The sequence below is a fragment of the Metallibacterium sp. genome, assembly GCF_054637675.1.
In genome coordinates this window covers 1-42409 of the sequence record NZ_JBTSRB010000026.1, presented here as the reverse complement: position 1 = coordinate 42409, position 42409 = coordinate 1, and the positions used below count along the sequence as shown (strand labels likewise).

The 42409-nt window shown below is 67.9% G+C and carries 41 protein-coding genes, 2 tRNA genes, 2 pseudogenes and 1 riboswitch; of the genes and pseudogenes, 22 read left to right on the top strand and 23 right to left on the bottom strand.

Annotated elements, in window-relative coordinates; all coding sequences use genetic code 11:
- The first annotated feature begins 202 nt into the window (after window positions 1–202).
- Together ACYDAT_RS09445 and ACYDAT_RS09440 are read left to right on the top strand one after the other, a co-directional pair.
- A complete protein-coding gene (locus ACYDAT_RS09445) occupies window positions 203–961 on the top strand; it encodes a Crp/Fnr family transcriptional regulator (protein ID WP_461442067.1) in 759 nt (252 codons plus the stop codon).
- Between the two features lie 2 nt (window positions 962–963).
- Window positions 964–2217: a DUF4010 domain-containing protein gene (locus tag ACYDAT_RS09440; RefSeq protein WP_461442068.1), complete on the top strand. Its 1254-nt coding sequence runs from the start codon at window positions 964–966 to the stop codon at window positions 2215–2217.
- Window positions 2218–2367: 150 nt separating this feature from the next.
- Here ACYDAT_RS09440 and ACYDAT_RS09435 read toward each other — a convergent pair.
- Window positions 2368–2443, bottom strand: a tRNA-Phe gene (locus ACYDAT_RS09435).
- A 219-nt stretch (window positions 2444–2662) separates the two neighbouring features.
- Between ACYDAT_RS09435 and ACYDAT_RS09430 the strand changes: the two genes are divergently transcribed.
- Window positions 2663–3142: a DUF6491 family protein gene (locus tag ACYDAT_RS09430; protein ID WP_461449772.1), complete on the top strand. Its 480-nt coding sequence runs from the start codon at window positions 2663–2665 to the stop codon at window positions 3140–3142.
- On the opposite strand, the gene ACYDAT_RS09425 is transcribed toward ACYDAT_RS09430, so the two are convergent.
- The 4 genes and pseudogenes from ACYDAT_RS09425 to ftsY all read right to left on the bottom strand — a co-directional run.
- Window positions 3112–3396: an oxidative damage protection protein gene (locus ACYDAT_RS09425; RefSeq protein WP_461449770.1), complete on the bottom strand. Its 285-nt coding sequence runs from the start codon at window positions 3394–3396 to the stop codon at window positions 3112–3114. The genes ACYDAT_RS09430 and ACYDAT_RS09425 overlap by 31 nt on opposite strands.
- Window positions 3396–4439, bottom strand: coding sequence for an A/G-specific adenine glycosylase (gene mutY, locus ACYDAT_RS09420; protein ID WP_461442075.1), 1044 nt, complete (start codon window positions 4437–4439; stop codon window positions 3396–3398). The genes ACYDAT_RS09425 and mutY overlap by 1 nt, the downstream gene beginning before the upstream one ends.
- Window positions 4436–5488, bottom strand: a complete 1053-nt coding sequence (locus ACYDAT_RS09415) for an AsmA family protein (protein WP_461449768.1) — start codon at window positions 5486–5488, stop codon at window positions 4436–4438. Before ACYDAT_RS09415 ends, mutY begins: the two co-directional genes overlap by 4 nt.
- A gap of 9 nt (window positions 5489–5497) precedes the next feature.
- A pseudogene (gene ftsY / locus ACYDAT_RS09410) lies at window positions 5498–6436 on the bottom strand (signal recognition particle-docking protein FtsY); the annotation flags it as partial.
- A gap of 169 nt (window positions 6437–6605) precedes the next feature.
- Here ftsY and rsmD point away from each other — a divergent pair.
- The 7 genes from rsmD to ACYDAT_RS09375 all read left to right on the top strand — a co-directional run bounded on the left by rsmD (window position 6606) and on the right by ACYDAT_RS09375 (window position 11076).
- A complete protein-coding gene (rsmD, locus tag ACYDAT_RS09405) occupies window positions 6606–7196 on the top strand; it encodes a 16S rRNA (guanine(966)-N(2))-methyltransferase RsmD (RefSeq protein WP_461439733.1) in 591 nt (196 codons plus the stop codon).
- Between the two features lie 36 nt (window positions 7197–7232).
- A complete protein-coding gene (coaD, locus tag ACYDAT_RS09400) occupies window positions 7233–7763 on the top strand; it encodes a pantetheine-phosphate adenylyltransferase (RefSeq protein ID WP_461439732.1) in 531 nt (176 codons plus the stop codon).
- A gap of 27 nt (window positions 7764–7790) precedes the next feature.
- Entirely contained in the window at window positions 7791–8285 is a 495-nt protein-coding gene (locus ACYDAT_RS09395; RefSeq protein WP_461439731.1) for a hypothetical protein, read from the top strand.
- 39 nt (window positions 8286–8324) lie between these two features.
- Window positions 8325–8588 (top strand): YfhL family 4Fe-4S dicluster ferredoxin, encoded by a 264-nt coding sequence (locus tag ACYDAT_RS09390; RefSeq protein ID WP_297904375.1) that lies wholly within the window; start codon window positions 8325–8327, stop codon window positions 8586–8588.
- Entirely contained in the window at window positions 8585–9457 is an 873-nt protein-coding gene (locus ACYDAT_RS09385; protein ID WP_461449766.1) for an MBL fold metallo-hydrolase, read from the top strand. The genes ACYDAT_RS09390 and ACYDAT_RS09385 overlap by 4 nt, the downstream gene beginning before the upstream one ends.
- Window positions 9454–10542, top strand: coding sequence for a TMEM43 family protein (locus ACYDAT_RS09380; RefSeq protein WP_461449764.1), 1089 nt, complete (start codon window positions 9454–9456; stop codon window positions 10540–10542). Before ACYDAT_RS09385 ends, ACYDAT_RS09380 begins: the two co-directional genes overlap by 4 nt.
- 126 nt (window positions 10543–10668) lie before the next feature.
- Window positions 10669–11076, top strand: coding sequence for an MAPEG family protein (locus ACYDAT_RS09375; RefSeq protein WP_461439728.1), 408 nt, complete (start codon window positions 10669–10671; stop codon window positions 11074–11076).
- 13 nt (window positions 11077–11089) lie between these two features.
- Here the strand turns inward: ACYDAT_RS09375 and ACYDAT_RS09370 are convergent, their stop codons facing one another.
- From ACYDAT_RS09370 to ACYDAT_RS09360, 3 genes are read right to left on the bottom strand one after another with little or no spacing between them, the layout of a single operon-like run.
- A complete protein-coding gene (locus tag ACYDAT_RS09370) occupies window positions 11090–11647 on the bottom strand; it encodes an NUDIX hydrolase (protein ID WP_461449762.1) in 558 nt (185 codons plus the stop codon).
- Complete coding sequence (locus tag ACYDAT_RS09365; RefSeq protein WP_461449760.1) at window positions 11644–12561, bottom strand: 5'-3' exonuclease; 918 nt, start codon at window positions 12559–12561, stop codon at window positions 11644–11646. The genes ACYDAT_RS09370 and ACYDAT_RS09365 overlap by 4 nt, the downstream gene beginning before the upstream one ends.
- Window positions 12549–13142 carry a nitroreductase family protein gene (locus ACYDAT_RS09360; protein WP_461449758.1) on the bottom strand — a complete coding sequence of 198 codons (594 nt, stop codon included), beginning with the start codon at window positions 13140–13142 and terminating at the stop codon, window positions 12549–12551. Before ACYDAT_RS09360 ends, ACYDAT_RS09365 begins: the two co-directional genes overlap by 13 nt.
- A 109-nt stretch (window positions 13143–13251) precedes the next feature.
- Between ACYDAT_RS09360 and ACYDAT_RS09355 the strand changes: the two genes are divergently transcribed.
- On the top strand, window positions 13252–14355 hold the full coding sequence (locus tag ACYDAT_RS09355; protein WP_461439724.1) for an NAD(P) transhydrogenase subunit alpha: 1104 nt from the start codon (window positions 13252–13254) through the stop codon (window positions 14353–14355).
- A gap of 54 nt (window positions 14356–14409) precedes the next feature.
- On the opposite strand, the gene ACYDAT_RS09350 is transcribed toward ACYDAT_RS09355, so the two are convergent.
- From ACYDAT_RS09350 to ACYDAT_RS09340, 3 genes are read right to left on the bottom strand one after another with little or no spacing between them, the layout of a single operon-like run.
- A complete protein-coding gene (locus ACYDAT_RS09350; RefSeq protein ID WP_461442080.1) occupies window positions 14410–14919 on the bottom strand; it encodes a DUF3106 domain-containing protein in 510 nt (169 codons plus the stop codon).
- Window positions 14916–15317 carry a DUF3619 family protein gene (locus tag ACYDAT_RS09345; RefSeq protein ID WP_461449756.1) on the bottom strand — a complete coding sequence of 134 codons (402 nt, stop codon included), beginning with the start codon at window positions 15315–15317 and terminating at the stop codon, window positions 14916–14918. The genes ACYDAT_RS09350 and ACYDAT_RS09345 overlap by 4 nt, the downstream gene beginning before the upstream one ends.
- The gene (locus tag ACYDAT_RS09340; RefSeq protein ID WP_461439721.1) at window positions 15314–15901 is read right to left on the bottom strand and encodes an RNA polymerase sigma factor; all 588 of its coding nucleotides are present in this window, start codon (window positions 15899–15901) and stop codon (window positions 15314–15316) included. Before ACYDAT_RS09340 ends, ACYDAT_RS09345 begins: the two co-directional genes overlap by 4 nt.
- 138 nt (window positions 15902–16039) lie before the next feature.
- On the opposite strand from ACYDAT_RS09340, the gene ACYDAT_RS09335 reads away from it, so the two are divergent.
- Window positions 16040–16333 (top strand): NAD(P) transhydrogenase subunit alpha part 2, encoded by a 294-nt coding sequence (locus ACYDAT_RS09335; RefSeq protein ID WP_461439736.1) that lies wholly within the window; start codon window positions 16040–16042, stop codon window positions 16331–16333.
- A complete protein-coding gene (locus tag ACYDAT_RS09330) occupies window positions 16333–17802 on the top strand; it encodes an NAD(P)(+) transhydrogenase (Re/Si-specific) subunit beta (protein WP_461439720.1) in 1470 nt (489 codons plus the stop codon). The genes ACYDAT_RS09335 and ACYDAT_RS09330 overlap by 1 nt, the downstream gene beginning before the upstream one ends.
- Here the strand turns inward: ACYDAT_RS09330 and ACYDAT_RS09325 are convergent.
- Window positions 17783–18226, bottom strand: a complete 444-nt coding sequence (locus ACYDAT_RS09325) for a hypothetical protein (protein WP_461449754.1) — start codon at window positions 18224–18226, stop codon at window positions 17783–17785. The genes ACYDAT_RS09330 and ACYDAT_RS09325 overlap by 20 nt on opposite strands.
- Window positions 18227–18484: 258 nt before the next feature.
- A complete protein-coding gene (gene thiS, locus ACYDAT_RS09320) occupies window positions 18485–18685 on the bottom strand; it encodes a sulfur carrier protein ThiS (protein WP_297900813.1) in 201 nt (66 codons plus the stop codon).
- Between the two features lie 47 nt (window positions 18686–18732).
- On the opposite strand from thiS, the gene ACYDAT_RS09315 reads away from it, so the two are divergent.
- Window positions 18733–20271 (top strand): pilin, encoded by a 1539-nt coding sequence (locus ACYDAT_RS09315; protein ID WP_461449752.1) that lies wholly within the window; start codon window positions 18733–18735, stop codon window positions 20269–20271.
- Window positions 20272–20344: 73 nt separating this feature from the next.
- Here the strand turns inward: ACYDAT_RS09315 and ACYDAT_RS09310 are convergent, their stop codons facing one another.
- The gene (locus ACYDAT_RS09310; RefSeq protein ID WP_461449750.1) at window positions 20345–22636 is read right to left on the bottom strand and encodes a DUF6600 domain-containing protein; all 2292 of its coding nucleotides are present in this window, start codon (window positions 22634–22636) and stop codon (window positions 20345–20347) included.
- Window positions 22637–22862: 226 nt separating this feature from the next.
- Here ACYDAT_RS09310 and ACYDAT_RS09305 point away from each other — a divergent pair.
- The 5 genes from ACYDAT_RS09305 (at window position 22863) to ACYDAT_RS09285 (ending at window position 27308) form a co-directional block, all read left to right on the top strand.
- Window positions 22863–22936, top strand: a tRNA-Gly gene (locus tag ACYDAT_RS09305).
- A 56-nt stretch (window positions 22937–22992) separates the two neighbouring features.
- A complete protein-coding gene (gene rimK, locus ACYDAT_RS09300) occupies window positions 22993–23883 on the top strand; it encodes a 30S ribosomal protein S6--L-glutamate ligase (protein ID WP_461439307.1) in 891 nt (296 codons plus the stop codon).
- A 315-nt stretch (window positions 23884–24198) separates the two neighbouring features.
- Window positions 24199–24888, top strand: a complete 690-nt coding sequence (locus ACYDAT_RS09295) for a response regulator transcription factor (protein ID WP_461442086.1) — start codon at window positions 24199–24201, stop codon at window positions 24886–24888.
- Complete coding sequence (locus ACYDAT_RS09290) at window positions 24830–26191, top strand: sensor histidine kinase (protein WP_461449774.1); 1362 nt, start codon at window positions 24830–24832, stop codon at window positions 26189–26191. Before ACYDAT_RS09295 ends, ACYDAT_RS09290 begins: the two co-directional genes overlap by 59 nt.
- A 67-nt stretch (window positions 26192–26258) precedes the next feature.
- Entirely contained in the window at window positions 26259–27308 is a 1050-nt protein-coding gene (locus tag ACYDAT_RS09285) for an NAD(P)/FAD-dependent oxidoreductase (RefSeq protein ID WP_461439310.1), read from the top strand.
- Window positions 27309–27400: 92 nt separating this feature from the next.
- On the opposite strand, the gene ACYDAT_RS09280 is transcribed toward ACYDAT_RS09285, so the two are convergent.
- From ACYDAT_RS09280 to ahcY, 5 genes and pseudogenes are all read right to left on the bottom strand, one after another.
- Window positions 27401–28327, bottom strand: a complete 927-nt coding sequence (locus ACYDAT_RS09280) for a branched-chain amino acid transaminase (protein WP_461449748.1) — start codon at window positions 28325–28327, stop codon at window positions 27401–27403.
- Between the two features lie 287 nt (window positions 28328–28614).
- Entirely contained in the window at window positions 28615–29226 is a 612-nt protein-coding gene (locus ACYDAT_RS09275) for a hypothetical protein (protein WP_461449746.1), read from the bottom strand.
- A gap of 31 nt (window positions 29227–29257) precedes the next feature.
- Window positions 29258–30109: a methylenetetrahydrofolate reductase [NAD(P)H] gene (gene metF / locus ACYDAT_RS09270; RefSeq protein WP_461449744.1), complete on the bottom strand. Its 852-nt coding sequence runs from the start codon at window positions 30107–30109 to the stop codon at window positions 29258–29260.
- Window positions 30106–30428: pseudogene (locus tag ACYDAT_RS09265) on the bottom strand (four helix bundle protein). The gene metF and the pseudogene ACYDAT_RS09265 overlap by 4 nt, the downstream one beginning before the upstream one ends.
- Before the next feature lie 82 nt (window positions 30429–30510).
- Window positions 30511–31941 (bottom strand): adenosylhomocysteinase, encoded by a 1431-nt coding sequence (ahcY, locus tag ACYDAT_RS09260; protein WP_461439314.1) that lies wholly within the window; start codon window positions 31939–31941, stop codon window positions 30511–30513.
- Window positions 31942–31995: 54 nt separating this feature from the next.
- Window positions 31996–32098: riboswitch (S-adenosyl-L-homocysteine riboswitch) on the bottom strand.
- Window positions 32099–32203: 105 nt separating this feature from the next.
- Between ahcY and ppc the strand changes: the two genes are divergently transcribed.
- On the top strand, window positions 32204–34912 hold the full coding sequence (gene ppc, locus ACYDAT_RS09255) for a phosphoenolpyruvate carboxylase (protein WP_461441607.1): 2709 nt from the start codon (window positions 32204–32206) through the stop codon (window positions 34910–34912).
- Between the two features lie 89 nt (window positions 34913–35001).
- Here ppc and ACYDAT_RS09250 read toward each other — a convergent pair whose 3' ends face one another.
- The 4 genes from ACYDAT_RS09250 to pdhA form a co-directional block, all read right to left on the bottom strand.
- On the bottom strand, window positions 35002–35829 hold the full coding sequence (locus ACYDAT_RS09250; RefSeq protein ID WP_461449742.1) for an HNH endonuclease: 828 nt from the start codon (window positions 35827–35829) through the stop codon (window positions 35002–35004).
- Window positions 35830–35937: 108 nt separating this feature from the next.
- The gene (locus tag ACYDAT_RS09245) at window positions 35938–37389 is read right to left on the bottom strand and encodes a dihydrolipoamide acetyltransferase family protein (RefSeq protein ID WP_461441609.1); all 1452 of its coding nucleotides are present in this window, start codon (window positions 37387–37389) and stop codon (window positions 35938–35940) included.
- Window positions 37390–37547: 158 nt separating this feature from the next.
- Window positions 37548–38525: an alpha-ketoacid dehydrogenase subunit beta gene (locus ACYDAT_RS09240; protein ID WP_461439318.1), complete on the bottom strand. Its 978-nt coding sequence runs from the start codon at window positions 38523–38525 to the stop codon at window positions 37548–37550.
- A 14-nt stretch (window positions 38526–38539) separates the two neighbouring features.
- Window positions 38540–39622 (bottom strand): pyruvate dehydrogenase (acetyl-transferring) E1 component subunit alpha, encoded by a 1083-nt coding sequence (gene pdhA / locus ACYDAT_RS09235; RefSeq protein ID WP_461449740.1) that lies wholly within the window; start codon window positions 39620–39622, stop codon window positions 38540–38542.
- Window positions 39623–39817: 195 nt separating this feature from the next.
- Between pdhA and ACYDAT_RS09230 the strand changes: the two genes are divergently transcribed.
- Both ACYDAT_RS09230 and ACYDAT_RS09225 read left to right on the top strand, forming a co-directional pair.
- Complete coding sequence (locus ACYDAT_RS09230; protein ID WP_461441610.1) at window positions 39818–40672, top strand: tryptophan 2,3-dioxygenase; 855 nt, start codon at window positions 39818–39820, stop codon at window positions 40670–40672.
- 88 nt (window positions 40673–40760) lie between these two features.
- Window positions 40761–42251: a peptide MFS transporter gene (locus tag ACYDAT_RS09225; protein WP_461449738.1), complete on the top strand. Its 1491-nt coding sequence runs from the start codon at window positions 40761–40763 to the stop codon at window positions 42249–42251.
- Window positions 42252–42409: the final 158 nt, after the last annotated feature.

Below are 42409 nucleotides of genomic sequence, written 5' to 3'. Positions count from 1 at the left end.
GTGCAGTGGCAGGGCGCGCACCTGCGCATCACCGCGCGCGGACGCCTGCTCACGCGCCAGGTGGCGATGCTGTTCGATGCCTACCTCGACGCCGCGCGCAGCACGCGCTATTCACGCGCGATTTGACACAGCCCCGCGATTTGCGTGCCTGCGGGCGCTAGAATCGCGCACCTGAGTGCTGCAGCGATCGCGAAGGTGCGTCATGACCGCCAAGCCACAAATCTGCGTGCTGGACGTGCCGTGCAAGGCCAGTGTGACGTCGCGCGCCGAGGAAGTCTCCTGCGCGCGCTGCGCGCTGGTGCATGCCTGCGGCATGTCCGGCAACGGCAGCATGGCCTTTGCCGATGTGCACATGCTGGTCGAGGATATCGGGCCGTTTCGCAGCAACGATCACGTGTTCAAATCCGGCGAGTCGTTTCGCAACTTGTTCGCGGTGAAGTCCGGCATGATCAAGACCGTGCAGATCGACGCCGAGGGCCGTGCCCAGGTGCTGGGCTTTTATCTGCCCGGCGAAGTGGTGGGGCTGGAGGCGGTCGACCCCGGCGTGTATCCCTGCGATGGCGTGGCGCTGGAAAGCACGCGCTTGTGCAAGCTGCCTTTCGATGCCGTCAGCCACGTGGCGCAGCGCGAGCCCGAGGTGCAGCATCACCTGTTCCGCATGTTCAGCCGCGCCATCGCGCAGCATGAGGGACGCAGTTGGGATCTGGGCGCCGATCAACGCGTGGCGGCATTCTTGCTCGATCTGTCAGCGCGCTATGCGCTGCGCGGCCTGTCGCCGGAGCGTTTTCATCTGGCCATGCCGCGCAGCGACATCGCCAACTTTCTGCACCTCGCCGCGGAAACCGTCAGTCGCGTGCTGGCGCGCTTCCGCGAGCAGGGCATGGTCGACATCATCGGCCGCGAAGTGCACTTGCAGCAGCCTGCCGCGCTGCGCGCGCTGCTCAAGGACGACGACGCCTGAGCATGGCGCCGTCCGCCGAACTGGTGGGCTGGGCCGCGGCGATCGGTGCGGGGTTGCTGATCGGCATCGAGCGCGAACGCCGCAAGGGCAGCGGCGCGCAGCGTGCCCCCGCGGGCTTGCGCAGTTTCCTGATCGCGGCGCTGCTCGGCGCGCTGGCAATGCGCTTCAGCGCCGCGCTGCTGCCGGTGGCGGTGCTCTCCGTAGGCGCGCTGGTCACGGCGGCTTATGTGCGCTCGCGCAGCCGCGATCCCGGCCTCACCACCGAACTCGCGCTGCTGCTGACCGTGTTGCTGGGTGCGCTGGCGCTGCACGAGCCGGCGCTGGCCGCGGCCCTGGCGGTGCTGGTGACGGCGGCACTGGCGGCACGCGAAAGCCTGCATCGGTTGGTGCGCGAGCGGCTCACCACGGTCGAATTGCAGCACGGCGTGCTGCTGCTGGCCGCGGTGCTGATCGTGCTGCCGCTGCTGCCGGCGCAGCCGATTGCGTGGCTGGCCGGGCTCAACCTGCGCCGGCTGTGGCTGCTGGCGGTGCTGGTCATGGCGATCCAGACGCTGGGGCATTTCGGCCAGCGTCTGCTGGGACCGGGGCGTGGCTTGCTGCTGGCCGGGCTGTTGGGTGGGTTTGTCTCCAGCACCGCGACGATCGCGGCGATGGGGCAGCGTGCGCGCGCCGATGCGCGCAGCGCAGCGTTCGCGCTGGGCGCGGCGCTGTGGTCGAACGTGGCCACCATCGTGCAATTGGCGCTGCTGGTTGCGGTGCTGTCGCCGAGCCTGCTGCGCGTGCTGGCCCTGCCGCTGCTGGCCAGCGGGCTGGCGGCGCTGGCGGCGGGCGCGTGGTCGGCTTGGCGCATGCGCGGTGCGGCGCAGCACATGGCCGATGGCATGCTCGTGGCGCGTCCGTTCGATCCGCGCAGCGCACTATTGTTCGCGGCGGTGATGAGTCTGGCGCTGCTGCTGGCTGAGGGTTTGCGGTACTGGTTGGGCATCACTGGCGTGCTGCTGGCCGCGGGCTTGTCGGGGTTGGCCGATGCGCACGCCGCGGCGGCTTCAGCAGCGCAACTGCACGCGGGCGGCGCGCTGGCCATGATGCCGGCGCAACTGGCAGTGCTGTGCGGCCTGAGCAGCAATATGCTCAGCAAGTCGCTGGCGGCGGGACTGGCTGGCGGGCTGCGCTTCGGCATGGGCGTGGCCGCGAGCCTGGCGCTGATGTTGCTGGCGCTGTGGGCGGCGTGGCTGCTGCCGTTCGCGACGCCTTGAGGTTGGGCGCGACACGGCGCCGCGTCGCAAGCCGTGCGACGGAACCGCGCCACGCCACCGATCACCTGCGTGACGCGGCGAGCCGGATTGATGGCACGTTTACGTCACACGCAAGGCAACCGCAAACGTTGCGCATTGTGATTGATTCGATGGTGGCCAGGGACGGAATCGAACCGCCGACACGAGGATTTTCAGTCCTCTGCTCTACCAACTGAGCTACCTGGCCGAAACAACCGCAGCCTTGCGCCGCGGCCGCGTATTACAACGGCTAGCGGCACTTAGCGTCAAGCCCGTGCCCGAGCCCGAAGCTGTCGCGCGCGTCGCCATGAACGCGGTGCGAACGCGGTTGCGGCGCGCGCGGCGGGGCCTTGGCGCGGGGCTATGATCGTCGCGAAACCGCGGCAAACCGGTCGGGTCGGGCACGCGGCACGTGAAGGAGACTCCCATGCGCAGCAAAATCGTGTTGTCGGGCCTCATGGCGTCGGTGCTGGTGCTGTTCGCGGGCACGGCGTTGGCCGATACCGCCAAGGTGATGGCGGAAAACCTCGCCCGCTTCGAGCACTTCGCCGGCAAGCCGCAGGGTGCAGTCACCGTGTTCCAGTTGCAGGGCTGGCAGCCGCTGGGCGCTGACCACATCGCGATCTGGACCGGGGTCAACGACGTGTACCTGATCAAGGTCGCCAAGCCCTGCATCAACCTGAGCTGGAGCAACAGCGTCGGCATCAATCCGCACATGAATCAGTTGCAGGCGCGCTTTGATTCGATCCACGTGCGCGGCATGCCGTGCCAGATCGAGACCATCCAGAAGGTCGATTACCGCGCGCTGCGCAAGTCCGAGGGCGCGCAGGGCAAGGTGCTGGTTCCCAAGCCGATGACGACCGCGGCGACTGACGCTCAGCCGGTGCCGGCATCCTCGGGCGGCTGATAGCCGGGCGGCGGCGCCGCGCCGCCGCCGAACAGGAACTTTTCCATCTCCGCGGCCAGCGTCGCACGTGCCTTGGGGTCGAGTGGGCTGAGGCGGTTTTCGTTGATCAGCATGGTCTGCTGCTGCTGCCACTTGCTCCACGCCTCGCGCGAGATTTCGGCGTAAATGCGCTGGCCGAGCGCGCCGGGCCAGGGCGCGTAGGGCAGACCCTCGGCTTCGCGCTGGAGGTACTGGCAGAACACGATGCGTGTCATCAGGGCAACTCCGGAAGTTGGTTGAGCAGGCGCCGCACCGGCGCCGGCAACGCCAGCGTGGCAGCGACCTGCGGCGTGTACCAGCCCAGTGCAGGCTGGTCGCGGACCGCATCGCGCGCGTGCGCGCCGTCGAACAGCAACGGTTGTGCCTCGAGTTGAAAATGCGTGAAGCTGTGGCGCAGCAGCGGCAGCACGCGCGGCGCGGCGCGCAGTTGCGCGAGACTGGCGGCGTGCGCTTCGGGGGCATGCGCGGTTTCGGGCAGGCTCCACAGGCGCGGCCAGATGCCGTCGCCATCGCGTTGCACGAGCAGGATGCGACCCTGCGCGTCGCGCAGCAGCAGCCAGTGGAGGCGCCGCCGCGGCAGCGTGCGGCGCGGGCGCGGCGTGGGCAGGCTGGCGCTCAGTCCCTGCGCGTGCGCGGCGCAGGACGCGCGCAGCGGGCAGCGTGGGCAGTCGGGTTGCTGCGGCGTGCACAGCATGGCACCGAGATCCATGATCGCCTGCGCGTAATCGCCGGCGCGCTGTTGCGGCGTGTGCGCGGCGGCGCGCCGCCAGAGTTCGCGCGTGACCGCCGATTGTCCGGGCCAGCCGTTGATGGCGTGGTAGCGCGCCAGCACGCGCTTGACGTTGCCATCGAGGATGGCGAATGGCAGATCCCATGCCTGCGCGAGGATCGCCCCGGCGGTGGAACGGCCGATGCCGGGCAACGCCGCGAGCGCGTCGAAATCGCGCGGCAAATCGCCTGCGTGTTGCGTCATGCACAGCCGCGCGGCGGCATGCAAATGGCGCGCGCGACGGTAATAACCCAGGCCTGACCACAGCGCCAGCACGGCATCTTCGCTGGCCGCGGCCAGCGCGGGTAGATCGGGCAGCGCGCCGAGAAAACGCGCGTAGTACGGGATGACCGTGGCCACCTGGGTCTGCTGCAGCATGACCTCCGCCAGCCAGACGCGATACGCGCTGCGCGGCGCCTGTTGCCAGGGCAGATCGTGGCGGCCGTGGCGCGCGTGCCAGTGCAGCAGCGACGGTGCCAGCGCACTCATCGCTTGACCGGCACCGTGGATTTTTTCGGTGCGCTGCTGCTGGTGGCTGGCGCCGCGCTGGCATCGACATGCACGCTGAGACCCTCGATATGCACGCCGGCGGCGTCGAGTTGCGCCACGCTGGCGCTGGCGGCCAGCGGCGGCGGTGTCAGCGGCGGCAGATCGCGCCCTGTGGCCAGCACGTCGTGCCACCACGCCAGCAACGCGGCGGGGTCGAAGCTGGCCTGCAGTTGCTGGCCCGGGCGCGTGGCGGCGAGGTTCATGCGTGCCTTGCCAGAGGTATTGGCAAAGCCCAGTCGCAACTGCACCGCGGGCTTGCCGGCGCTGCCCAGCAACGCCAGTTGCACGCGGCTGCCGCCCAACCAGCGCGCCAGTCCGGCGAGGGCGAAATCGCCATAACCGGGCAGCGTGCCACTGAGCTTGAGCGGATCCAGCGCCACCACGCTGGCGCTGCTGCGCGGCGTGCCTTGCAACTGCAATTGCAGGATCTGCGCCTGCGCGTTGCGCGCGCTCAGCGTGAGCACGAACGGGCGCCCCGGTTCGAGCTGGCCGGCACTCACGTTGATGGCGCTGAACAAAGTGTGGCCGCCGCTGCTCAGCGTGCCGTCAATGAGCTTGATGCCAGTGCGAACGTGCGGCAGCCACGGCGCCTTGCCGGTGGGCAGCGTGGCGATATACGCATCAAGCTCATCGAGGTCGATCTGCGCGCCGTCAAGTTCCAGGCGCGTGATCACCGGCACGCCGCCGAGCAGCGCGCGCCACGGCACGAAGATCTTGCCGCGGCTGGCGCTGAGCATCGGCGTGGTGTGCGTGGGCACACTCAGGCTCAGGCCTTGCAGCACCAGACCGGGGCTGGGGAACAGTTCGGGGCTGGCCGGTTGCGCCAGCTTCAGGCGCAACCCGGCTGTGCTGGCGGCACTTTCCAGCAACTGCGTGAAACGCTGCGGTTGCAACAACAGATGCACCGCCAGCAGGGCGCCCAGCAGCAGCAGCAGCAGCACGCCGCCGAAGCTCAGCAGCAGGATACGCGTGCGGCGGCGCAGGTTCATCGCGGCGACTCAGGCCGGAGCCTGCAGGCGCTCGGGCAGCAGGCCGTCGACGAAAGCGGCGGCATCGAACACGTCGAGATCGTCGAGACGCTCACCCAGTCCGACATAGCGGATCGGCAACCCGAACTCACGCGCCAGTGCGAACACCACGCCGCCCTTGGCGCTGCCGTCGAGTTTGGTCACCACCAGACCGGTGACGCCGGCGCTGTCGCGGAACTGGCGCACCTGATTGATCGCGTTCTGGCCGGTGGTGCCGTCGATCACCATCAGCACCTCGTGCGGCGCGTCGCCGTCGAGCTTGCCCAGCACGCGGCGGATCTTGGCCAGCTCGTCCATCAGCCCACCCTGCGTGTGCAGGCGCCCGGCGGTGTCGGCGACCAGTACCTCGGTGTCGCGCGCGCGCGCGGCCTGCAGCGCATCGAAGATCACGCTGGCCGAATCGGAACCCTGCGCCTGCGCGAGCACCGGCACCTGATTGCGCTCGCCCCAGGTCTTGAGCTGCTCGACGGCGGCGGCGCGGAAGGTATCGCCCGCGGCCAGCATCACGCTGCGACCCTCGCGCCGATAGCGCTGCGCCAGCTTGCCGATGGTGGTGGTCTTGCCGGCGCCGTTGACGCCGACCATCAGCACGACGAAAGGCCGCGCGCCGGCGATGACCAGCGGCTGCGCGACCGGCCGCAGCAGCGCCAGCAGCATCGCGCGCAGCGCGGTCAGCAGCGCATCGGCATCGACGAATTCGCGCGCGCGCATGCGCTTGCGCAAGTCCTCGATCAGCGTGGCGGTGGCAGCGATGCCGACATCGGCACCCAGCAGCAAGGTTTCCAGCTCATCGAGCAGATCGTCGTCCAGCCGCGGATGGCGGCTGAACACGCCAGCCATGCCGCGCGTCAGCGCGCTGCCGGCCAGACGTTCGCGCCAACTGCGCGCGGGCGGCGCGGGCGCGGTTTCCATGGTTTCGGCTGCGGCTGCGGCGGCAACCGGCGCCGGGCCTTGCTTGCGGAACAGCTTGATCATGCAGGCGGCAATGCGGCGAGAATGCACGCATGCTAACACCGCGAAATACAGCGCTTGCTGAGCGCGCGCGTGCCTTGCAACCCGTTCTGGCCTGGGTGCGCGCATGAGCCGCGTGCGCTCTGCCAGTGCGCGCGTGGTGCCACCCGGGCGCGTGCGCATCATCGCCGGCAGCCTGCGTGGCTCGCGTCTGGCGGTGCCCGATCTGCCCGGGCTGCGGCCCACGCCCGACCGCGTGCGCGAAACCCTGTTCAACTGGTTGCAGCCACTGTTGCCGGGCGCGCGCTGTCTGGATTTGTACGCCGGCAGCGGCGCGCTGGGCATCGAGGCGCTGTCGCGCGGCGCGCAGTCGGTGTGCATGATCGAGCGCGAGCCGACGCTGGTCGCTGCGCTGCGCGCCAATCTCGATCGCCTCGGACAACACGCCGGCACGGTGGTCCAGGCGGCGGCGCTGGATTACCTGGCGCGCGCGCCGCAACCCTTCGATATGGTGTTTCTCGATCCGCCCTATGCCGCGGATGCATGGTCGGCGGCGGCCGTGGCGCTGCAGCCATGGCTGGCGCCGCAGGCGCGGGTGTATGTCGAGCATCCCGCTGCCGCGCCGGCACCGCTGTTGCCGGCGCACTGGCAGGCGTTGCACAGCGCGCGCGCCGGCGCGGTGGGCTACGCGCTGTATCGCGTCGATACGCTGGGCTAGCTGCTAAAGTAACTGCGATCTGAACCGGATGCAGCCATGACCGAGACCACGGACGCGCATGCCCAGCACCGCATCGCGGTTTATCCCGGTACGTTTGACCCGATCACCAACGGCCACGCCGATCTGGTGGCGCGTGCGTCACCGCTGTTCGAGCGCGTGATCGTGGCGATCGCGGAAAGCCCGAGCAAATCGCCGGGCTTCAGCCTCGACGATCGCATCGCGCTGGCGCGTCTGGCGCTGGCCGGTTTGCGCAACGTCGAGGTGCGCGGCTTCGATGGCCTGCTGGCGGATTTCGTGCGCGAGATCGGCGCCGGGGTGATCCTGCGTGGACTGCGCGCGGTGTCGGATTTCGAGTACGAGTTCCAGCTCGCCAGCATGAACCGCTATCTGATTCCGGAGGCGGAAACGCTGTTCCTGACCCCGGCCGAGCAGTACAGCTTCATTTCGTCATCGTTGGTGCGCGAGATCGCGCGTCTCGGCGGCGATGTATCCAGTTTCGTCCACCCGGCCGTGCAACAGGCCCTGCGGCAACGCTGGCGCCTGCGCCGTCCGGCCGCATCACACTAGCTAGAAAGCACTGAGAGGAGAACGCACATGCGCAAGATCCTGATGGTCGCGGCCCTGGGCCTCGGCGTGGCCCTGTCCCTGGGCGGATGCCACAAGAAGGAAGCAGCCACCACGCAGCAGGTGGCCACCGTGCAGCGCCCCACCAGCCCCACCGACATCCAGGGCTGGCAGGCATACCTGAGCCAAGTCGTGCAGAACAACATGCAGGGCGTCAGCGCCAGCAGCCCCTACGTGTACTTCGTGCCCGCGGGCAAGGACGCCATGGATGTAGCCGAGCGCCAGCGCCAGCTCGAACAGGTGCAGGGCGTGGTGGCGCGCACCGTGTTGCCGGGCAACATGCTGGCCTTCGGTGGCCCGGATTCGGCATTGACCGCCAAGATGATCGAGGACTCCTTCAAGGGCGCGGTGGCGGGATCGTTCAAGGGCGTGACCGTGCTGTTCATCGGCGACAAGGCTGACGATGCCGCCGTGCGGAAAGCGGTGGCGCCGACCAGCGCGACCTACAAATTCGTGCAAATGTAAGGACTTTCGCGGCGGGCCTCGCGCCCGCCGCTGATCGCCATGGCATTGAAGATCACCGACGCTTGCGTCAACTGCGATGTGTGCGAGCCGGTCTGCCCCAACCGCGCGATCAGCATGGGTCCGGAGTTTTATCTGATCGATCCTGCATTGTGCACCGAATGCGTCGGCCATCACGACGAGCCGCAGTGCGTGGTGGTGTGCCCGGTCGAGTGCATCGAGCTGGATGCGCTGCACGCCGAATCGCACGCTGAACTGCAACGCAAATACCGCGCCCTGACGCAGGGCAAGGACGATGCCGCATGAAGTTGTGGTCACTGCCGGGCAACTCGCAGAAGCTCGATGGCGGCGCCATGTTCGGCAACGCGCCGCGCGCGCTGTGGTCGCAGTGGCTGGCGCCGGATGCCGAGAACCGCGTGCCGCTGGCCTGCCGCTGTCTGCTGGTGCAGGATCTCGATGGCCGCAATGTGTTGTTCGAAACCGGCATCGGCGCATTCTTCGAGCCGAAACTGCGCGAGCGTTACGGCGTGCAGGAAGAGCGCCACGTGCTGCTGGATGAACTCGCCGCGCACGGATTCTCCGAGCACGACATCGACGCGGTGGTGCTCTCGCATCTGCACTTCGACCACGCCGGCGGACTGCTGGCGGCGTGGATCGAGGGTGCCGCGCCACGCCTGCTGTTTCCGCGCGCGCGCTATCTGGTCGGCGCGGCGCACTGGCAGCGCGCGCTCCAGCCGCATCCGCGCGATCGTGCCTCGTTCATTCCCGAGCTGCCGGCGCTGCTGCAAGCCAGCGGGCGCCTGGAGCTGGTCCCCGGCACGCACTCGGAGTGGCTGGGTCCGCGCGTGCATTTTCATTTTTCCGATGGTCACACGCCGGGGCTGATGCTGGCCGAAATCCAGCCCGCGCCCGGCGCTGGCGGCGGCGTGCTGTTTTGCGCCGATCTGATTCCGGGCACGCCCTGGGTGCATGTGCCGATCACCATGGGCTATGACCGCTACCCCGAGCGTCTGATCGATGAAAAGCAGGTGCTGCTGGATGATGCGCTGGCGCGCGGCGTACGCCTGTTTTTCACCCACGACAGCACAACCGCCATGGCCGAGGTGGCGTGCGATGCGCGTGGACGCTACGCCGCGCACGCACCGCAGGCGACGCTGGCCGGCGCGGACTTGTGAAACCCGCCACGCGCCGCATTCGCAAGCAGTTGCAGCAGCGGCGCAAGGCCGCGCGCCCGGCGCGTGACTGGCGCGGCTCGCCGTGGCCGTGGCGTATCGGTGGCATGCTGCTGTTGCTGGCCGCATTGCTGCTGTCGTGGCGCGTGGAGTCGACCGCGCTGCGCTATGAGCAGGCCTTGCGCGGCATCGCGGGCGTGGGCACCAGCGTGGTCAATCTGGGCCGGCACGCGCTGCCGTCCAAGCGCCTGCAAGGCGATCTGGTGCGCGTGGTTGGCATGCCGCAGGTGATCGAGTCGCCGCGTGATCCGGATTTCAACCAGAGCGCCAATGCGCTGCGCCTGCGCCGCGACGTGGCCATGTTTCAGTGGCAGCAGGTCAACGTCGGCTATCCGATCTACGAGCTGGAGTGGGTGCATGGGCATGTCGATTCCAGCGCGTTCACGCGCCCCAGCGGACACGCCAATCCGCCACTGCCGATTCCTTCCGAGGATTTTCCCGCGCCGCGCGTGCGCCTGCATGGTTTCATCCTCGATGCCGCGCTGGTCGATCTGATCCCCGGTCACGATCCGCACCCGGTCAACGCCGCCGCGCTGCCCCCCAATCTGGCCGCGACGTTTCGCGACTACGAGGGCGACTTGTACAGCGGTGACCCGCAGCAGCCGCGCCTGGGCGATGTGCGCCTGCGCTGGAGCACGGTGCCGCCACAGGAAATCACCGTGCTGGCGCGCGTCGATGATGGACGCCTGACGCCCGCGCCCGATTCCGGCGTGCAACTGGGCGACCGCGGTCTGGGCGATCTGCTGCCGCAGTTGCCACCGCGGCCTTATGGCTTGTGGGTCGGGCGCGTCATCGGCTGGCTGCTGGCGGCGCTGGGCGTGGCGCTGCTGCTGCGCGCGTGGAAGCGCGGCATCGATCCCCTGCTGCCGCTGACGCTGGGCGCGGCGCTGATGCTGATGATTCCGGTGCTGCTGTGGGTGACGTTTGATCCGTGGCTGGGGCTGGGGCTGCTGGCCTTGCTGCTGATTGCGCTGAGCACTGCATGGTGGCGTTGGCGGCGACCGGCGCGCGCGACGCGCGAGACGTGAGACGAAAAAGCGTTAGAAGTGGGAAGTAGGTAGCCGCAAAGCGGATGCTGTTGCCACGATGATTTAATCTTTCCGAGTCCCGAGTCCCGAGTCCCGAGTCCCGAGTCCCGCACTAAGGAATCCCTCATGCCACTGATCACCGGTTTCTACGCCGCACTCGCCACCTTGCTGGTGCTGGTGCTGGCGGCGCGCATCGTGTGGTTGCGCAATGTGCGCAAGATCGGTCTGGGCGATGGCGGCGACCAGCAACTGGCGCGCGCCATCCGCGTGCATGCCAATGCCGTCGAATACCTGCCGCTGGCCTTGCTGCTGCTGCTGATTCTGGAACTGCAGCACACCGCTGCGCTGTGGTTGAACGTGTTCGGCATCAGTCTGATCGTGGCGCGCGTGCTGCATGCATTCGGGCTGTCGGGGTCATCCGGCTATTCGTTCGGGCGCGTTGTCGGCACGTTGCTGACCTGGCTGGCAATGCTCGCCATGCTGGGCGTGGCGCTGTGGCATTACCTTGCGTTGCAGGTCTTGCTGGCGCGCTGAACGCGGCGCGCGCTCAGCCGGCGCCGTGCTGCAGAAACCACAGCCCGGCGAACAGCTTGGGGTCGATCGAATAGCCGGCGGCGGCCTGCGCCAGCAGCCACGCGTGCGCGCCGCTGCGTGGCACCGCGTGCACACGGATGTTTTCGGTGGCATCGCCACCACCGGCGCCGACTCGGGTCAGGTCATGGGCGCGCACGAAGCTGATGATCTCGTTGCTCATGCCGGCCGAGGATGGACCGGCGTGCAGAAACTCGACGTGCGCGGGGCGCCAGCCGGTTTCTTCCTCCAGTTCGCGCGCGGCGGCCAGTAGCGCGCTCTCGTCGTGGGCGTCGGCCAGGTCACCGACCAGACCGGCCGGCATCTCGATGGTCCACTGCGCCACCGGCACGCGGAACTGCTCGACGAACAACACCTCGTCGCCGGGCGTGAGCGCGACGATCACCACCGCGCCGCTGGCGCGCGTGCGCTCAGCGTATTCCCAGTGGCCGCAGGCTTGCAGACGCAGCCAATTGCCGGTGTACAGCGTGGTGGCCACGGGCATGGCCGGTGGCGCGGACGGCGTGGTTTTCATGTCGGCAAGGGCTCCTCGATCAGGGCCATGGCGCGGCTGCGTGTGTGCGGGCCGAAGCGGTGCTGCTGCAGCAGTGCGTCCAGCGCGACGCCATCGCCGCGGCCGCGCGCAAGGCAATCATCGGGCAGTGGCGCGTCGCAGGCGATCGTGGCCAGGCGCTTGCATAGGCGCGCGGCGTCGGCGTGTTCGCGCAGGCGTTGCGCCAGCAGCCCGGCGCCGCGCAGCGTTTTGCTCGCGGCCAGCTCGGCGTTGCCGGCCAGCAGCGTGTCCAGATCGCCGAACTGCGTCAGCAGGCGTGCCGCGGTGCGCGCGCCGATGCCGGGCACGCCGGGGATGTTGTCCACGGCATCGCCGCACAGGCCCAGGTAATCGCTGATCTGCCGCGGCCACACGCCGAAGCGCTGGTGCACGCCGTCCGGCCCCCAGCGCGTTTCGCGCGCCCAGTCCCACTGCTCGTCGTGCGTGCCCAGCAGTTGGCCGAAGTCCTTGTCGGCGGAGACGATCACGCAGTCCAGATCCAGCGCGCGTGCCTGCACGACGGCGCTGCCGATCAGATCGTCGGCCTCGTAGCTGGCATGCGCATGCACGCTCAACCCCAGCGCCTGCGCGAACGCGCGGCAGGCGTCGAACTGGCGCAGCAATTCCGGCGGCGCCGGCGCGCGGTTGACCTTGTAGGCGGGATACAGCAGGTTGCGGAACGAGCTGCCGAGGGCGATATCGAAGCCCAGCATCAGCCGCGCCGGGCGTGCGTGCTGCAAAAAATCCAGCAGAAAGCGCACGAAGCCATGGGTGGCATTGGCCGGGTGGTCCTCGGCATCGCGGAACGCGTCCGCCGGGTACGCGTACCAGGCGCGGAACACGTACATGCTGGCATCGACCAGGTAGGCCTTGCCGCGCGCGTTCAATCCATCCACGTGCTGACCTTGTCGGCAAGTGTGGGCCGCGCGCGTTCGGCTGCTTCACCGCGGGCACTGCCGATGTGCACGAAGCCGATCACGTGCTCGTCGGACGCCAGTCCCAGCAGCGCGGCGGCCTCTGCATCGTAGGCCGCCCAGCCGGTGAGCCACTGCGCGCCGTAGCCCAGCGCTTGCGCGCCCAGCAGCAGGTTGTGGGCGACGCAGCCGGCCGAGAGTAGTTGTTCCTGCGCAGGGATTTTCGGGTGCGCGGCGTCGATGCGCGCCACCACCACCAGTACCCAGGGCGCGTAGCTGTAGCGCGAACGCTCTTTCTCGCGCTTGTCATCGGGCAGCGCCGGATCGCGCGCCAGCGCCAGCGCCGCGAGGCGCTCGCCGAAGCGCAGCTTGGCCGCGCCATCGAGACTGATCAGGCGCCACGGCGCAAGCACGCCGTGGTCGGGCGCGCGCAGCGCTTGCTGCAGCAGCCACGCGCGCTGCGCGGTATCGGGGCCGGGGGTCGTGAGCAGGCGCGCGGGGATCGAGCGCCGCGCGCTCAAGAATTGCTGTGCGACCGGGTTGGTCTGGCGCGATGCGGACATGCGCCGCAGTCTAGCGACACAGGCGCCGGCGCGGCGAGCAACAGGCCGCGGCGGCGGTGCCGGCGCATCTGGCCTGCTAGCATTCGGCAACATTTCGGAGAGAGCCAGCATGCCGATCACCATCGCAGCCTTGCGCGAAACCGCCGCCGCCGAGCGGCGCGTGGCGATCACACCGGAAACCGCGAAAAAGTACGCCGCGCGCGGCCTGCGAGTGCTGCTCGAACGCGGCGCCGGCACCAGCGCGGGCTTTCCCGACGCAAGCTATGCCGGCGTCGAGTGGGGTGATGCCGATGGCGTGGCCGCGGCCGCCGATATTCTGCTGTGCGTGTTGCCGCCCAGCGCCGCGGCCATCGCCGCCATGCACAGCGACGCCATGCTGGTCGGCCAGTTGCGCCCCTACGGCGCCGCCCCGCGCCTGGCCGCGCTGGCGCAGCGCCACGTCACCGCGTTTGCCCTGGAGCGTCTGCCGCGCAGCACGCGCGCGCAGGCCATGGATACGCTGTCCTCGCAGGCGGCGGTGGCGGGTTATCGTGCCGCGCTGCTGGCGGCCGAGGCCGCGCCGCGGTTTTTTCCGATGCTGACCACGGCAGCCGGCACCATCCGTCCCAGCCGCGTGCTGGTGATCGGCGCCGGCGTCGCCGGTTTGCAGGCGCTGGCCACGGCGCGGCGTCTGGGCGCGCAGGTGGAAGGTTTCGATGTGCGCCCGGAAACACGCGAGCAGGTGCAGTCGCTGGGCGCCAAGTTTCTCGAGCTGGGCGTCAGCGCCAGCGGCAGCGGCGGTTACGCGCGCGAGCTTTCCGCCGAGGAGCGCGCGCGCCAGCAGCAGGCGCTGAGCGAGCATTTGCGCAACATCGACGCGTTGATCACCACGGCGGCGGTGCCCGGACGCGCGGCGCCGCGCATCGTCACCGCGGCGATGGTCGATGGCATGAAACCGGGAGCGATCATCGTCGATCTGGCCGCCGAGAGCGGCGGCAACTGCGAGCTGACGCGCCCTGGTGAGCGCGTCGAGCACGGCGGCGTCAGCATCCTCGGGCCGTTGAACATGGCGGCGGGGCACCCGCTGCACGCCAGCGAGATGATCGCGCGCAATTTCGCGCATTTCGTCGAGCTGCTGGTGAGCAAGGACGGCGCGCTGGCGCCCGATTTCAGCGACGAGCTGCTGGCGCAAAGCTGCGTGGTGCAGGGCGCGACGGTGAAGTTCGTCGAGTAATCGCGGAATCGTGCGTGGCCACGCGCAGCGGCCCGCGTCACTGTGCGCGTTGCTTCAACGTCGGCCGGGTCCGCCATGGCGTTCACCGCCCCCGCGCGGCGGCGGGACGTGTTCATGCAGCCATTGCGCGCGCTGCTCGGGACGCATCTGCTGCCAGCGCTGGCGCAACGCCTCGCGCTCGGCCGGGCTCATGCGCTGAAAGCGCGCATAGGCCTCACGCAGACGCTGGCGCTGTTCGGGACTCATCGCGCGCAGACGCTGCAGGTTTTCGCGCACGCGCGCGCGCTGCTCGGGGCTCATGTGTTGCCAGCGCTCGATGCGCTGGTCGATCCGTTGCTGGCGCAGTGGCGGCAGGCGCTGCCAATTCTGCTCGCGCTGCAGCAGTTGCTGGCGGCGCGCCGGTGACATGCGGTCCCAGTGCTCGCGGAACGGCGCCAGCAGGTGCTGCTGCTGCGCATTGAGTTGTCGCCACTCGGGCGCGGCTTGCTGCGCGGATGCAAGCGGCGGGGCCAAGCCGCCGGCCACGGCCAGCACAGCGGCAAACAGGCGGTTGCGTGGCTTCATTGCACGCTCGCCGCCGACGCCGGTTGCGGCTGGGTGGCCAGCCAGTCATAGAAATCGAGGTTTTGCGCCATGTCGACCTCGCTGCTGTTGGCGCTGACCAGCAACGCGCCCGTGCCGGCTGTCGTCGGCGCCGTGCTCGGCGTATGCAGCGGATGCCAGACCATGGCCAGCGCCAGCGCGGTGGCGGCCAGCGCTCCTGCGGGCACCAGCACCGGCAGCAGATTGCGCCGGCGCGGGGCGCCGAGCGCCGCAACGCGCGCGGCGCGCAGGCGACGCAGCGTGTCGCTGTCGATGTGTTCGCTGGCGCTGGCAAACAGCGCGTGCGCATGCGCGGCCAGATTGGCATCGGCATTGATCGGATGGTTCTTGTCAAAATCAGGGGTGGCGTTCGGTCTCATTTCCAGTCCTCCAGCTTGTGCCGCAGCGCCTCCATGGCGCGCGATAAATGGGTTTTCACGCTGCCGTCCGAGCAGCCCATGGCGCGTGCGGTGTCGGCCACGTCCAGTCCTTCCAGCACGCGCAGCATGAATGCCTCGCGCTGGCGCCGCGGCAGCGCGCGCACCGCGCGCGCGAGGTCCGCATACGCGGCGCGGCCGGCGATTTCGCGCGCCGGATCGGCCAGCGGATCGGCTGGCTCCCACACCGGGCCGTCCGCGCCGTCGTCGCCCACGCTGCCCAGCCAGCCGACCACGATGCTGCGCACCTTGCGCCGCCGCTGCAGATCGGTGATGCGCCGCCGCAGGATGCCCCAGAACAGCGGCGACCATTCCTGCGCCGGATGCTGCCGGTAGTGCTGATGCAGGCGCAGCATGGCGTCCTGCACCGCGTCGAGCGCGTCATCGACATTGCCCAAACCCATTTCGGCGACGCGGAAGGCGCGCCGCTGCACCTGCGCCAGAAACGCCTCCAGCGTGACCGGCAGCTCCGCCGCGCGCGCCGCGGCCAGACCTTCGGAGTGCTGCAGCACGACGGCGAGGTTCATGTCATCCATTCCCGGCTCCGGCGCGGAGCTGCTGCCGCGGCCCGCACCCGCATCGATACCGTTGACAACGCACCAGCTTCCCCGCGGTTGACCGGCCTGCGTATGATGCAGCGGATTGCAGTCGTCGGGGATCGTGGGATGGATGGCTTTCTCGTGCTGTACGTGTTCATGCTGGCGGCCTTTACCGGTTACGAGATCATCGCGCGCGTGCCGGTGATTTTGCACACGCCGCTGATGTCCGGCTCCAACTTCATTCATGGCATCGTGCTGGTGGGCGCGATGGTGGCGCTGGGCCGCGCGCATACGCCGCTGGAGCAGGCCATCGGCTTCATCGCCGTGCTGTTGGGCGCGGGCAACGCGGCTGGCGGCTATGTGGTGACCGAACGCATGCTGGAGATGTTCAAGTCGAGCAAGCGCGAGGAGAGCAAGTGATGGCCGGCGTCTGGCTCACGCATCTGATCAGCGCCAGTTATTTCATCGCGGCGCTGTTGTTCATTCTCGGCCTCAAGCGCATGAGTTCGCCGCGCACCGCGCGCGGCGGCATCCTGTGGGCGGGCGCCGGCATGTTGCTGGCGGTGCTGGTCACGTTCTTTTTGCCTGGCATGCACAACCTGGTACTGATCGGCCTGGCGCTGATCATCGGCGTGGTCGCCGCGTGGGTGTCGGGCAAGCGCGTGGCGATGACCAACATGCCGCAGATGGTGGCCTTGTACAACGGCATGGGCGGCGGCGCGGCGGCGGCGATCGGCGCCACCGAACTGCTGCGCTTCAGCGGCGGCAGTGAGGTGGTGCTGGCGGCGCTGCATTTCGGTGGTGCGCCGGTGCTGGCGATCAAGACCTTTCCCGCCGCGCCACCGCTGTCGCTACTGGTGCTGGCGGTGGTCGGTGCGCTGATCGGCGCGGTGTCGTTCTCCGGTTCGCTGATCGCCTTCGCCAAACTGCAAGGCTGGATGGACCGGCGTTTCGTGTTTCCCGGTCAGCAGGGCATCAACTTGCTGGCCTTGCTGGGCGCGGTGCTGGCCGGCGCGCTGTTGATCGCGGCGCCGCACATGGGCGGGTTGGCCGCGGTGGTGGTGTTTTTCGCGCTGGCGCTGGCCTTCGGCTTGCTGATGACCCTGCCCATCGGCGGCGCCGACATGCCGGTGGTGATCTCGCTGTACAACGCCTTCACCGGTCTGGCCGTGGCGTTCGAGGGTTACGTGCTGCACAACGAGCTGATGATCATCGCCGGCATGGTGGTGGGCGCGGCCGGTACCCTGCTCACGCAGTTGATGGCCAAGGCCATGAATCGCTCGATCGGCAACGTGCTGTTCGGCAGTTTCGGTGCGGGTGCGGTGGGAGCCGAGGCGCAGGCCATCGGCGGCGCGCAGAAACCCATCGAGGCCGGCGATGCCGCGGTGATGATGGCTTACGCCGAGCGCGTGGTGATCGTGCCCGGTTACGGCATGGCCGTGGCGCAGGCGCAACACAAGGTCTGGGAGTTCGCGCAGGCCCTGATCGCGCGCGGGGTGAAGGTGAAGTTCGCCATCCATCCGGTGGCCGGACGCATGCCCGGACACATGAACGTGCTGCTGGCCGAGGCCGGCGTGCCCTACGATCTGATCGCCGACATGGACGACATCAATCCCGAGTTCCCCGCCACCGACGTGGCGCTGGTGATCGGCGCCAATGACGTGGTCAATCCGGTGGCCAAGACCGACCCCGCCTCGCCGATCTACGGCATGCCGATTCTGGATGTGGCCAGCGCGAAGAACGTGATTGTCGTCAAGCGCGGGCGCGGCACCGGTTTCGCCGGCATCGAGAACGCGCTGTTCTACGCCGACAACGCGCGCATGCTCTACGGCGACGGCCAGGGCGTCGCGGCCAGACTGGTCAGCGAGATCAAGAGCCTCGACGACTGAACGGCCACGCGGCCAGTACCGCCAGCGCCGCGCCGAGCAGGATCCACAGCAGCAATGGCCCTGTCAGCGCCAGCCGTGCCAGCAGTGTCAGCAGGCCCACGCCGCTCTGGCGCAGCGCCGCGAGCAGCGGCAAGTCCAGCGTGGAGGCAACGCGCACCGCCGCCATCAGGATCTGCTGGTAGTACGCCGCCGCGAACGTGGCCACAACGGCCAGCGCTGCGCCGTAACGACGCGCCTGCGGCAGTGACGCGCGTGCCAGCAGGCCGGTGCCCAAGCCCAGCAGCGCTGCCGCCGGCGCCAGCGTGCGTTGGCTGAACATCGACACGAACGCCCACACCGCTGCGAGAGCGAGCGCGCCGAGCACCACGTTGAGCGTGCCAAAGGCCAAGTTCAGCCATGCCACCGACTTGCTGCCTTGTGCCATGCGCGTCTCCTCGACCAGCGGCGAGCATAGCAGTGGGGTGGTGAAGCGATAGCAGACGCGATGCCATTCATGGCATCGCGGCATTGCACCACCACGTGCCGTCCGGCAGATCGCAAGCGCCTGCCACGCGCTGTGCGCGTGGGCTCTTGCGGGCTCGCGCATCCTGCGCTCGCCGCGCAAGTCCGGCCCGAGGCTTCCCGCCTCGGGCGTTCGACGGCGCACGCGATGCCATTCAAGGCATCGCGTGGACGCGCCGTCTCACCCCCCTCCAATGGCGTGGACGATTTCGATCTGGTCGCCTGCAGCGAGCAGATGAGTGGCATGCTCGGAGCGCGGTACGATGCGACGATTGACCTCGACGGCGACGCGGCGTTGCGCGTAGCCGGCGGATTCGAGCAGTTGCGCGATGGTGCAGGGCGCGGCGCAATCGTGCGGTTGGCCGTTGAGGAGCAGGTTCATGGCGTTATTCTAGGTGGCACTGCGGGTGGGCCGCACAAGGGGGATCCATGGAGACGCAGTTTGCGGTCACGCTCACCGGGCGCGTGCATGCTGGTGTGGATGTCGATCAGGTCTGGGCGCGCGCGGCGGGCTTGCTGCGCAAGTCGCCCGAGGCCTTTCTCGCGGAAGTGCGGCGACGCATGCCGCTGAGCCTCAAGCCGGTGGATGAGGCGCAGGCGCGGCGTCAAGCCGCGGCGCTGGAACAAGCCGGCCTCGAAGTTGCGCTGCTGCCCGAGCAAGGCGAGCGTGTGTGGTTGCATCACGAGGATCGCGTGTGCGGGCCTTTGAGTGCGCGGTGGCTGGAGCAGGCGCTGGACGCCGGCAGCATTCCAGCGCAGGCCAAGGTACGCGCGCTGGCCCCGACCGCGCCGTGGATCGAAGCCAGCGACTGGCGCGCGGGCAAGGATCTGGATCTCGCGCTGGATCACGATACGCCCGTCGCGACGCAGATTGCCGCCGCCGTCGCGCCCGCCGCCCCCGCTGACTGGACGGCCGCCGTGGGCAGCGCGGTGCCAGGCACGATGCGCGCGGGCGCGCCAATCGCCGCGGCTCCGTCGCTCGACGCTGGCTTGTTGCCGACGCACTACGAACGCCGCGATTTGCATGGCGGTTTCTGGCTGCGCTTTGTCGCGGCGGTACTTGATTGGCTGATTCTGTATGCCGGCGGCATGTTCGTGGTCGGGTTCGTGAGCGCTGCAGCAGGCGCGCCGTTTATCCTGCTGGCGGGATGGGGTCCAGGCCTGGGCGGATACGCCGGCCTGCGTGTGCTGATTTTTTTCATCGACATGAGCGTTGCCTGGTTGTATGCGGCGCTGTTCCAGTGTTCCAGGCTGCAAGCCTCGCCTGGCATGCTGGCGCTGGGTTTGCGCGTGACCACGCTGGACGGCGAGCGCATCGGTTTCGGCCGCGCCACGGGGCGTTACTTCGCCACCATCTTGTCCGTGATCATTCTGTTTTTCGGCTACTTCATGATCGGCTGGACGCAGCGCAAGCAGGCGCTGCACGACATGATGGCCGGCACCCTGGTGGTGCGCAAACAAGGCTTGGCGCGCTATCGTGCGGACATCGCCAGTGGCGTCACCGGATCCGCGGGAATCCATCCGGCGGGCGGGCTTTCCGCTGGCGCCATCGTCGGCATCGTGTTCGCGGTGCTGTTCGCGGTGCTCGTGCCGATCGTTGCGATCCTGGCCGCGATCGCGATCCCGGCTTACCAGAATTACATCGTGCGCGCGCAAGTCTCGGAAGGCCTGGCCATGGCCGAAAGCGCCAAGACCGATGTGGCGCGGTTCTACGCGAACACCGCGCGCTATCCCGCCGACAACGCCAGCGCAGGACTGCCGTCGGCGGGAAGCATCAGGGGCAACTACGTGGCTGCCGTGGCGGTGCGCGACGGCAATATCCTGGTGCAATACGGCAACCGGGCGAACGCGCAGATCAGCGGCAGGATGCTGATGCTGGCGCCGCAGGCTGGGGACGGCTCGATCAGTTGGAGTTGTCAGGGGCTGGATCTGCCGCGGCGCTACCTGCCGAGCAGTTGCCGCGAATAGCATGCGGCAGTTGCCGAGTGATCGGTCACGCCGCGGCATGCCGCGGCGCGACCGTGTGCCCCCGTGTCGAGGCTCAGTTGCGCCCACCGCCAACGCGCGGCGGATGGGGCTCTCTCACGCGAACGCGCGGCGGTGGCATCGGCCTCGCTGCCTGCGGCGGCGCGCGGAACTGCTGTACCGGCTGCTGGTACTGCGGCATGCGCGGCTGCTGGTACTGCGGCATGCGCGGCGGCGGCGACATCCGCATGCCTTGAGCGTAGGCCGGTTCGCGCGGACGCGCGGCAGGGAAGCCTCCGCGCGGGGCATAGTACTGCGTGCGTGGCGCTGCGATCACCTGCGTGCCTTGAGCGTACGGCCCGCGTGGGCGCGCTTCGCGGAAGCCTCCGCGCGGGACCGGGACATAGGCATTCGCGCGTGGCGCCTGAGGATAGTTGTCGCGCGGCGCGTTGTAGCCTGAGCGTCCGCCCATCTGCGCGGGTGGCATGTTGCGGTTGCCTGGCATCACGCTGAAGCTGCCGCCCTGCGGACGACCCTGGATCACCTGCGCGCCGCTCTGGCGACGGATCATCGCGCGACCGTTGGGCGCAACCATCGGCGCCGGCTCGATGCGCGCAGGGCGCGGCAGGGTTGCGGGCTGCCAGCGATGCGGCACAAAGTCCGCTGACGGCATCACGCCCTGCCGCTGCCCGAGTGCGCGCGCCATGGGTACCGCGGCGGTCGGACCTCGCGCGCGCTCGATGCGCGGCACCTGCGACGAGGCGATGTTGCCGCGCCCCTGATGCACGCCAGGCTGCGCGTGCTGTCCGATCACGCGCACGTTGTCGGCGATGCGCACCGGTTGGACCGGAATCATCGGCCGCGCGCGATCACCACGCGCCAAGCGGTAACCGTCCGCGTGTTGTGGCAGGGCGTTCATGAACTGCCGCGGCGGACGGTGCGCCAACACATTGCGCGCGAAAATCGGGCGCGGCACGTTGGGCCTGAGCCCGTGATTGGGCGCCATCAGGCTGCCGCGCCCCGGTGCCGGCGGCGCGCCCAGCGCCAGCGGGCCGCGCAGGACCGTGCCGTGCGGTCGCGCCACCAGCATGTGCGGCCCGATCTGGTGCGCGCCAACGAACACGTCGTGCGGCACCATGGTCAGCGCGCGCGGCGAAATGCGGTGATCGCCGATCTGCGTGAAGTTCAGATGGCCTCGGCGACGGTAGATGTTGTACGTGTTGTTGATGTTGTTGATGGTGGTGCGGTTGACCACACGAATATTGGTCACGTTGACATCGCGGAAATAGCGCGGCCCGCAGCGATACCACGGCACGAACACCGCGCCCGGTTCCAGCGGATACCAGCCCACCGGTCCGCCGAGTCCGACGCCGACGTTCCAGCCGAAACCGCCGCCGAAACCGCCAACGAAAGCCACCAGCGCCGGTGCGTAAATCGGGCGCATCGCCATCGGCCCGGGCACCCAGCCCCAGCGATTGCCGACATAGGCCCAGCGCCCGTAGTGGAACGGCGCGAAGCCCCACGGCGCGTTATCGATCCAGGTCCAGCCCCACGGCGCGATCCACGCCCAGTGCCCGTAGCGATACGGCGCCCAGCCCATTGGCACCGCGGTCGGGAACCACATCGGACCGTAATTGATTTCGTTCTGCCAACTGCCGTAGCCGGCCAGATCCTGATAGCCGATCACCTCGCTGGAGACGTACTCACGCGAGTTGCTGTAATTGCGCTGATAGCGCGCATCGCGCGCGAAGCACCAGCGATCGAAGCTGTCCGGCGCGGGCACCGCGAACACCTCGACTTGCGTCAGACTGCTGTCGAGAAAGCGATACGAATTGCCCGCGCTGACATGGCGCTCGGCGCCGCCTTGTCCATATACCGTGGCTGCGCCGCTGAACACGGTGACCTGCGTGCCCTTGCCACCCGGCGCGATGTCGATGCGGTACTGCCCGCGTTGGCGCGCGACGAAAGCCAGCGTCGGCGTGTCGATCTCGTAATCCTGGCCCGAGTAAAGGTGGCGCACGTTGAGATTCAGCGTGCCCGAGGTCAGTTGCGCCTGCGCGGTTTGATTGCCCAGATGCAGAAAACCGAAGCCGCTGCCGCCGTCAAGGCGGATCTCGGTGCCGCCCAGCTCCAGCGATGCGCGGCTGCCTTCCGGTATCCACAGCTTGTCGCCGGTGCCCAGCGGGCGATTGATCGAGGCATTGCCCCAGTTCTGACTGCCCGCCGGCAGCAGGCTCGCGCTGCCATCGATAACCGCCAGGCGCGCCACGCGATCAGGCGGCGCGGCCTCGGCGGACTGCGCCTGTGCCACAGCCACGGCAGCCCACAATCCGCAGCCCGCTGCGGCCAGCACCAAAAGCTTGCGCATGCGCATGCCCATACCTGTTTCCTCTCTGCCGCCGCGAATGCGAACACATTCGCCGCCGGTCACGACGCGGTCTCACCGGATGGAGCCTACTCTCGCGCATGCGCCTGAACCCGTCCTGCACGATTTCCGGGGCGCCACGGGTGCTGTCAACCAAACACCAGCAGCCCCCGCGGCAGGCAGCGCAGCTTGCCGCAATTCGGTGGCCTGCGTAAGCTGCGCAGGCGTTGCGGGTGTAGCTCAATGGTAGAGCTGTAGCTTCCCAAGCTACTGACGAGGGTTCGATTCCCTTCACCCGCTCCAGTGTCCCGCGTGGCTTGCGCCTGGCAGCCCGCTCCCGGTGCAGGATCGATCCGCGCTTGAAGCTCGCCATCCTCTCGCGCAACACCAGGTTGTACTCGACGCGGCGTCTGGTCGAGGCGGCGCGCGCGCGCGGGCATCAGGTGCGCGTGCTCGATCCGCTGCGCTGCTACATGCGCATCGCCCCGGATGATTTTGCCCTGCACTATCGTGGTCGCGCGCTGCGCGGCGTCGACGCGGTGATCCCGCGCATCGGCACCACGATCACGTTCTATGGCACCGCGGTACTGCGCCAGATGGAGCTGATGGGCGCGTATACGCCCAATGGCGCCGATGCCATCCTCAAGGCACGCGACAAGCTGCGCTGCCTGCAATTGCTGGCAGTTGCCGGCCTGCCGCTGCCATGCACGGCCTTCGGCGACAATCCCGACGACACCGCCGACCTGCTCTCGCTGCTGGGCGAGCCGCCGCATGTGATCAAGCTCAACGAAGGCACGCAGGGGCAGGGCGTGGTGCTGGCGGAAAAGCGCTCGTCATCGCAAAGCGTGATCGAGGCCTTCCGCGGCCTGTACGCCAATTTTCTGGTGCAGGAGTTCATCGCCGAGGCGAACGGCTGCGACTTGCGCTGCTTCGTGGTCGGCGGGCGCGTGATCGCGGCCATGCAGCGCTGCGCGCAGCCCGGCGAATTTCGCGCCAACCTGCATCGCGGCGGCAATGCCGTCGCGGTCAAGTTGAGCGCCGCCGAGCGCAGGCTGGCGCTGCACGCCGCCGCGACGCTGGGGCTGGAAGTGGCCGGGGTCGATCTGATTCGCTCCGCGCGCGGCCCGCTGTTGCTGGAGGTCAACGCCTCGCCCGGGTTGGAGGGCATCGAGGCCGCTTCCGGCGTGGATGTCGCCGGCGAGATCATCGCCTTGATCGAACGTCACCTGCGCCGCCGCCGCGCACGCTGAGCTTGCAGATAATCGCCAAATGCTTGCGCAGATGCATCGAATCGCGCGCTTAATTAACACGCCCCTGCGGCGCGCTTAACGCGGCTTTAAACGCCACGCGTCTACAAAGGCTGCACTGTAGTGCGGGCGGGCCAGAGTCTCGGGCTGTCGCGGATTACGGTAATCGGGGCAGTAGCTTGGGCCCGATGAGGCGGGTTTTCCCCAACAGCGCCTCGTCGGGCCTTTTTCTTTGCGCTTGCCGTCGTCGGCGGCAGCACCTGCGGCGATCGCGGTAAGCTCTTGCCGCGGCAGTGGCTGCGTGGCGGAGGATGCTTCATGCGCGTGCTGGTCATCGAAGACAACAACGACATCGCCACCAATATCGGCGATTACTTGGAAGACCGCGGTCACGTGGTCGATTTCGCCGGCGATGGCGTCACCGGCCTGCATCTGGCGGTGGTGCATGATTTCGACGTGTTGGTGCTGGACCTGACCCTGCCTGGCATGGACGGGCTGGAACTGTGTCGCAAGCTGCGCCACGAGGCGCACAAGCAAACTCCGGTGCTGATGCTGACCGCGCGCGATGCGCTGGAGCAGAAGCTCACCGGCTTCGAGTCCGGCGCCGACGACTACATGACCAAACCCTTCGCGCTGCAGGAGCTGGGCGCGCGGCTGGAGGTGCTGGCACGGCGCGGCAAGGGCCCCAGGAGTCGCGTGCTCAAGGTGGCCGATCTCACCTACAACCTCGACACGCTGATCGTCACCCGCGCCGGCAAGGACATCCCGCTCAACCCGATCGGTTTGAAATTGCTGCAGGCGCTGATGGAAGCCAGCCCTTCGGTGGTCACGCGCCAGGAGCTCGAGCACCACGTGTGGGGCGAGGAACTACCCGATTCCGATTCACTGCGCGTGCATATCCACGGCCTGCGCCAGTTGATCGACAAACCCTTCCCGCGGCCGCTGATCCATACCCGGCATGGCATCGGCTACCGCATGGGCGATACGGATGCTCAAGTCACGGCGTAGGCTGCGCAGCCGCATCTTCATCTCGTTCGCGGTTTTCGGGCTGGCATTGACGCTGCTGTTTGCAGGCAGCGCGATGTATCTGCGTCAGCGTCTGGAGAACCAGCTGCTGGGCAACGCGCTAGAGCGCAATCTCAACAGCTATGCGCAGTCGTTCTACGTTGATCCTTACACGGCACGAGGCCAGCCGCTCGAAAAGGTCAAGGGTATCGTCTTCAGCAAGAGAAAGTTTTCGACGGTGCCCTTCGCCTGGCGCGATCTCGACAATGGCGTCCACACGCTGACCCAGCGGCTGCCCGATGGTCGCGTCGAGGAATACAAGATCGCGGTGCGCAAAGACCCTGATTATTGGTTCTTCCTGACCTACGAGAGTTCGAGCTTGCTGCGCAGTCAGCAGCAATTGACGTATGCGCTCATCCTGGTGGTTCTGGTTTTCGCAATACTCTCGATCCTGATCGGTGCGTGGCTGTCCTCACGCGTGATGCGTCCGGTCAGCGAGCTTGCCGGGCGCCTGCGCGCTTCGCGCCGTGCCGGCACCCTGCAAAAGCTGGCGCCGCATTTCGCCGACGACGAGGTGGGCGAGCTGGCGCGCGCGCTGGACGAATACGCCGAGCGCCTCACCGGCATGGTGCGCCGCGACCACGAGTTCAACGCCGATGTCAGCCACGAGCTGCGCACGCCGCTGGCGGTGATCGCCAGCACCACCGAGCTGATGCTGGCGGCGCCGGAGATGAGCGAGAAACTGCGCGAGCGCCTCAAGCGCATCGAGCGCGCCAGCCGTCAGGCCGCCGAGATCATCGACGCGCTGCTGCTGCTCTCGCGCGCCGAGCGCCAGGGACCAGCCGATGGCGAGAGCACCGACGTGGCCAAGACCGTCGCCGACGTGCTGGAACTGCAGCGCCCGCAACTGCGCAACAAGCCGGTCAGCGTGTCCTTGAACGTGGAGGCGGCACTGGTGGTCAACGCGCCGGCGTCGGTGGTTTCGGTCGCGTTGTCCAATCTGGTCGGCAATGCCTTCAAGTACACCCAGCAGGGCGATGTGCTGGTGCGCGTGCAGGAAGGCCGCGTGCTGGTCGAGGATTCCGGTCCCGGCATCAAGCCCGAGGACGCCGAGCATTTGTTCGAGCGCGGCGTGCGCGGCGAAGGCGTGAAGGGCGGTGGCGCGGGCCTGGGCCTGGCCATCGTGCGGCGTCTGTGCGATCTGTACGGCTGGCGTGTGCGTTTGGCACCGCGCCCGGAAGGCGGCGCGGTGGCGATTCTGGAATTCGATGCCGCGCTGCGCTCTCCTGCCCCAACTGAGGCGTGAGGCTGCCATCGCGCGGCGCCACGTCGGATAATGCCGCGCTTTGACGGGTTGCGGGTGCGAGACGCGGATGATCGAGACCGATGTGGTGATCGTGGGCGCGGGTCCGGTGGGCCTGTTCCAGGTATTCGAGCTGGGCCTGCTCGGCCTCAAGGCGCATCTGGTCGATGCCATGCCGCAAATCGGCGGCCAGTGCGTCGAGTTGTATCCGGACAAGCCCATCTATGACATTCCGGCGCTGCCGGTGTGCGGAGCGCGCGAGCTGATCGAGCGTCTGCAGGAACAGATCCGTCCATTCGCGCCGCAGTTTCATCTCGGGCAGACGGTCACCGCATTGCAGCCGCAGGCGGCCGGCGGCTTCGTATTGAGCACCAGCGCCGGCACGCAGATGCGCTGCGGCGCGGTGGTGATCGCCGCGGGCCTGGGTGCGTTCGAGCCGCGCCGGCTGGGCCTGCCCGAGTCCGCCGCGCTGGAGGGTCACGCGCTGCACTATCACGTGCGCGATGCGGCGGCGTTCGCCGGGCAGGACATCGTCATCGCCGGCGGCGGCGACTCGGCGCTGGACTGGGCGCTGGAGCTGGTCGAGCACGCCCACAGCGTGGTGCTGGTGCACCGCTCGCCGCGTTTCAAGGCCGCGCCGGCCAGCGTGGCGCGCATGCACGCCTTGTGCGATGCGCTGCGCATGCAGTTTCTGGAAGGCGACATCGTCGGCCTCGATGCCGCTGACGCCGCGCTGCAAGCCGTGCGCGTGCGCACGCGCGCCGGCCTGATCGTGCGCGTCGAGGCCGCGCAATTGCTGGTGTTCTGGGGTCTGCATCCCAGGCTCGGGCCGATCGCCGATTGGGGACTCGCGCTGGACAAGCATCAACTGCGCGTGGATACCGCGCACTTCCAGACCAGCCTGCCCGGCGTCCATGCCGTCGGCGACATCAACACGTATGCGGGCAAGAAAAAACTGATCCTGTCCGGGTTTCACGAGGCCGCGCTGGCGGCCTTTGCGATCAAGGAGCGGCTCACGCCCGGTGAGAAGGTGCACCTGCAATACACCACCACCAGCCCGCTGATGCACAAGCGCCTGCACGTCGAGCCGGATCTGTCCGGGTTCGACGATGTGGTTTGACCCGATTGGCAGGCAAAACCGGACATCCTGCCGCGGTTTGCATGCCAAGGGACGCGGCGGTGCCGCGCCACCTTTTCGGGGCTTGACAGGATTCAGCCCGCGACCGGCTCCAGCCAGCCCCAGCGATCCGCGGTGCTGCCATCGAACAGGCCGAAGTAGAGCTGCTGCATGCGCCGCGTGATCGGACCCATGCTGCCGCCGCCGATCTGGCGGCCGTCGACGCTGCGGATCGGCGTGAGCTCGGCCGCGGTGCCGCACATGAACACTTCGTCGGCCAGATACAGGTATTCGCGCGGCAGATCGCGTTCGACCACCTTGATACCGGCCGCCTGTTCGGCCAGCGTGATCAGGGTGTGGCGGGTGATGCCGTTGAGCAGGCTGGCGGCCACCGGCGGCGTGTGCAGCGCGCCGTCGATCACCAGAAACAGATTCTCACCGGCGCCTTCGCTGAGCAGGCCGTTGTGGGCCAGCGCGATACCCTCGCCGAAGCCCAGCCGCCGCGCCTCGCGCGCGATCAACTGACCGGACAGGTAATTGCCACCGGCCTTGGCGCCGGCCGGGATGGTGTTGGGCGCGCAGCGCTGCCAGCTCGACACACACGCGTCGATGCCCTGCTCCAGCACACCCTCGCCCAGATACGCGCCCATCGGTCGCGCCGCGATGGCGACCTCGGTGGGGCAGTCGGCGGCCAGCCCGAAGCCACCCAGGCCCAGATACGCCACCGGGCGCAGATAGGCCGCTTCCAGCTTGTTGGCCTGCATCACCGCGCGGCATGCCGCGGTGAGCTGCGCCTGGTCATAGGGCATGGCCATCGAGTAAATACGCGCCGAATTGGACAGGCGCTTGAGATGATCCTGCAGGCGAAAAATCATCGCCCCGCGCGGCGTCTTGTAGCTGCGGATGCCCTCGAACACCGACGAGCCATAATGCAGCCCGTGCGCCATCACGTGCGTGGTGGCCTCGGCCCACGGCTTGATCGCGCCGTTGTGCCAGATGAACTCGGGATAGGTCTGCGTCATGACGAACTCCGCTTGGGGAACGCGACATGATAATGGAGCCGGGACTCGGGACTCGGGACAGAGTGTTGCGCGGCGTTGCCTAATCTTCGTCATCCCCGGGCGCGCGCAGCGCGGGCCGGGGATCCAGTGCACTGCCGCTGCGCTGGATGCCCGCCGTCGCGGGCATGACGATGCGAAGGGACGCGCGACTCTGGGTTCGGGACAAAGCTGCGCGATGGCGCAGGCGGTTTAGTCTTTTCCGGTTTCCGGTTTCCGGTTTCCGGTTTCCGGTTTTCCGTCCCACGCGTTCAGGGCAGCAACCACCAGCAGCCGTGGTCGTTTTCGATGGGGAAACTCAACTCGTTGCCGTCGTCGAGGCTGACGCGCAGGCGCATGGGTGCCGGCGTGCTGTTGCCGGCGTCGGCCGTGGCGTTGATCGGTACTGCGGTGCTCGCTTCAGCGCCGAAGAATCCGCTCGGCGCGACATCGGGCGCGAGTGGCATGATCTTGCCGCTCAGCTCGATGCCCAGCAGCCCTTGCCGCATGGCGCTGGCCAGTACTTGCATGCGCGCGATCGCGGCATGCCTGCCGTAGCCCTGCCACAGCATCAGTCCGGCGAGGCGGTTGATGTCGTGCGCCAGGAATGCGTCGCCGACGCGCGCGCGCAGTTCGGTGGGATCGAGGGGGCACAGGTGCAGCGGCGTGCGGTCGCCGATCGCGGCGACTTCGGGCAATGTGCCCTGCGCGAGGCTGTCGTCGCTGCACGGTGTACCGCTGAACATGGTGCTGCCGCCAGGGCCGAGGCAGCGGTAGATCGGCTGCGTCGCGAGGGAACCATCGCGCGCGTGGGCGCGCGGCATCTGCAGCGGTGTGCTCAGCACAAGGCCGACAAGAACGATCAGCAGGGCCGGGCGCATCATGCGCGGCAGTCTAGCGGAGCGCGCGCGCCGTTCAGCGCAGACGTTCGAGCACGGCTTCGGTGGGCTTGGCCAGATTCAGCGTGTAGAAGTGCAGTTCCGGCGCGCCGCTCTCGAGCAGGCGCCGGCACATGGCCGCCACCACATCGGCGGAGAAGCTGCGGATCGACGCAGTGTCATCGCCATAGGCCTGCATGCGGCGCACGATCCAGCGTGGGATTTCGGCGCCGCATTGCTCGGAGAAGCGCCGCAGTTGCGCGAAATTGGACACCGGCATGATGCCGGGCACGATCGGCGCGCTCACGCCAGCGCGGCGCGCATCCTCGACGAAGTGGAAATAGGCATCGGTGTTGAAGAAATACTGCGTGATCGCGTTGTCGGCGCCGGCCTCGATCTTGGCGACGAAGTGGCGCACGTCGGCGTGCGCATCCTCAGCCTGCGGGTGCGTTTCTGGATACGCCGCCACGGTGATGTGGAAATGCCGGTCGTGCTCGCTGCGGATGAAGCGCACCAGATCTGCGGCGTAGCGGAAATCGCCGGTGGTGGCCATGCCCGATGGCAGATCGCCGCGCAGCGCCACCACGCGCGTGCAGCCGATGTCACGGTATTGTTCCAGCAGCGCGGCGATCTCGCTGCGCGTGCCGCCCATGCACGACAGATGCGGCACCGCGTCCAGCCCGTGCGCCTCGCGCAGCCTGCGCACCGTGTCCGGCGTGTAACTCAGCGTCGAGCCACCGGCGCCGAAGGTCACCGACACGAATTGCGGCGTGTGCACCCGCAAGCGCGTGACCGTGCGTTCGAGTTGCTCGTGCTGCTCGGGGGTTTTGGGGGGGTAGAACTCGAAGGAAACGGGAGTGGAAAGTGGAGAGTGGGAAGTAGGGTTCACGCGCTCTTGGCCCCTGCCTGATTGGATCGAATCAAACCGTTGAGTTTGACAAGGACGGATTCGAGAGCGTCCTTGAGTTCGTTGCAGTAATCGAGGTAACCCAAGTCTTGTCCGAGCCACGGTTGTGTATCGAGCTCCATCAACGAGCCGCGCGCAATATGCAGAAAGCGCACGTACTCGGTCTTGCCGCCGCGTCCCGCACTCTCGGAATATTGGATGGAATGCCGACCGCCGCGCGGCGCATCTGACTCTGCAGACCGAGCCGCTCCATTTCGGGCATGCCGTCGGTGGCGAAATAAACCTTTCGGACGAGCCGCATGGCCTCTTGCCACACTTCCAGTTGATAGTGTCTCGGCATCAGCGCCACGCGGCTCTCCGACTCCCTACTTCCGACTGACCACTCAATACCGGTAATGCTCAGGCTTGTACGGCCCCTCCACCGGCACGCCGAGGTAGGCGGCCTGCGCGGGGGTGAGCGTGGTCAGCTTGACGCCGATCTTCTCCAGATGCAGGCGCGCGACTTCCTCGTCCAGTTTCTTCGGCAGGATGTAGACCTTGGCCTGGTACTTGTCGCGGTTGGCCCACAACTCGATCTGCGCCAGCGTCTGGTTGGCGAACGAATTCGACATCACGAAGCTGGGGTGGCCGGTGGCGCAGCCCAGATTCACCAAGCGGCCTTCAGCCAGCAGGAAGATGCAGTTGCCATTGGCGAAGGTGTATTTGTCCACCTGCGGCTTGATGTTGAGCTTGGTCGCGCCGCTGGTGTTCAGTGCATCGACCTGGATCTCGTTGTCGAAGTGGCCGATGTTGCAGACGATGGCCTGATCCTTCATGGCCTGCATGTGTCGCAGGGTGATGATGTCCCTGTTGCCGGTGGTGGTGACGTAGATATCGCCGCTGCCGAGAGTGTCCTCGATAGTGTTGACCTCGAAGCCCTCCATCGCCGCCTGCAGCGCGCAGATCGGATCGATCTCGGTGATCACCACGCGGCAGCCATACGCGCGCAACGAGTGAGCGCAGCCCTTGCCAACATCGCCATAGCCGCACACGACCGCGAGCTTGCCGGCCAGCATCACGTCCATGGCGCGCTTGAGGCCGTCGGCCAGCGATTCGCGACAGCCGTAAAGATTGTCGAACTTGCTCTTGGTCACCGAGTCATTGACGTTGATCGCCGGCACCAGCAGCGTGCCGGCCTCCCGCATCTGGTACAGACGGTGCACGCCGGTGGTGGTCTCCTCGGACACGCCCTTCCAGTCCTTGACCACGTTGTGCCAGTAGCCGGGGCGCTCCCTGGCCACGCGCTTGAGCAGGTTCTTGATCACCTGCTCCTCGTGGCTGGCCGAGGCGCCGTTGACCCAGTCGCTGCCGTTTTCCAACTCGTGCCCCTTGTGGATCAGCAAGGTCACGTCGCCGCCGTCGTCCACCACCAGTTGCGGGCCCATGCCGCCGCCGCCGAAGCTCAGCGCGTCCAGCGTGCAGTCCCAGTATTCCTCCAGCGTCTCCCCCTTCCACGCGAACACCGGCGTGCCGGTTTTGGCGATCGCGGCGGCGGCGTGGTCTTGGGTGCTGAAGATGTTGCACGAGGCCCAGCGCACGTTGGCGCCGAGATCCTTCAGCGTCTCGATCAGCACCGCGGTCTGGATGGTCATGTGCAGCGATCCAGTGACGCGCACGCCCCGCAGCGGCTGCGCGACGGCATACTTGCGGCGGATCGACATCAGCCCCGGCATTTCATGCTCGGCGATGTCGATTTCCTTGCGACCGAAGTCGGCGAGGGTGATGTCGGCGACCTTGCAATCGGCGCCGGTAGCGGTATGGGCGAGTGCGTTCACGATGTACTCCGATGGATGCGCGAAAGTGGCGGGGTACGCATGGGGGCATGCAAAACCCGGCGGGCGCGGTTGTACGAACTGCCGCACCGAGCCTGGCCGTGGGCTCCGCAGGCTGAAGCCTGCTTGCCGGAACACGGTCGCAGCGCCCCTCGGCGATGCAGATGGTTTTAGTATATCGCTCTCTCCGGATGGAGAGATAAAGGCTTTGTCAACGCGCGTTTGGCAGCAGGGATACGGTCGACGCCCATGATCCGGAACTTGCATGCACGATTCACGTGAAGCTGAAATCCGCCCGCAGGACGCGCCACTGCGCGAGGACGTGCGCCGCCTCGGCGCTCTCGTCGGCGAGATGCTGGGCGAGCAGATGGGCGCCGAGTTTCTTGACGCCGTCGAGGCGATCCGTGCCGCGGCCATCCAGCGCCGCGAGTCGGCCGCGCCGGTCGATGCGCTGGCCGGGCGCTTGCAGGCTCTGGCGCCCGTTTTTGCTGATGCGTTGACGCGCGCGTTTTCAACCTATTTCCACGTGGTCAATGTCGCCGAGCGCGTGCACCGCATCCGCCGTCGCCGCGCATGGCAGCGTGCGCTGGCCACGCCGCAGCCGGATGGCCTGCACGACACGCTGGCGCATTTGCGCGAGGCCGGCATCGGCCATGCAGCGCTGCGCGACATGCTCGGGCGCCTGCGCATCGAGCCGGTGTTCACCGCGCATCCCACCGAGGCGGTGCGGCGCTCGCTGCTGGAAAAGGAACAAGTCATCGTGCGCTGTCTGGTGGCCGATCTCGACGGCGAACAGACGCCCGGCGAGCGCGCCGCCGGCATCGCGCAGATGCGCATGGCGCTGAGCGTGGGCTGGCAGACCGCCGAAGCCTCGGCGCTGCGCCCCAGCGTGCAGGACGAGGTCGACCATATCGGCTTTTATCTGTCCGATGTGCTGTATCGCGTGTTGCCGGTGTACTACGAGATTCTCGACGACGCGTTGCGCACCAGCGGCGTGGAAGACATCGAGCTGCCCACGCTGCTGCGCTTCGGCACTTGGGTGGGTGGCGACATGGATGGCAATCCCAACGTCGGCGCGGAGACCATCGCCGCCACCTTGCGCGCGCAACGCACGCTGGTGCTGGAGCGCTATCTGGCCGACGTCGCGCGCCTGGCGCGCCTGCTCAGCCAGTCGATCAGCCGCATCGGCGTGGATACGCACGTCATGGCGCGTATCGCGGCGTATCAGCAGATGTTGCCGCAAGCCGCCGCCGCGATCCGCCCGCGCCATGCCGACATGCCCTATCGAGTGCTGCTGACGCTGATGCAGGCGCGGCTGCGCGCCAACCTCGACGACGCGGAGCACGGTTACACCAGCGCCGACGAACTCGCCGCCGACGTGGAGCTGATCGGCGCCAGCCTGCGCACGCACGCGGGTACCCACGCCGGCTGGTTCAGCGTGCGTCGCCTGTTGTGGCGCGTGCGTACGTTCGGCTTTCATCTGGCGCGGCTGGACGTGCGTCAGGATGCGCGCGTGCACGCGCAGGCGCTGGCCGCGGCACTGGATGACGCGCAGTGGAGCGAGCGCGACGCCGCCGCGCAGGCGCAACGCCTGGCGCCTTTTGCCGCCGGCGCTGCGCAACTGCCGGCACCCGCGGATACCGCCGGGCTCGCGCTGGATGCGGTGTTCACCACGCTCGGTACGGCGCGCTCGGCGCGCGGCGACGCCGGCATCGGGTTGTACATCATCAGCATGGCGCACAGCGTCGCCGATGTGCTGGCGGTGCTGGCGCTGGCGCGGCGCGGCGGTCTGCTGGCCGACGGCGCGGTGCCGCTGGACATCGCGCCGCTGCTGGAAACCATCGACGACTTGCAGCGCGGCGCGGACATGCTCGCCGCGCTGCTGGCCGCGCCGGTGTATCGCGCGCATCTGGCCGCGCGCGGCGGCGTGCAGACGGTGATGCTGGGCTATTCCGACAGTGCCAAGGACGGCGGCATTCTGGCCTCGCGCTGGGCGCTGCAACGCGTGCAGACGCAACTGCTCGCGGTGGCCGCGCAGGCCGGCGTGCGCCTGACGTTTTTCCATGGTCGCGGCGGCTCGGTCAGCCGCGGCGGTGGCAAGGCCACGCGCGCGGTGCTGGCCGCGCCGCCCGGCAGCATCGACGGGCGCCTGCGTTTCACCGAGCAGGGCGAGGTGGTGCATCGCAATTACGGCATCCGCGCGCTGGCGCTGCGCACGCTGGAACAGCTCAGTGGCGCGGTGTTGCGCGCCAGCCTCGACGCGCCGCGCCGCGATGCGCGCGAGTCGCATTGGGCCACGGCCATGGATGCCATCGCCGCCGATGGCCAGGCCGCCTACCGCGCGCTGATCGAGGCGCAGGATTTCGTCGCCTACTTTCGCGCCGCCACGCCCATCGACGTGATCGAGCGCATGACGCTCAGCTCGCGTCCGCCGCGGCGCGGCGCGGTCGAGGGCGGCATCGAAAGCCTGCGCGCGATTCCGTGGGTGTTCGCGTGGACGCAGTGCCGTGCCGGCATGACCGCGTGGTTCGGCGTCGGCAGCGCGCTGCAGCGCGCCGCGCACACGCTGGGCGAGGACGCACTGCTGGACATGGCGCGCGAGTGGCCGTTCCTGCGCACGCTGTTGGACGATGTCGAGATGGTGCTGGCCAAGTGCGATCTGGATATCGCCGCGCGCTTCTCGCGGCTCGCCGGCGATGATTTGCACGCGCGCTTCTTTCCGCGCCTGCGCGACGAATTCGCGCTCACCCGACACTGGCTGCTGCGCCTCAAGGGCAGCGATGAGTTGCTGACCGGCGATCCGCGCCTGGCGCAATCCATCCGTCTGCGCAACCCCTACATCGATCCGATGAGCCTGATCCAGCTCGACCTGCTGGCGCGCTGGCGCGCCACTGAGCGCAGCGACGCGGCCCTGTTCGCCGCGCTGGTCACCACCGTCAACGGTATCGCGCAGGGCTTGCAGAACACCGGGTGAGGCGGTGCGCCGATGATCTGCCGCGTGCAAATCCTGCGCCGCCGAACGCCCGAGCGCTGCGCGCAAGGGCCGGGACATGCTTGCGCTGTTTAGCTTGTGGCATTTACTGCAAGCATGGTTGCGCGGTGCCGGTCGATCAACGCCAGGTCGGGAACGAACCGCTCAGGCAGTTCGATTTGCTTGTCTTCGACGGACCAGAACACTTCGCGTACAAACGTATCCTTGCTGGCTTTGAGTGAAGCCGAAAGCACGATGCGCCAGTCGTTGCTCAGCGCGAACAAGTGGCTATCAAAAGCTTTGTCATGGATGGCGGAAAGGCACACCCCGTTGCTCGGGTTCAGACGATTCGCCTTATCGGCGCTCCACGGCACGATGTGACTGGCGACTAGCAAGCGCGCTTCGGAAACGCCGGAGATGCAGCAGCGACCGCGGTAGCTGCTCAGCACAGCGCGACGGAAGAAGTTTTGCTTGATGCGCTGCTGGACGATGGCCTGACGCGTTTCGCCACTGAAGTCGGTGAGCACGAAGTTGTCGCTGGTCTCGGCTGGTGTCGCGCGCTTCAATCCGTGTTGCTGCAGCAGGCGTTGGCGTAACTGCTCGCTTTCGACGGCGAGGCGTTCCCAGTTTGCGTGGAATTCATCCCAAATCTCATGATCCAGCGCCGATGCGCCGCTCAACCCTTTGCGTCCGCTGCTGGTGATCGATGGGTCGAGGCTGGCGAAGTTCACCAGTTTCATCGCCAGCGCACTGGGCGTGCGGCCGATCAGCTTGGCGAGTTCGATGATTTGCGGATTCTTGCTGTGTAGCTTGCCGAACGGCGTCTGGCAGTAAAAATTGAACGCGAGCTTGAGCTGCTCGCGTGTCCAATTGCCTTTGCTGGAAACCGCTTGCGCGGAAATTTTGTGGGCGTCCGTCACGGTACCTTCCTCGACGTGCTGCCTAGATGCCGCGCACTCTGCTACCGCTGCGATCATTGGTACAACCACGGCCTTCGAGAAGCGCTGCGGCTACGCCAAGCGTGCCATTCAGCGCGGCAGCGCGAGGTCGTCGATGACCGCCTTGAGGAAGCGCGCGGCCTCGCCGCCGGTGGCGGCGCGATGGTCGAAGGTCAGCGACAGCGGCATCACGCGGTGCGCCTCGAAGCCGCCCAGCACCGGCACGGTGACGTGATGCAGCTTGCCGGCGCCGAGGATGGCCACGCACGGCGGCACCACCACGGGCGTGGCGTAGCGGCCGGCGAACATGCCGAAGTTGGACAGCATCACGGTGTAGCCGCTGAGTTCGGACGCCGCGATGGAGCGGTCCATCACCTCGGCGCGGGCGCGATTGACCGCGACGCGCAGGCCGGCGGCATCGAGCCGATCGGCGTTGCGCAGCGCCGGCACGAACAAGCCGTCGTCGGTGTCCACGGCCAGACCGATATCGACGTGTGGATGCAGGGTGCGGGTGAGGTTGGCGCCATCGAACCAGGCATTGAGCGCGGGCACGGTCTTGCAGGCCGTCACCAGCGCGCGCAGCAGGCGCACGGTGATGTCGTTGCCGGGCTGCCAGGCGTGCAGGTCGGCGTCATCGACGATGCTGGTCGCCACGATCTGCGCGCGCGCCTCGGCCATGACGCGCGCCATGGTGCGGCGCATGCCCTTGAGCTGCTCGGGCTGGCCGAGCACCGCGTGCGCGGCGGGTGGGCTGGTGCGCACTGGCTTGCCGGCGGCGGAGAGCGCGGTGCGCTGATCTTCCCTTCTCCCCTCGGGAGAAGGTGCCCGCAGGGCGGATGAGGGTTCGGGTGTTGCAGCACGTTGCGCTGATGCCGCACCCTCCCCCGGCGCTGCGCGCCACCCTCTTCCGGCGGCTGCCGCCGCCGTGGCGCTGCCGCTGGCCGCGGCCAGCTTGACGTCGTTCATGGTCACCACGCCACCGGCGCCGCTGGGCGTGACGCGGGTGAGATCGACGCCGAGTTTCTTCGCCAGCGCGCGCACCGCGGGCACGGCCTTGGCGCCACCGACGCTGAGCGCCTGTTCGGCGTGCAGCGCATCGGAGCTTTGCATGGCGCCGACCACGGTGCCGGCATCGCTGCTCGCCGGTTTCGCGCCGCCGCTGCTGAGCTCGCCGCCCGCGTCGGAGGCCACGAGCTTGTCGCCGTTGTGCGCGGCCTTGCTGCCCGCGCCCGCACCCGCACCCGCGGGCGCGTGGTGGTGGCCGGTGGACTGCGCCTCGGCGCGCTGCGGCAGCTTGGGGTCAAGCTCGAACTCGGCCAGCGCGGCGCCGGTGATGATCACGTCGCCGTTGCCGCCGTGCATCTTCACCAGTTTGCCGGAATAGGGCGACGGCACCTCGACCACGGCCTTGGCGGTTTCCATCGACACCAGTGGGTCGTCCAGACGCACCGTGGCGCCTTCCTTCACCAGCCATTCGACGATGGTGGCGTCGGGCAAGCCTTCACCGAGGTCGGGGAGGTGGAATGTCTTGATGTCGGCCATGGCGCGGGTCCGAGTGGAAGGGATAGGAAAATCGGGAGTGGGGAGTGGGGAGTGGGGAGTGGGGAGTGGGGAGTGGGGAGTGGGGAGTGGGGAGTGGGGAGTGGGGCAGGGCGGCGGCTGCCTTCCTATTTCCGACTTCCTGCTTCCTACCCCCGCTCTCACACCGCCAGCGTACGCTTGGCCGCGCTGATGATGCGCTCCACGCTGGGCAGGTATTTCATCTCCAGACGGAACAGCGGGATGTGCGTGTCATAGCCGGTGACGCGCTCGACGGGCGCGTACAGGTCGTACATGGAGTGCTCGGCCAGGCGCGCGGCGACCTCGGCGCCGAAGCCGGCGGTGCGCGGCGCCTCGTGCACGATCACGCAGCGGTGCGTCTTGGCCACCGATTCGGCGATGGTGTCGAAATCCAGCGGCTTGACCGTGGCCAGATCGATCACCTCGGCGCTGATGCCTTCCTGCGCCAGCGCGTCGGCGGCCTCCAGCGTTTCCTTGACCTGCGCGCCCCAGGTCACCAGGGTCACGTCCTGGCCGTCGCGCAGCACGAAGCACACGTCCAGCGGCAGCGCCTCGCCGTCGTCGGGCACTTCTTCCTTGTACTGGCGGTAGATGCGCTTGGGCTCGAAGAACATCACCGGATCGGGATCGCGGATCGCCGCCAGCAGCAAGCCGTAGGCGCGCGCGGGCGAGGACGGCATGACCACGCGCAGGCCGGGGATGTTGGTGAACAGGTGCTCGTTGGCCTCGGAGTGGTGCTCGGGCGCGCGGATGCCGCCGCCCCAGGGCGCGCGGAACACCGCCGGCACGTGCAGGCGCCCGCGCGTACGGTTGCGCATGCGCGCGGCGTGGCAGGCGATGTGCTCCATCATCGGATAGATGAAGCCCTCGAACTGCGCCTCGGCGACGGGTTTCATGCCCTGCGTGGCCATGCCCACGGTGAGCCCGGCGATGGTGGTTTCGTCCAGCGGCGTGTCGATCACGCGCATGGGGCCGAATTTTCCCTGCAGGCCTTGCGTGGCGCGAAACACGCCGCCGTTGACGCCGACATCCTCGCCCAGCACGACGACGGACGGATCGTGCGCCATCTCCCAGGCGAGGGCTTGCGTGACTGCTTCGATCAGGGTGATCTGTGCCATGGTCGGTTCCGCGCTCAGTGGCTGCTTCGTTCGGCGGCCAGAACCTGCGCGCGCTGTTGCGCGAGGTCCACCGGCAGCTCGGCGTAGGTGTAGTCGAACATCGCCGTCACCGGCTGCGGTTTGCTTTCGAGATAGGCGTTGACCTCGACGTCGACGCGCGCGGCGCACTCGGTTTTCCACGCCTCTTCCTTGGCGTCGTCCCAGACCTTGGCGGCGATCAGGTAGGCGCGCATGCGTTTCATCGGTTCGCGCGCCCACGCAGCCTTGACCTCGGCGTCGTCGCGATAGCGGCGTGCGTCATCGGCAGTCGTGTGATCGGCCAGGCGATAGGTGACCGCCTCGATCACCGTGCCGCCGCCGCCGCCGCGCGCGCGCGCGATCGCGGTGTCCATGGCGCTGCGCACGGCGAGCAGATCGTTGCCGTCGACCTGCACGGTTTCAAGACCGGCGGCGATGCCCTTCTGCGCCAGTGTCTTGGCGCCGGTCTGCGCCTTGCGCGGCACCGAGATCGCCCACTGGTTGTTGATGATCACCGCGACCAGCGGCAGCGTCATAGCGCCGGTGACGTTGATGGCGCCGTAGAAATCGGCCTTGGACGAACCGCCGTCGCCGACGCAGCACACCGCCACGCGCGGCTCGCCGCGCAGCTTGTAGGCCAGCGCCGCGCCGGCGGCGTGCAGGCACTGCGTGGCGATCGGCACGCACCAGGCGAAATCGTGGCGCGGGCCGGAGTAATCGTTGCCGCGCTCGTCGCCGCCCCAGTACATCAGCACTTCGCGCGGCTGCACGCCGCGGCAGAACTGCGCGCCGTACTCGCGATAGCTGGGCGCGAAGCAGTCCTCGGGGCGCATCGCCGAGCCGACGCCAATGTGCACGGCCTCGTGGCCCAGCGACGAGGCGTAGGTGCCGAGCTTGCCAGTGCGCTGCAGCGCCACGGACTTGGCATCGAACACGCGCACGAACAGCATCTGCTTGTACAACGCAAGCAATTGCGCGTGGTCCTTGGCCAGCGCCGGCGCGGTGACGCCGGCGCACAACTTGCCTTCGGCATCAAGAAACTGCAGATGCTCGATCTGGAAACTTGCACAGGTGGACACGGGGGAATCTCCCGATATTGGACGCGGCTTGGCCGGAGGGCGCGGGTGCGATCCAGTGCGCGCCTGCGCGTCCGATGTGGCCCATACAAATAACAGGCCGCGCACCGTACCGGCAAGGCATGGTGCAGCACGATGCACGCAAAACGCCGCGCGCGCGGCGTTACCATGCACGCGATTTCATCCTGCGAGTACGCCATGAGCGAGGACAACCTGCGCGCGCTGGAAGCCGGCATCGAGCGCGATCTGGCAGGGCGCATGACCTACGCGGGTTATCTGGATCTGCCGCGCCTGCTCGCCGCGCAGCAGCCGCTGTCGCGTCCCGAGCATCACGACGAGATGCTGTTCATCGTGCAGCATCAGGTGTCGGAGCTGTGGATGAAGCTGGTCATCCACGAACTGCGCGCGGCGATCGCGCATTTGCAACAGGATCGGCTCGATCCCTGCGCGAAAATCCTGGCGCGGGTCAAGCAGGTGCAGCGCCAGTTGTTCGAGCAGTGGGCGGTGCTGGAGACACTCACGCCCAGCGAGTATCTGGAGTTCCGCCACGTGCTGGGGCCGGCCTCGGGCTTCCAGTCGCTGCAATACCGCAGCATCGAATTCCTGCTGGGCAACAAGAACGCCGGAATGCTGCCGGTGTTCGCGCATGATCCGGAAGGCCAGCGCGCGCTCAAGGCGATTCTCGATGCGCCCAGCCTGTACGACGAGTTTCTTCGTCATCTGGCGCGCGGCGGTCACGCGGTGCCCGCGGCATGCATCGAACGCGACTGGTCGCAGCCGTACCATCGCCAGCCCGCGCTGGTGCCGGTGCTGCAGCGCATCTATGCCGACACGCGCACGCACTGGGCGGCCTACGCGTTGTGCGAGCAACTGGTGGACGTGGAGGAAAGCTTCCAGTTGTGGCGCTTTCGGCACATGAAAACCGTCGAGCGCATCATCGGCTACCGGCGTGGCACCGGCGGTTCCAGTGGCGTGGGTTTCCTCAAGCAGGCGTTGGAGCTGACGTTTTTTCCCGAGCTACTGGAGGTGCGCACAGTGCTGCGCGCCGGCTGATCTATTGCGTCGCGCCTTGCGGTCGCGCGGTGCGCGTCGGTAAGGTCGCGCGCTGGCTGGTTCGGATCAGCCGTCACCAGGGCTGAGCATGCATACCAGCGACGATTCGCGCGATTCGTATCCAGTGCCGGATTCCGGCCGATTCCTGGGCCACCCCAGCCTGCTGTGGATGTTGCTGGCGGTCACCGTCGGCACCAACTTCGCATTTTACGGCTTCCGCGCTTTCCTCGCGCCCTACGCCGCCGACACCTTCTTCGCCAATCTCCCGCACGACCGGGCGCTGGAGCAAGCCAACTACCTGTTCGCCGGCTTCGGCGCGCTGGCTTACGCCACCGCGATCCTGGGCGGATGGGTGGCCGACAACGTGCTGGGCGAGGTGCAGGCGCTGCGGCTGTCGCTGTGGCTGATGATCCCGGGGCTGCTGGGCATGACCGTGCCCAACCGCGAGATCTTCACCCTGTCGCTGGCGTTCTTCGTGCTGGCCATCGGCCTCAGCATCCCGCTGACCGTGCTGATCGGGCGCAACTACGCCAAGGACGATCCCAAGCGCGACGCCGGCTACACGCTGTTCTACCTGGCGATCAATTTCGGTGCGTTCGTGGCACCGTTCGCGTGCGCTGCGTGGATCGGTGCGAGCTACGGTTATCGCTGGGGTTTCCTGGCCGCGGCGGCGGGTGCGCTGTGGGCCGCCGTCATTTTCGAGTGGAAGCATCGCCGTGTGCCCGGGGCGAATGACAAGGTGCGTTTCAGGCGGGCATGGTCATCCCCGGCGGTGACGCTGGCGGCGCTGCTGCTGGTGCTGCCCTGCGCGTGGCTGCTGGCGCACCCCGCGGCCATGAACGCGGTGGTGTACGTGCTGATCGGCCTGCTGATGCTGTACTTCATCGTCAGCAGCGTGCGCCGTGGCGACCGCGTGCAGGGCCAGCGCTACATCGCGCTGTTGTTGCTGTTCATCGCCATGGTGCTGTTCTGGGCGTTGAGTCTGCTGAGCGCCAGCGCGCTGAACTTCTTCGCGCGTGATTACGTGGCGCCGCTGTGGCGCGGGCAATTGCTGGGCATGCCATGGAGTTTCACGCTGTTCCAGTCGGTGAATCCGCTGTACATCCTGATCCTCGCCCCGTTCATGGCGATGCTGTGGCCATGGCTGGATCGTCGCGGCATCAATCCCTCGACGCCGCGCAAGTTCGGCATCGGCTTGTTGTTGGTGGCGCTGGGTTACGGGGTGCTCGTGTATGCAGTCGACTACCTGCAACTGCCCGACGGCAAGGTCGCGGCGTGGACACTGCTCGCGTGCTACCTCGGCTCGACCGTCGGCGAGCTGGCGCTGTCGCCGATCGGTTATGCGCTGGTAGGCAAGCTGGCCGCGTCCGACGAGGCATCACTGGCGATGGGCGGCTGGTTCTTCGGCGTCAGCGTGTCCTACGACCTTTCCGGCCAGATCGCCGCGCTCACCACCCGCGGTGGCATCGAGGCCTACGCGCGCGTGTTTGAAGCACTGCTTTACGGCGGCGTCGCGATCGCGCTGGTCTACCTGATTGCCGCGCCGTGGATCGTCAAGCTGATGCACGGCGTGCGCTGAGCGCGACCCGGCTGGCGCGGCGCTGATGGATGCCCGGAGCATGACTTCCGGGCTTTGACCGTCGCGCATCCAGCCACGATGCTGGCCCGGCATGCATCACGGCGCCTGCCGCCGTGACATCACGGGGAAATCATGGCCAGTATCGCTACCCGCGCGGC

Excerpts from the sequence above, each read along its gene's own strand:
- ACYDAT_RS09445 (WP_461442067.1), top strand. The coding sequence starts at position 203 with ATGACCGCCAAGCCACAAATCTGCGTGCTGGACGTGCCGTGCAAGGCC.
- ACYDAT_RS09440 (WP_461442068.1), top strand. The coding sequence starts at position 964 with ATGGCGCCGTCCGCCGAACTGGTGGGCTGGGCCGCGGCGATCGGTGCG.
- ACYDAT_RS09430 (WP_461449772.1), top strand. The coding sequence starts at position 2,663 with ATGCGCAGCAAAATCGTGTTGTCGGGCCTCATGGCGTCGGTGCTGGTG.
- ACYDAT_RS09425 (WP_461449770.1), bottom strand. The coding sequence starts at position 3,396 with ATGACACGCATCGTGTTCTGCCAGTACCTCCAGCGCGAAGCCGAGGGT.
- mutY (WP_461442075.1), bottom strand. The coding sequence starts at position 4,439 with ATGAGTGCGCTGGCACCGTCGCTGCTGCACTGGCACGCGCGCCACGGC.
- ACYDAT_RS09415 (WP_461449768.1), bottom strand. The coding sequence starts at position 5,488 with ATGAACCTGCGCCGCCGCACGCGTATCCTGCTGCTGAGCTTCGGCGGC.
- rsmD (WP_461439733.1), top strand. The coding sequence starts at position 6,606 with ATGAGCCGCGTGCGCTCTGCCAGTGCGCGCGTGGTGCCACCCGGGCGC.
- coaD (WP_461439732.1), top strand. The coding sequence starts at position 7,233 with ATGACCGAGACCACGGACGCGCATGCCCAGCACCGCATCGCGGTTTAT.
- ACYDAT_RS09395 (WP_461439731.1), top strand. The coding sequence starts at position 7,791 with ATGCGCAAGATCCTGATGGTCGCGGCCCTGGGCCTCGGCGTGGCCCTG.
- ACYDAT_RS09390 (WP_297904375.1), top strand. The coding sequence starts at position 8,325 with ATGGCATTGAAGATCACCGACGCTTGCGTCAACTGCGATGTGTGCGAG.
- ACYDAT_RS09385 (WP_461449766.1), top strand. The coding sequence starts at position 8,585 with ATGAAGTTGTGGTCACTGCCGGGCAACTCGCAGAAGCTCGATGGCGGC.
- ACYDAT_RS09375 (WP_461439728.1), top strand. The coding sequence starts at position 10,669 with ATGCCACTGATCACCGGTTTCTACGCCGCACTCGCCACCTTGCTGGTG.
- ACYDAT_RS09370 (WP_461449762.1), bottom strand. The coding sequence starts at position 11,647 with ATGAAAACCACGCCGTCCGCGCCACCGGCCATGCCCGTGGCCACCACG.
- ACYDAT_RS09360 (WP_461449758.1), bottom strand. The coding sequence starts at position 13,142 with ATGTCCGCATCGCGCCAGACCAACCCGGTCGCACAGCAATTCTTGAGC.
- ACYDAT_RS09355 (WP_461439724.1), top strand. The coding sequence starts at position 13,252 with ATGCCGATCACCATCGCAGCCTTGCGCGAAACCGCCGCCGCCGAGCGG.
- ACYDAT_RS09350 (WP_461442080.1), bottom strand. The coding sequence starts at position 14,919 with ATGAAGCCACGCAACCGCCTGTTTGCCGCTGTGCTGGCCGTGGCCGGC.
- ACYDAT_RS09345 (WP_461449756.1), bottom strand. The coding sequence starts at position 15,317 with ATGAGACCGAACGCCACCCCTGATTTTGACAAGAACCATCCGATCAAT.
- ACYDAT_RS09340 (WP_461439721.1), bottom strand. The coding sequence starts at position 15,901 with ATGAACCTCGCCGTCGTGCTGCAGCACTCCGAAGGTCTGGCCGCGGCG.
- ACYDAT_RS09335 (WP_461439736.1), top strand. The coding sequence starts at position 16,040 with ATGGATGGCTTTCTCGTGCTGTACGTGTTCATGCTGGCGGCCTTTACC.
- ACYDAT_RS09330 (WP_461439720.1), top strand. The coding sequence starts at position 16,333 with ATGGCCGGCGTCTGGCTCACGCATCTGATCAGCGCCAGTTATTTCATC.
- ACYDAT_RS09325 (WP_461449754.1), bottom strand. The coding sequence starts at position 18,226 with ATGGCACAAGGCAGCAAGTCGGTGGCATGGCTGAACTTGGCCTTTGGC.
- thiS (WP_297900813.1), bottom strand. The coding sequence starts at position 18,685 with ATGAACCTGCTCCTCAACGGCCAACCGCACGATTGCGCCGCGCCCTGC.
- ACYDAT_RS09315 (WP_461449752.1), top strand. The coding sequence starts at position 18,733 with ATGGAGACGCAGTTTGCGGTCACGCTCACCGGGCGCGTGCATGCTGGT.
- ACYDAT_RS09310 (WP_461449750.1), bottom strand. The coding sequence starts at position 22,636 with ATGCGCAAGCTTTTGGTGCTGGCCGCAGCGGGCTGCGGATTGTGGGCT.
- ACYDAT_RS09295 (WP_461442086.1), top strand. The coding sequence starts at position 24,199 with ATGCGCGTGCTGGTCATCGAAGACAACAACGACATCGCCACCAATATC.
- ACYDAT_RS09285 (WP_461439310.1), top strand. The coding sequence starts at position 26,259 with ATGATCGAGACCGATGTGGTGATCGTGGGCGCGGGTCCGGTGGGCCTG.
- ACYDAT_RS09280 (WP_461449748.1), bottom strand. The coding sequence starts at position 28,327 with ATGACGCAGACCTATCCCGAGTTCATCTGGCACAACGGCGCGATCAAG.
- ACYDAT_RS09275 (WP_461449746.1), bottom strand. The coding sequence starts at position 29,226 with ATGATGCGCCCGGCCCTGCTGATCGTTCTTGTCGGCCTTGTGCTGAGC.
- ppc (WP_461441607.1), top strand. The coding sequence starts at position 32,204 with ATGCACGATTCACGTGAAGCTGAAATCCGCCCGCAGGACGCGCCACTG.
- ACYDAT_RS09245 (WP_461441609.1), bottom strand. The coding sequence starts at position 37,389 with ATGGCCGACATCAAGACATTCCACCTCCCCGACCTCGGTGAAGGCTTG.
- ACYDAT_RS09240 (WP_461439318.1), bottom strand. The coding sequence starts at position 38,525 with ATGGCACAGATCACCCTGATCGAAGCAGTCACGCAAGCCCTCGCCTGG.
- ACYDAT_RS09230 (WP_461441610.1), top strand. The coding sequence starts at position 39,818 with ATGAGCGAGGACAACCTGCGCGCGCTGGAAGCCGGCATCGAGCGCGAT.
- ACYDAT_RS09225 (WP_461449738.1), top strand. The coding sequence starts at position 40,761 with ATGCATACCAGCGACGATTCGCGCGATTCGTATCCAGTGCCGGATTCC.